The following is a 57,671-nucleotide window of genomic DNA, read 5'->3' on the forward strand; positions in this document are numbered from 1 at the left end:
TTCCCCGGCTAGGCGTTACATCTCGATCTCGTGTACCTCGGCCACCTCGACCGAGCCTGAACCGTTCACCACCATCGGGCAGCCCTTGGCCATCTCGGTTGCGGCATCCATGCTATCGGCCTTGATGACAGTAAAGCCCGAGGCCGGGTTTGCGCCGCCATTGTCAACCACACCACTGGAGCTGACCGTATAGGACTGACCAACCGGGTTTCCGGGGATTTCAAGCGCCGCGCCCATATTCTGGAACCAAGCGCCCCAGGCGGCCATGGTCGCTTCGATCTCGGCCGGGTCGGTCGGAGTATGACCACCGTGATAAACAAAAAGAAATTGCGGCATTCTTTCCTCCCTACTGAAATCTAATTCAACTGCGCAGCAAGCTTGTTGAGCGTCGAGGTCCAGCCTTTTTCATGGTTGGCTGCGATATCGTCGTCACCCAGTTCGCGGTGATCAATGATCAACCGTGCGCCTTGGCCAGCGGCTTCAACGAATAGCGTCACGTGACTTTCCGCGCCGCGCCGATCCTGATCGTCATGCCAGCCCCACGTAAACCCAACGGATTTGGGCGGATCAACGTGTGTGACCTGCCCCGATACCTTGAACCGCTGGCCCTCTGCGTTCTGCATCACCGAGTACCACGGGCCAAGGCGTGAAAAATCCAGATTGTGTTCGGGCACATGCACGCCTTCCGGCCCCCACCACAGCAACAGCTTTTCTGCATTGCTGATCCAGGCAAACAGGTCCTTGGGGTCTATCGGGAACTCTCGCTCCAGTTTCAGGTCGGCCATGACTGCTCCTTTTCGATAGCGTCGCCCAGACGATCAAGGCTGCTTTCCCAGAATTGCCGTTTCGAGATGGTCCATTCAGCAACAGCCCGCAGCCCTTCGGCCCGGATGGAATACATGCGCTGCGTCCCATGCACACGCTGCTGAACCAGACCCGCCTCACGCAGCACCTTCAAATGCCGCGAGATCGCAGCACCGGACATGCCGCGCCCTTCGATCAGGTCACCGGCAGGCAGTTCTCCGTCTTGCATTAACTGTTCGACGATCGAAAACCGGGTGGCATCGGACAATGCGGAAAAAGCGGTCAGAAGTGTGTTCATAACCGATTATTAACATTTTTGTTAAATTTAGAAAAGCCCAGATATCACGCACAGACAAAATCGGACCGAGCGTATCCTTGCACGTATAGCAGAGCAGTCAAATCACCGTGGTTGACCCGAACATCGCATTTCTCGGCGACTGAGGGCTTGGCATGCAGCGCGACACCCGTTCCAGCGCGGCCCAGCATCCCAAGATCATTTGCACCGTCGCCCACGGCAATCACGTCCTCCTCAGACAAACCCAGCCGCGCCGTGATCTGCTCCAGGGCGTCTACCTTGGCCTGCCGTCCCAGAATTGGATGCTGAACGTCGCCTGTCAGTTTGCTGTTCTCGGCCAGCAGGGTGTTGGCCCGGTTTTCATCGAAGCCCAAAACCTCTCCGACTTTTGCTGTGAAGGCCGTAAACCCGCCTGAAACAAGCGCTGCGTATCCGCCGGTTGCACGCATGGTCGCGACCAGTTCCTGACCGCCGGGCATCAGGGTAATCCGTTCGGCCAGCACTTTGGCGATCACGGCCTCGTCCAGACCTTTCAAAAGACCGACGCGTTCAGTCAGCGCGCCTTCGAAATCCAGATCACCGTTCATCGCGCGGGCGGTGATATCCTTGACACGGTCGCCGACGCCCGCTTCGTCCGCCAGCTCGTCGATACATTCTTGCTGGATCATGGTGCTGTCCATATCGGCCAGCAGCATCTTTTTTCGCCGTCCTTCGGTGGGCTGCACGATCAGATCAACACCCATCTTCTGCAAATCCGCCCAGACGTCCCATTGATTGTCGGGGACTTGAGATACCGAAAACTCGGCCGCCTCGTCCGGGCTGAGCCAAACGATGTCGCCCCCGCCCCACGCATTGCGCAACGAGTCCACCAGTGTCTGGTTCAGCGTCGGCGCGTCGGGGTTGGTGATCAGTGTGGCAACGTACATCTTCGGTCTCCTGCAAGCTGCCCTGCGCATATCGCAGGTGCAGCATTTTCGCCAGAGACAGATTGATGCGGCCTAGCCCAGAATTCCCGGCAACCGCAAACCATGGTCGCGTGCGCAATCCTTTGCGATGTCATAGCCCGCATCCGCATGTCGCCACACACCCGAGGCCGGGTCGTTCCACAACACGCGCTCCAACCGCCGTGCTGCATCCTCGGTCCCGTCGGCGCAGATCACCACGCCAGCGTGCTGACTGAAGCCCATGCCAACACCGCCGCCATGGTGCAGCGATACCCATGTCGCGCCACTGGCCGTGTTGATCAACGCATTCAGCAAAGGCCAGTCACTTACCGCGTCGGATCCATCCAGCATCGCTTCGGTTTCGCGGTTGGGGCTGGCGACCGAGCCGCTGTCCAGGTGGTCGCGTCCGATCACGACCGGGGCTTTCAACTCACCACTCGCCACCATTTCGTTGAAGGCCAACCCAGCGCGGTGCCGATCGCCCAGCCCGATCCAGCAGATACGGGCAGGCAGGCCCTGAAATGCGATCCGATCTCGGGCCATGTCCAGCCAACGATGGAGGTGCTCATTCTCGGGGAATAGTTCCTTCATCTTAGCGTCGGTCTTGTAGATATCCTCGGGGTCACCGGACAGCGCGCACCAGCGGAACGGACCGATCCCTTTGCAGAACAGCGGTCGGATATAGGCAGGAACGAAACCGGGAAAGGCGAAGGCGTTCTCCAGCCCTTGATCCTGCGCCACCTGTCGGATGTTGTTGCCATAGTCCAGCGTCGGCACGCCTGCGTTCCAGAAATCGACCATCGCCGCAACGTGTTGTTTCATCGAGGCGCACGCGGCCTTTTCAACCGCTTTAGGGTCTGTTTCGCGTTTGTCGCGCCATTCGGCCATCGACCATCCCACGGGCAGATAGCCGTTGATCGGGTCATGTGCACTGGTCTGGTCAGTAACGATGTCAGGGCGCATCCCACCGTCGGCCATACGGCGGTAAATCTCGGGGAAAACCTCGGCAGCATTGCCCAGCAAACCAACCGATTTCGCCTCTCCCGCTTTAGTCCAGCGGTCGATCATCGCCAACGCCTCTTCCAGAGTTTCGGCCTTTTCGTCCAGATATTTTGTCCGCAGGCGGAAATCGATGCTGTCGGGATTGCACTCGACCGCCAAACAACAGGCCCCGGCGAAAACAGCCGCCAAAGGCTGCGCGCCGCCCATGCCGCCCAGACCGCCGGTCAGAATCCATCGGCCCGTCAGGTCGCCGCCATAGTGCTGGCGCCCAGCCTCGGCAAAGGTTTCATAGGTGCCCTGAACGATGCCCTGCGTGCCGATATAGATCCACGACCCCGCAGTCATCTGGCCGTACATCATCAAGCCCTTCTTATCGAGCTCGTTGAAATGGTCCCATGTCGCCCAATGCGGCACGATGTTGGAATTAGCGATCAAGACGCGCGGCGCATCCTTGTGCGTGCGGATAATGGCCACAGGTTTACCAGACTGGACGATCAGGGTCTCGTCCACCTCCAGATCCTTTAGACCAGCCACGATCCTGTCGAAATCCTTCCACGTGCGCGCCGCGCGTCCGATACCGCCATAAACCACCAACTCATGCGGGTTTTCGGCCACGTCCGGGTGCAGGTTGTTCATCAGCATCCGCAGCGGAGCCTCGGTCACCCAGCTTTTGGCATTCAACTCGGGGCCGGTCGGCGGATAGACATCGCGGGTGTTTTTACGCGGATCGCTCATGTGTGGGCTCCTGTGTTGGTGAGTTCGCCTGAAAGCGCCAGTTCGTTTAAACGGGACAACATATTGCGCAGATGAGGTCGCAGGGCTGCGGCGCGGTCATCCCGCCACGTCCACGGGGGTGTTTCGTCCATATAGGCCCGCTGTGCGATTTCCATCTGGATCGCGTGGATACCCTCGGACGGGCGGCCGTAATGGCGCGTCGTCCATCCCCCCCGGAAGCGACCGTTCAGAACGGATGAAAACCCGTCCGCCTCAGTAGCGACGTGATGCACAGCCTGCTCAACAGCGGGATGACAGCTCTGGCCGACATTTGTGCCTGTATTGAACACCGGCAATTCGCCTTCAAACAGATAAGGGATCACCGACCGGATCGAGTGGCAATCGAACAGGATTGCAACACCGTGGCGATCGCGGACCCGTTCCAACTCTTGCCGCAAAGCATCGTGATAGGGTGCGTGAAACGCCAGCCGCCGGCTTTCCGTTTCGTCCGCCGAAGGAGTCTGACCCTCGGCCCAGATCGGGTGCCCGTCAAAATCTGTCAACGGGACAAGCGTCGTCGTGTTTTGCCCGGGATACAGCGACGCCCCATCCGGTGCGCGATTGGCATCAACGACGTAGCGATGGATGTTGGATTGAACGACGGAAACCCCGTCAAAAAGGCCATCATAGAGCCTGTTTATGTGCCAGTCGGTATCGCTAAGCCCACGGCCGGTATCATTCAGGCGCGCCGCGATATCGGCGGGTACAAATGTCCCGCCATGAGGTTGCCCCAGCACGATCGGCCCGTCGCCCTTTAGGACGTTGACCACTTGCATCAGTTCAGCCCCGGCATTGGGGTGCCTACCGCGCGCAGGATATCCCCACCTGCAACCAGCTTTTTCGCAGCTTCAAGGTCCGGGGCAAGATAGCGATCATCCTTTAGCGGGTCGATGTCCGCGCGCAGACGCTTGATGACCTGCTGCAACGGCACGCTGGTCCTCAGCGGAGCGCGAAATTCCACACCCTGAGCAGCGCACAGCAATTCGACCCCCAGAATATAGCTTAGGTTGTCCACCATCCGCATCAGACGCCGCGCCCCGTGTGCAGCCATCGAGACGTGGTCTTCTTGGTTGGCAGATGTTGGAGTGCTGTCTGTCACGCAAGGGTTCGCCAGATGCTTGTTTTCGCTCATCAACGCGGCTGTGGTGACTTCGGCGATCATAAGGCCCGAGTTCAATCCCGGCTCGGGCGTCAGGAAGGGCGGCAGGTCAAAGCTGAGCGCAGGGTCAACCATCAAAGCAATACGGCGCTGCGCAATCGCGCCGATTTCTGACAGGGCCAGTGCGATCATATCCGCCGCAAATCCCACGGGTTCGGCATGGAAATTCCCACCTGACAGAATTGCGTCCTCAAGCACCAACGGATTATCCGTGGCGGCGTTGGCCTCAATCCCCAGCGTGGTCGCCGCCTGACGCATGACATCCATCGCCGCGCCCGTGACCTGTGGCTGGCACCGGATGCAATACGGGTCCTGCACGCGGGTGTCCCCGTCACGATGGCTCTCACGGATTTCGGACCCGGCGAGAATGGATCGCATGGCACCCGCGGCTTCGGTTTGCCCACGATGACCGCGCAGGGCGTGAATCTCGGGCCGCAGAGGGGCGGTAGATCCCATTATCGCGTCCGTCGAAAGCGCTGAAATGGTCAAAGCGTTCTGGGCTGCACGCCAGGCTTCGAACAATCCGGCCAGCGCGTATGCGGTTGAGAATTGGGTGCCGTTAATAAAGGCCAACCCTTCTTTCGGTCCAAGCTCAACAGGCTCTAACCCGACCGAATTCAGCGCTTCGCGCCCGGGTAATAGGCTGCCGTCTACGTCGGCCTCTCCCTCTCCGATGAACACGGCTGTCATATGCGCCAGCGGTGCAAGATCGCCAGAAGCGCCTACAGACCCCTGCGCAGGCACAACCGGAGTAACCTCGCGCTCTAGCATATTTTGCAACAGCTCGATCAAGTCCCAACGCACACCCGACGCTCCGCGCCCGAACGAGATCAGTTTAAGCGTCATCATAAGCCGGGTAATGCGGCGGGGCACAGCAGACCCGACGCCACAGCAATGGCTGAGGATCAGGTTACGCTGCAGCTTGGCGGTGTCATCCGCCTTGATCTTATGGCTGGCCAGCTTGCCAAAGCCGGTATTGACGCCATAAACGGCTGCTTCTCCTGCGGCGGCCTCACGAACACGTGCCGCTGCCGCATCGACTGCTGGCCTGCACCCGTCTTCCAGAAAAGCCGAAGCCTGCGTCCAATAGACCTCCGCAAGATCAGACAGCGAAACCTGTCCCGGCACCAAAGCGTAGCGCGTCATGCCTGACCTCCGAATATGCGCGTATGCAGGGGGTTGAATCCAATCCGGTACGGCAACTCTGCCGGATGTTGAACATCCCACACTGCCAGATCAGCGCGCTGACCAACAGCGATCGTGCCGGTATCCCGAAGCCCAAGCGCGCGGGCCGCATTCCGGGTGACCCCGGCCAATACTTCTTCGGGGGTCAGGCGGAACAGTGTGCAGGTCATGTTCATCGTCAGCAAAATGGAGGCCAACGGGGACGACCCCGGATTGCAATCCGTCGCCAGCGCGATAGGTACATGACTGTCTCTTAGCATCTGCACCGGAGGAGCCTGCGTTTCTCGCAAGGTGTAGAACGCCCCCGGCAAAAGCACCGCTACGGTGCCCGCTTCCGCGATTGCCGATACGCCATCCGCGTCCAGATACTCGATATGATCAGCGGACAAAGCCCCGTATCTGGCCGCCAGTTTTGCGCCGCCAAGATTTGAAAGCTGTTCGGCATGCAGTTTAACGGGCAACCCAAGGTGCTTGGCTTCGTCAAAAACAACGGTGATCTGGTCTGGCGAAAAGGCTATTCCTTCACAAAAGCCGTCTACCGCATCCACCAACCCCTCGGCCTGAGCCGCGCGCAGGGTTGGAAGGCAAACGTCATACAGATAGTCGTCTGGCCGGCCCGCATAGTCAGGTGGCACAGCATGTGCGCCCAAAAAGCTTGTTCTGACCCGAACCCGGCGAGCCTGCCCGATCTGACGCGCCACGCGCAGCATTTTCAGTTCGGTTTCAGTATCCAACCCATAACCGGATTTGATTTCGATGCAGGTGACACCTTCGGCCATCAATGCATCCACGCGCGTCAGGGCATCGGTCAATAGCTCTGCTTCGCTGGCCTGTCGTGTCGCCGTGACCGTCGAAAGGATTCCGCCCCCCGCGCGCGCAATCTGTTCGTATGAGGCACCGTTCAGCCGCATCTCGAACTCTGCTGCCCGATTGCCCCCGAATACAATATGCGTGTGGGCGTCAATCAGGGCCGGTGTCATCAATCTGTCCCCAAAATCCGTGCTTGGCCACGCCTTATATTGCTGGGGCAAGGTTAACTTGGGGCCGACCCACGCAATTCTCTCACCTTCGACCGCAACCGCCATGTCCCGGCCCAAACCGTATGACTCAGACCCCGGCATCATCGTCGCCACCTGAGAACAGAAAAGGACCGATTGTGCCGCCATGACGATTCCTTGGGGTTCCCGTTGCAATTTGCTATTTCGTATATGTATAAATATTTAAAGTCTACACAAATTGGAATGCCTATGTCGGTCCATGCCAAAACTGCCTTATTAGGCTCTGATTGGGTCCACGACCTTTGGGTCAAGGTCGAGAATGGCCGGATAACGCAGCTACAAACCGGGGTCGCGGCCAAACCGGATGACGTGCGCGTCGATGTTCTGTTGCCAGCCTTAGCAAACCTGCACAGCCACGCCTTCCAAAGGGCCATGGCAGGCATGACCGAAGTGCGCGCAGCCGGACGCGAAAGCTTTTGGACGTGGCGCACCCTGATGTACCGCTTTCTGGACAGGCTAACCCCGGAACAGATTCAAGCCATTGCAGCATTGGTCTACATGGAGATGCAGGAGGCCGGATACGCGTCGGTGGGTGAATTTCACTATGTCCACAACCAACCCGGTGGGCAGCCTTACGACACGCCTTCTGAACTCAGTCAGCGCATCTATTCCGCCGCAAGTCAGACCGGCATCGGATTGACACATCTGCCGGTGCTCTACACCTATGGTGGCGTGCGGCAGGAGCCTTTGACCGGCGGGCAATTGCGATTTGGCACCTCGACCAATCAGTTTCTGAAACTGGTTGAAGACTGCCAAAAGGCCCTACCCCATGCGGATTCTGTAATCGGGGTCGCACCCCACTCACTGCGTGCAACCACAGTGCAGGACATTCGGGCCGTACTCGACGAACGACCAACCGGTCCTGTTCACATGCACATCGCCGAGCAGGTGCAGGAAGTCTCCGCCGTCGAAGCCGCCCTTGGTGACCGTCCAGTAAGCTGGCTGCTCAGCAACTTTGACGTGGATAGTCGCTGGTGCCTGATCCATGCCACGCACATGACCGACGAGGAAACACAGCGGCTGGCACGATCCGAGGCCGTGGCAGGGCTGTGCCCAATCACCGAAGCCAACCTTGGGGACGGTATCTTCAACGGGGCGGAGTACATCAGCAATCGTGGGCGGTTCGGGATCGGATCAGACTCAAACATCCGAATCTCACTGTCCGAAGAGCTTCGGATGCTGGAGTATTCGCAACGCCTCCGTGACCGGGCGCGCACCATTATGGTTTCGCCAGAAGGGTCGGTTGGCCACGCCCTTTACACAGGTGCGGCCTGCGGTGGCGCTCAGGCGCTGGCACGTGAGGGAGGGGAAATTGCCGTAGGCAAGTTAGCAGACCTTGTTGCCATCGACCAATCGCACCCGACGCTGTGTGCCTTGCGCGACGATCAAGTGCTGGACGGCCTGTGTTTTGCTGCCCCCGATGGGCTGGTGACAGATCTGTGGTCGGCAGGGCGCCATATGGTGCGGCAAGGGCGGCACATTCATCGCGATCAGATCATCCCTGCGTACCGGGAAGCGATTGCTGAACTGCTGAGTGAACTCTAAGACAAGGTACCAAACCCGAGGCCACATGACCCAATCCACCGAAAACACCAGCTACAAAGACATCAAGAAAACCGTTCTGGCACGTATTCGGTCCGGTGATTGGCAGCCGGACTCGCTGCTGCCGAATGAATCGGAACTTGCCACCGAGTTTTCGTGCACCCGTACCACCGTCAACCGGGCGCTGAGGGAACTGGCCGAGGAAGGATATCTGGAACGTCGCCGCAAGGCCGGAACGCGGGTCCTGAGCGCACCGCAACGTCAGGCGCGTTTCACCATCCCCATGGTCCGGGACGAGGTTGAGGCGTTAGGCGGAACCTATCGCTATGCGCTTGTATCCTGCGATCAAAAAACAGCCCCCGACTGGCTGGCCGCTCGGCTCGCCTTATCGCCGGGTCGGGACGTCATGCATGTGCGCTGCATGCACTATTCGGGCAACACCCCATTTCAGTACGAGGACCGCTGGATCGTTACCGACAGCGTACCGCAAGTGAAGCAGGCGAATTTTTCGGAGATCGGCCCGAATGAATGGCTGATCCAGACCGTGCCTTTCACCAATGTGGAACTGACCTTTCTGGCCAGTCGCGCCGATGTAGCACTGGCTGATTTTCTGGATGTCGCAGAAGGTGAGCCGGTTTTTACAGGTGAACGCATCACGTGGCTTGAGGGGCGGCCGGTTACCTTTGCCAAGATGTATTTTGCCGCCGGGTACCGCATGACCACTCAGTTCTGAGCGGATCAGGGTTTTCGCAATTTTGACTTTACCGCCCCTGCAATCCAAGCCAGATTCAGAACCGGATATTCCGGCATAAGGGACTGATGGCATGGGCAACCCGCTCTATGATCGCTTGTTTGGCATTCACGCGGGCAAAGACACCCCGTTCCTGCAATTGCCGGATGGCCAGACGCTGACCCATGCCGCGTTTCTGGACATGGCGGCACGGATCGCGAACGCACTGACCGGATATGGCCTGGAGCCCGGAGACCGGGTTGCCGTTCAGGTGGAAAAGTCGCCCGAAGCCTTGGCCGTCTATGCGGCCTGTGCGCAAACCGGATTGGTCTTTCTGCCGCTCAACACGGGGTACACGGTTGGCGAACTGACCTATTTTATCGAAAACAGCAGCGCGTCGCTGGTCCTGTGCGATCCCCGAAACGAGGCAGACCTTGCGCCAATCGCCCAAGCACAAAATGCGCGGCTTGAAACTCTGAGTTCTGACGGCACAGGCAGCCTTATGCGGCGTGCGCTTGGCATGTTGCCCGCCTTTGAGCCGGTTCGACGGACCGAGGATGACTTGGCGGCTTTCCTTTATACTTCGGGCACGACCGGACGATCCAAGGGGGCGATGCTGTCACACGCCAACCTGCTGTCTAACGCAGACACTTTGGTGCAGGAATGGCGGTTCACCCGCGAAGATGTGCTTTTGCACGCGCTGCCGATCTTTCACACACATGGTCTGTTTGTGGCGACGAACGTGGCGCTGGCATCAGGTGGGTCGATGATATTTCTGCGGAAATTCGATCTGGACGACGTGCTGCGCCTGATGCCGCAGGCCACCTCCATGATGGGCGTCCCGACCTTTTACACGCGCCTGCTGGCCGATGACCGATTTACCGGCGATTTGGCGCAGCACATGCGGCTGTTCATTTCAGGATCGGCCCCCCTGCTTGCAGAAACGCACGAGCGGTTTGAGGCACGCACTGGTCACCGCATTCTTGAACGTTATGGCATGACCGAAACCAACATGAACACATCCAACCCCTATGACGGGGAACGCCGTGCCGGAACAGTTGGCTTTCCCTTGCCGGATGTCGAGCTCAAGGTCACCGATCCGGACACCGGAGACGCGATGCCTCAGGGTGAAATTGGAATGATCGAGGTGCGCGGCCCCAATGTTTTTCAGGGCTATTGGGGCATGCCGGAAAAGACAGCCGCCGAATTGCGCGACGATGGTTTCTTTATCACGGGTGATCTCGGGCACGTGGACGCGGACGGGTATGTTCATATCGTCGGGCGCGGCAAAGACCTGATAATCTCGGGCGGATATAACGTTTACCCAAAAGAGGTAGAGCTGGTGCTGGATGATCAACCCGGCGTGCTGGAAAGCGCCGTGATCGGCGTACCGCACCCGGATTTTGGCGAAACCGTTCTGGGTATTCTGGTGGTGGAACCGGGCCAAACACCGGATATCGCGTTGATTCAGGCAAATGTGCAAAAAGAACTGGCCCGTTTCAAACATCCGCGCAAGCTTGTCGTGCTGGACGAACTGCCCCGCAATACGATGGGAAAAGTTCAGAAAAACATACTGCGGGAAAAGTATCAGGACTTGTTCACACAGGCATAAGCGGCATCCGCCCGCGATCCGTCAAAAGCCAGCACTGCCGCCCTTGGAATACGGCTGACGACAGTGGACGACCGTAACCAGCGCCCGTGTCCAGATTGACCCGATTGCCGCAATGTTCAGCCTGATCCACCGGCGTATGCCCATGCACGATCAGCCATGGATGCGTATTCGTGTCCCTAAGGAATTCGTGCCGAATCCAAACCAGATCATTCTCCGACTGCTGATCCAAGGGCACCCCGGGGCGAATACCGGCATGCACAAACAACAGATCATCTTCCGTGTGGTAAGTCGGCAAGGCATTGATGAAATCAAGATGCGCTTGCGGCACTGCATCACGCGCGCGTTCATAAGCCTGATAGATACGGTCTGTATCGTCGATCATAACCCCGTAAGAGGCCAGGGTCTCGCGCCCACCCAGACGCGGGTGCAACCAGTTGAGCGTGATCGGAAGGTGCGTGTCGGCGATCTCGGCGTCTTGGACGAACCGCGCCATCATCCTGTCGTGGTTTCCTTTGACCATCACCCAGTTCCGCCCTGCGCGCCGACCTTCGATCAAAAGGTCAAGCACGCCGCGACTGTTCGGCCCCCGGTCCACGTAATCCCCCAGAAACACGACACGCGCATCGGGACCGCCATCTTTCTCGATCCGCGACAGCGCATCCTGCAACATATCAAGCTGCCCATGGATATCCCCGACGGCGTAGATTGGTGTCGTCAATGCAAAGCCCTTTCTTAGCGCGCCGCGTGTGCGGCCTGTGATGGTCAGCAAAAGACAATGCCCGCACTAACTAAGCGCGGGCATTGAATTTGTTGTCCGTTTAAAGATGCTTATGCAACATCGAATTTCAGCGGCTTGATCTGTGTGAACAGACCGGTTTCCGCCAATTGCGCTCGCGCCTCGGCCGGAACAGGCTCATCCACGTACAGCAAGGCGATGGCCTCGCCCCCGGCCTCGGACCGGCCCAGAGTAAAGTTCGCGATGTTGACGTCGTGGTCGCCCATGGTCCGACCCAGTGCACCGATGATGCCGGGCACGTCCTCGTTGGTGGTGTAGAGCATGTGAGAACCCACCTCGGCGTCGATATTAATGCCTTTGATCTGGATAAAACGCGGCTTGCCGTCGCTGAAGACGGTACCACCGATGGACCGCTCGCGCTTTTCTGTCACGACGGTCACTTTGATGTACCCTTCGAACGCGCCCGATTTGTCCTGATTGGTGGTCGAGATCTTGATCCCCCGCTCCTTGGCAACAACCGGGGCTGAAACCATGTTCACCTCGGGATTGAATTTCTTCATGATCCCGGCCACGACCGAACAGTTCAGAGCCGCCAGGTTCATCTCAGCCGCGACCCCGTCATACAAGATGTTGATCGCCTTGATCGGCTCATCCGTCATCTGGCCAATGAAGCTCCCCAGATGCCCGGCCAGTTTGATCCACGGCCCCATGATCTTGGCTTCTTCAGCCGTCACACTGGGCATGTTCAGTGCGTTTTCCACGGCACCGGTCAGCAGATAGTTCGAGATCTGCTCGGCAACCTGCAGCGCGACGTTCTCCTGCGCCTCGGTCGTTGCTGCGCCCAGATGCGGTGTGCAGACCACGTTGGGCAGATTGAACAGCGCGTTTTCCTTGGCTGGTTCTTCGCTGAACACATCAAAGGCCGCGCCCGCAACGTGGCCCGATTGCAGCAGGTCAGCCAGCGCGTCCTCGTCGACCAGACCGCCACGCGCACAGTTCACGATGCGCACGCCCTTCTTGGTCTTGGCCAGGTTCTCACGGCTGAGGATGTTGCGGGTCTGATCCGTCAAAGGCACGTGCAGGGTGATGAAATCGGCCCGCGCCAGCAACTCATCCAGCTCGACCTTTTCGACACCCATCTTTGCGGCTTGCTCTTCGCCCAGATAAGGGTCATAGGCGACCACTTTCATCTTAAGACCCAGCGCGCGTTCACAGACGATCCCGCCAATGTTGCCTGCACCGATGACGCCAAGCGTCTTGTTGGTCAACTCGATCCCCATGAATTTCGACTTTTCCCACTTGCCCGCATGGGTCGAGGTGCTGGCCTCGGGGATTTGCCGCGCCACGGCGAACATCATCGCAATTGCGTGTTCGGCGGTGGTGATCATGTTGCCAAAGGGCGTGTTCATCACGATCACGCCCTTCTTAGACGCCGCTTCCTTGTCGACATTGTCGGTGCCGATCCCGGCACGACCGATGACTTTCAGATTGTCGGCTTTTTCCAGCAGGGTCGGCGTGACCTTGGTGGCCGAACGGATGGCAAGGCCGTCATATTGGCCGATCACCTCGGCCAGCTTGTCCTTGTCCTTGCCCAGATCGGGCATGAAATCCACGTCGATACCGCGATCGCGGAAGATCTGCACGGCTGTTTCGCTGAGCTTGTCAGATACGAGTACTTTGGGGGCCATATTCTTTGGTCCTTTAAAGAGTTTTACGGGTGGCGGGCTGAAGCCCGCCCTACGTTGAGAGGGGGTGTAGGCCGGGCTTCAGCCCGGCACTTGCGGTTCAGGCAGCCTCAGACTGCGCCGCGATCTCGGCTTCAAAGGCCCAGGCCAGCCACGGCAGCATCGCTTCGATATCCGAGGTCTCGACAGTACCGCCGCACCAAATCCGCAGGCCCGCAGGCGCGTCGCGATAGGCACCGATGTCCAAGGCGATATTCTCGGCCTCAAGCCGCTTGGCCACGGCTTTCGCAAAAGCTGCACCGTCCTGAATGCGCCCATCTGTGAATTTCAGGCAGACCGAGGTGTTTGACTGCGTCGCCAAGTCTTCGGCCAGATTGGCGATCCAATCGTTCTGGTCGCAGAAGGCGTGCACTGCACCCGCATTGGCATTGGCGCGGGCGATCAACCCTTGCAGGCCGCCAACTGAACGCGCCCAGTCCAGCGCGAACAGGTAATCCTCGACCGCCAGCATCGAAGGCGTGTTGATCGTAGCCCCTGTAAAGATACCCTCGATCAGCTTGCCACCTTTGGTCAGGCGGAAAATCTTCGGCAGAGGCCATGCGGGGGTGTAGCTTTCAAGCCGTTCCACCGCGCGCGGGCTGAGGATCAGCATCCCGTGCGCAGCCTCGCCACCCAGCACCTTTTGCCAGCTAAAGGTAGTCACATCCAGCTTGTCCCACGGCAGGTCCATCGCAAAGGCAGCCGAGGTTGCATCACAGATCGTCAGACCCTGACGATCATCCGCGATCCAGTCGCCATTGGGCACCCGCACGCCCGAGGTCGTGCCATTCCACGTAAACACCACGTCATTGGCGAAATCGACCGAAGTCAGATCGACAATCTGTCCATAGTCGGCGGTTTTCACCTCGGCGTCGATCTTCAGTTGCTTAACCACGTCGGCAACCCAACCGGCGCCAAAGCTTTCCCACGCCAGCATTTCGACCTTGCGTTCACCCAAAAGCGACCACAGCGCCATCTCGACCGCGCCTGTGTCGGATGCGGGTACGATGCCGATCTTGTAATCCGCCGGAATGCCCAGCACCTCGCGCGTGCCTTCGATGGCCGCCTTCAGCTTATCCTTGCCCACGGCGGCACGGTGCGACCGGCCCAGCGCGGCATCGGCCAGTTTAGTCAGATCAAATGTCGGAGGTTTGGCGCAGGGGCCCGAGGAAAAACGCGGATTGGCCGGCCGCGTGACCGGTTGTTCAATGCTCATGTGTATTACCCTTCCAGATACACGCCCCTCGTTGGGGAGGGGTGTCCCGCCGCCACACCTAGAAAGCCCGCCGCGCTGCAGCAAGCGGAAAAGACGCTTCAAAGTCGGAAAACGACATTCAATTTCACCCAATCCGCAGTCATGAGTTTCCGATAGGCGAAAGATTTGCAGCCCGTTAACGCGACTCGGTGAGCTTTTGACTAATTTTTAGGCAGCCCCCCTCGGACCGCAACGGAAAGGGCCCGGAACACTTGTGATCATTCTGAAGCACAGTGAAAATGTCCCATGCCCGATACCCTGACCATTGTCGTTGTTGAAGAAGACCGCGAGCGTGCGATTGCCATCGTCGACGCGCTCAAGTCGTCCGGGGCTTATGATGTGCATGTGATCGGCAATGTCTCCAGCCTTGCGCGCAAGATAGCCGCGCTGGTGCCCGATGTGGTGCTGATCGACATCGACAACCCGACCCGTGACATGCTTGAGGAGCTGACGCTGGCATCCGGCCCGCTGGAACGGCCCGTGGCCATGTTCGTGTCGGGCGCTGCCGGTGATCTGGCCTCGACTGCGATCGAGGCTGGGTTGTCAGCCTATGTGGTCGACGGGATGCAGCCGGACCGCTTGAAGCCCGTGCTGGACGCCGCCATCGCGCGGTTCCAGATCGTGCGCCAGATGCGCCGTGAACTGGCCGAGACCAAGCGCGCGCTGGAAGAACGCAAAGTAATCGACCGCGCCAAGGGCCTGCTGATGAAGGCGCGCGGGGTTGAAGAAGAAGAGGCTTATGCCCTGCTGCGCAAAGCCGCGATGGATCAGGGCCGCCGCGTCGCCGATGTGGCCGAGGCGCTGGTCACAGCCTCGGGGCTATTGTCATGAACGCCGTGACCCTGCCCGTTGCTTATGTTCCACTGGTGGACGCCGCCCCCCTGATCGTGGCGCATGAAATGGGCCTGGCCCGCGCCGAAGGGGTCGAGCTGGACCTGATCGCAGCGCCTTCTTGGTCGTCGGTGCGCGATATGCTGGCCTTTGGGCGGGTTGATGCGGCGCACCTGCTGTCGCCGGTTCCCGTTGCGATGGCATTGGGGCTGGGCGGGGTGACGCAGCCTTTGTCCGCTGTGTCGGTCCTGTCGGTAAATGGAGATGTCATCGGCGTCAGCCGCGCATTGGAGACCCGCCTGCGCGACACGGGATACGGGTTCGATTTCCGCGATCCGTTCAAGGCGGCCGCCGCGCTGGCCTCGGTCGCCGATGGGCCACTGGTTTTTGGCGTGCCCTTCCCGTTTTCGCTGCATGTGGAACTGCTGCATTGCTGGCTTGAGGCCACCGAACTGTCCAAAATCGGGGTCGAAGTGCGCACCATCCCGCCGCCGCTGATGGCGCAGGCCTTAGCCGAGGGCGATGTGGACGCGTTCTGCGTGGGTGAACCCTGGGGCTCGGTCGCTGTGGAATCGCAGGCTGGTGCATTGTTGCTGCCTGGTCAGGCGATCTGGGCCTTTGCGCCGGAAAAGGTGCTGGCCGTGCGCACCGACTGGGCGGATACCGAACCGCACCTGCTGGGCAAGCTGATGCGGGCCGTCTGGCGCGCCGGGCGTTGGTTGGATCAGCCGGGCAGTCACACCGCCGCCGCCGAGATCCTTGCGCGCGATACCTATCTGAACCTGCCCTCGGAACTGATCGACCGGGCGCTGTCGGGTCGGTTCACGATCACCGGGCATGCCGAGCAGCGCGAGGTGCCGGGGTTTGTCGAGTTTCACGACGGGGCCGCGAATTTCCCGTGGCGCAGTCAGGCCAAGTGGATCGCGCATCGTCTGGCTCAGAGATACGGTCTGGATCCCCATCTGGCGCTGGCGCAGGCAGGCAGCGTGTTCCGCAGCGATATCTACCGCGATCAGATGGTCGGGCTGGGCGCCGATCTGCCCGGTGCGTCGGAAAAGCTGGAAGGCGCGATTCGCGGCACCACACCCGTTGCATCCCATAACGGACAGCTATCGCTGAAACGGGATGCGTTTCTGGACGGGCGCATTTTTGACCCTCAGGATATCTGACGCCCAAGAATTAGGCAGAACCGCGCCCCATAGTGCGCAATCGCAGCATTTAACGCCGCGTCGCAGCAAAATCACTTGAACGGCACCGGCGCATTTACCACTGTGAACCCATCGGTACGCAAAGGCGTGTGCCGCAAGAATTCCTCCCAAAGCTTGGGAACGACTGAGCAAAGCCGCTCACACTCTGGCCACTCCTTCCGGTCAGAGCGTGCAGCGGCTTTTTGTTTTTCACCCCTCCCGGATGGCCGGGACCAAAAAAGGGACAGACCCACATGAAGAAATTGCTTGCAGGCCTTGTCGCCACCACCGCCCTGCTTAGCCCGGCGCTAGCTGAAACGCTGGAGCTGGAAAAGGACGAACTGACCTTTGGCTTTATCAAACTGACCGACATGGCCCCGCTGGCTGTGGCTTATGAGAACGGGTACTTTCTAGATGAGGGCCTGTTCGTCACGCTAGAAGCGCAGGCCAACTGGAAAGTGCTGCTGGACGGTGTGATTGACGGGCAACTGGACGGCGCGCATATGCTGGCCGGTCAACCGCTGGCCGCAACCATCGGTTATGGCACCGAGGCGCATATCATCACCCCCTTCTCGATGGACTTGAACGGCAACGGCATCACCGTTTCGAACGAGGTCTGGGAAGAGATGAAGCCCAATATCCCGAAAATGGACGATGGCCGCCCGCAGCACCCGATTTCGGCCGAGGCTCTGGCCCCGGTGGTCGAGAAATACAAATCCGAAGGCAAGCCCTTTAACATGGGCATGGTTTTCCCGGTATCGACCCACAACTACGAACTGCGCTACTGGTTGGCGGCAGGTGGTCTGCACCCCGGTTACTACAGCCCTGAAAACGTGACCGGTCAGATCGGCGCGGATGTATTCCTGTCGGTGACGCCTCCGCCGCAGATGCCCGCCACTTTGGAGGCAGGCACCATCTATGGCTATTGCGTTGGTGAGCCGTGGAACCAGCAGGCCGTGTTCAAAGGCATCGGCGTACCGGTCATCACCGATTACGAGCTGTGGAAGAACAACCCCGAAAAGGTTTTCGGCATTAATGCCGAATTCGCCGAGCAGTACCCCAACACCACCCGCGCTGTTACCAAAGCTCTGATCCGCGCTGCAATGTGGCTGGATGAAAACGATAACGCCAACCGCCCCGCTGCGGTCGAGATGTTGAGCCAGCCGGAATATGTGGGCGCGGATTATGACGTGATCGCGAACTCGATGACGGGCACGTTTGAATACGAGAAGGGTGACAAACGTGAAGTGCCCGATTTCAACGTGTTCTTCCGCTATAACGCGACCTACCCGTTTTATTCGGACGCCATCTGGTACCTGACCCAGATGCGCCGCTGGGGCCAGATCGCCGAGCCGCAGACCGATGCATGGTATGACGAAGTCGCCAAATCCGTCTATCGCCCAGACATATATCTGGACGCTGCGAAAATGCTGGTCGACGAAGGTCTGGCGAATGAGGCCGACTTCCCTTGGGACAGCGACGGCTACAAAGCCCCCACGCCTGCCGAGGATATCATCGACGGCATTCCCTATGACGCCCGCCAGCCCAACGCCTATCTGCAAAGCCTGCCGATCGGCCTGAAGGGCGAGCAGGTCGTCATCGGCACCGAAGTTCAGGGTTAACGCCCCCTCGCCCCGGCCCGTTTGGCCGGGGCTTCCCCTTCCAAACAGAATTCCACCCCCGCCTGGCGCTGATCGACCGGGCCAGGAGACCGCAAGATGACAGCCATCGACCACGATACGCTATCCGCTGATGCTGAACGCGAGGCCCGCCGCGCCCGCCTGTTCACCCGGATCAACGCCGCCGATAAATGGTTTCAGGTTCTGGGCCTGGCCTGGATCACCCCGATCCTCAAGGCTGGCGCAGGCGACAACCCGCGCGCCCAGATGGGCGAGATTTGGCGCCTGCTGGTCGTACCGCTGCTGGCCATCTTCGCATTTTTGGTCCTGTGGGGCACGCTGGCGCCCAAGGTGCAAACCTCGCTTGGCGCAGTCCCCGGCCCGGCGCAGGTCTGGTCCGAAGCCGTCAGCCTGCATCAGGACGCACAGGCCAAGGCCGCCAAAAAGGCCAAGTTCGAGGCGATGGTCGAAAAGCGCAACCAGAAGTTCATCGACGCAGGCCAGCCTGAAAAGGTCAAAGAGGTCGCCTATACCGGCGCGCCCAGCTATTACACACAGATCTGGACCTCGATCAAAACCGTGTTCTTCGGCTTTCTGATCGCAACTATCGTGGCCGTTCCGCTGGGTATCGCTGCGGGTCTGTCGCCCACCGCAAATGCGGCGCTGAACCCGCTGATCCAAATCTTCAAACCGGTCTCGCCGCTGGCCTGGCTGCCCATCGTGACCATGATCGTCTCGGCTGTTTACGTCACCAATGACGGCTGGTTCGCGAAGTCCTTCCTGATCTCGGCCATCACTGTCACGCTGTGTTCGCTGTGGCCCACGCTGATCAACACCTCGCTGGGTGTGGCGTCAATCGACAAGGACTTGGTCAACGTCTCAAAAGTTCTGAAAATGAACACCTATACCAAGATCACCAAGCTGGTGCTGCCCTCGGCCCTGCCGCTGATCTTCACCGGCCTGCGCCTGTCATTGGGTGTTGGCTGGATGGTCCTGATCGCAGCCGAGATGCTGGCGCAGAACCCCGGCTTGGGCAAGTTTGTCTGGGATGAGTTCCAGAACGGCTCCTCCAGCTCGCTCGCCAAGATCATGGTGGCTGTCTTTACCATCGGCATCATCGGCTTCCTGCTGGATCGCGTGATGTATGCGTTGCAGTCGCTGTTTACCTTCTCGAACAACCGGTGACTGATATGGCTGTGATCGACTTCAAGAATGTCAGCAAATCTTTCGGTACCGGCACCGCTGCGACGGATGTACTGAAAGACATCAACCTCTCGGTTCAGGAAGGTGAGTTCGTGGTGCTGCTGGGCTTTTCCGGCACCGGCAAGACCACACTGATCAACCTGATGGCGGGGATCGAATTCCCCACCAAGGGCAGCGTCACCTTCCGCGACAAAGCCATCACCGGCCCCGCGCCGGAACGGGGGGTGATCTTCCAGAACTACTCGCTGATGCCGTGGCTGACCGTGACGGGCAATGTGCGGCTGGCCGTGGATGCGGTTTTTACCAAGATGCCCAAACCTGAAAAAGAGGAAAAGGTTGCACACTACATCCGCATGGTCGGCCTGAGCCACGCCGCCACCCGTCGCCCCGCCGAGCTGTCGGGTGGGATGCGGCAGCGGGTGAACGTGGCCCGTGCTCTGGCGATGAACCCCGAGGTTCTGCTGCTGGACGAGCCCCTGTCGGCGCTGGATGCATTGACCCGTGGCAATCTGGCGGAAGAGATCGAAAAGATCTGGGAGGCCGACCGCAAGACCTGTGTCCTGATCACCAATGACGTGGACGAAGCGATCCTACTGGCCGACCGCATCATCCCGCTGAACCCCGATGGCACGCTCGGGACCGAGTTCAAGGTCTCGATCCCCCGCCCCCGTGATCGGTCCGCCATGAACCATGATGAGACGTTCAAGGCGCTGCGCGGTGAGGTCACGAAATACCTGATGGATGTGGGGATCGAGGCCAAGGTCGAGGGCACCAAGACCCTGCCCGACGTCACCCCGATCCACGGTGTCCCGGCAGCGGTGAAAGAGGCGCAGTCGGGCCTGATCGAAGATCGCTATCTGGATTTCAGCCAGTTGCACAAGGTCTACCCCACGCCCAAAGGCCCGCTGACCGTGGTCGAGGATTTCAACCTGAAACTCAACCGAGGCGAATTCATCTCGTTGATCGGTCACTCGGGCTGTGGCAAGTCCACGGTGCTGACCATGGCCGCCGGTCTGAACGAAATCTCCAAGGGTGCGATCAAGCTGGATGGCCGCCACGTCGAGGGCGCCGACCCGGAACGTGCCGTGGTGTTCCAGTCGCCTTCGCTGTTCCCATGGCTGACCGCCAAGGAAAACGTCTCGGTCGGTGTGGACCGCGTGTATCCCCGCGCCAGCCAGGCCGAGCGGCAGGATGTGGTGGAATACTACCTGGAACGGGTTGGTCTGGCCGACGCGATGGACAAATCCGCCGCTGATATGTCGAACGGGATGCGCCAGCGCGTGGGCATCGCCCGCGCCTTTGCCCTGTCGCCGAAACTGCTGCTGCTGGATGAACCCTTCGGGATGCTCGACAGCCTCACCCGGTGGGAACTGCAAGAGGTTCTGATGGAGGTCTGGTCGCGGACCAAAGTGACCACCATCTGCGTCACCCACGATGTGGACGAAGCCATCCTGCTGGCCGACCGCGTGGTGATGATGACGAACGGCCCGCAGGCCACCATCGGCAAGATCACCAATGTCGACCTGCCGCGCCCGCGCACCCGCAAAGCGCTGCTGGCCCATCCTGATTACTACGAATACCGGCAAGAGGTTTTGGATTTCCTCGAGGAATACGAGCACGGCGCAAAGCCCAAGCCCAAATCCCCTGCCCCCAAAGCCATTGCCGCGGAGTGAACTGATATGAAACAGAAATTGGTTGTCATCGGAGCCGGCATGGCCTCGGGCCGGGTGCTGGAGCACCTGACCGACGCTGCCCCCGATGCGTTCGACATCACCCTGTTCAACGCCGAGCCACGCGGGAACTACAACCGCATCATGCTGAGCCCAGTTCTCGCAGGCGATCAGACCTATGAAGAGATCGTCACCCATGACGACACTTGGTACGCAGAGCGCGGCATCACCTGCCGGTTTGGCGAGAAGGTCGTCAAAATCGACCGCGACCTGAAAGTGGTCGAAGGCGAAAACGGTCACGTTCCCTATGACAAACTGATCTTCGGCACCGGGTCTAACCCCTTCATGATCCCGATGCCGGGGCACGACCTGGACGGTGTGATCGCCTATCGCGATCTGGAAGACACCGAACAGATGATGGGCATGGGCGCGGGCAACAAAGTGGTCGTGATCGGCGGCGGCTTGCTGGGGCTAGAGGCCGCTGCTGGCATGGCCGCGCGCGGCGCTGACGTAACCGTGGTGCATATCATGGGCCACCTGATGGAGCGTCAGCTGGACCCCGCCGCCGGTTACCTGCTGAAGAAATCGCTGGAAGAAAAAGGCATCACTGTTCTGCTGAATGCCAAATCGACCGAGATCGCGGGCAAGGATGGCAAGGCCCGCGCGCTGCTGTTGGAGGACGGCACCGAGCTGCCCTGTGACCTGCTGGTGATGGCCGTGGGCATCCGCCCCAACACCGGGCTGGCGCAGGAAACGGGCCTTGCCGTGGGGCGCGGTATTCATGTGGACGATCAGATGATTACCTCGGACGCCGATATCTATGCCGTTGGTGAATGCGTCGAACATCAGGGCGAGGTCTTTGGCCTTGTCGCACCGCTCTACGACCAAGCCAAAGTGCTGGCGCAGACCCTGCTGGGGGAAGAAGCCGCTTTCAAACAGCGTTCACTCTCGACCAAGCTGAAGGTTACCGGCTGCGATCTGTTCAGCGCAGGCGACTTTGCCGAAGGTGAAAGCCGCGAGGACATCGTGTTCCGCGATCCCGCGCGCGGCGTTTACAAACGGCTGGTGCTGGAAGGCGACAGGCTGGTCGGCGCGGTGATGTATGGAGACACCGGCGACAGCAACTGGTTCTTCGGTCTGATCCGCGACGCTGAGGACGTGTCCGAGATGCGCGAGACGCTGATCTTTGGCCCGGCCTATCAGGGGGGCGGCTCTGCGGACCCTCTCTCAGCCGTTGCAGCATTGCCGCCTGAGGCGGAAATCTGCGGCTGCAACGGCGTTTGCAAATCTGACATCACCGCAGCCATTGCAGATGGCGCAACCGATCTGGGCGCAATCCGCGCGACCACCAAGGCCAGTGCCTCTTGCGGGACATGCACCGGATTGGTCGAACAGTTGCTACAGGTCACGCTGGGCGATGACTTCCAGATGCCCACCGCCCAACCGATCTGCGGTTGCTGCGACCTGACCCATGAAGACGTGCGCCGCCTGATCAAATCGCAAGAGTTGAAAAGTCAGGAAGCCGTCTGGCAGGAGCTGGGCTGGAAGACGCTGAACGGTTGCCATGTCTGCCGCCCGGCGGTGAACTACTATCTGCTGGCTGACTGGCCGGTGGAATATCAGGACGACCCGCAAAGCCGTTTCGTCAACGAACGCAAACACGCCAATATTCAAAAGGACGGCACATTCAGCGTCGTGCCCCGTATGTGGGGTGGCATCACTAACCCGGCAGAACTGCGTGCCATCGCAGATGCGGCCGAGAAGTACGATGTTCCCACGGTCAAAGTCACCGGCGGGCAGCGTATCGACCTGCTGGGCGTGAAAGGCACGGACCTGCCCTATATCTGGTCCGATCTGAACAAGGCCGGGCTGGTCTCGGGCCACGCGTACTCCAAGGGTCTGCGCACGGTGAAAACCTGTGTCGGCACCGATCACTGCCGGTTCGGGACACAGGACAGCACTGGGCTGGGCGTGAAGCTAGAGAAGATCCTCTGGGGCTCTTGGACGCCGCACAAGCTGAAGCTAGCGGTTTCGGGTTGCCCGCGTAACTGTGCCGAGGCGACGTGCAAGGATATCGGCGTGGTCTGTGTCGACAGTGGCTATCAGATCAGCATTGGCGGTGCCGCTGGCATGGACGTCAAGGAAACCGAGTTGCTGGTTCAGGTGCCCACTGAGGATGAGGCGATCGAGGTCGTCATGGCCGTCACCCAGGCCTATCGCGAGGGCGGCAAGTATCTGGACCGCCTGTATAAATGGATGGCGAAGGTCGGCCTCGACTGGATCAAGGAAACCGTGGTGGATGACCTCGACAACCGCCGCGCATTGGTCGAGCGGTTTGAACTCAGCCAATCTATCTATCGCAAAGACCCGTGGGCAGAACACGCCAAAGAAGCCCAACGCTTTGCGCCTATCGCCGATCTGACATTGGAGGCCGCAGAATGAGCTGGATCGACATCGGACATATCGACGACATCCCCCTGCGCGGCGCACGCGTGGTGAAAACGCCCGTTGGCTGCGTCGCCCTGTTCCGCACGGCTGAGGACGAAGTCTTTGCCGCTTCGGACACCTGCCCGCACAAGGGCGGCCCCCTGTCCGAGGGCATCGTGCATGGGCAATCCGTCACTTGCCCGCTGCACAATTGGGTGTTCGACCTGAACTCAGGGCAGGCGCAGGGCGCGGATGAAGGCCAGATCGCCACTTATTCGGTACAGTTGGACGGCGAACGCATCCTGCTGGACAGCACCTCGCTGGGGCAAAGGAGCGCCGCGTGAAAGACCTGAGTGCCTGCGCTACGCGCTCAACCTGCCCCTATTGCGGGGTGGGTTGCGGTGTTCTGCTGCAACCGGATGGCGCGGGGGGCCTGACCGTCACCGGCGCCCCCGATCACCCGGCCAATCAGGGGCGGCTGTGTTCCAAGGGTTCTGCTTTGGCCGAAACGGTGGGCCTGTCGCAACGGCTGCTGACGCCCGTGGTCGCAGGCGAGCAAACCGGCTGGGACGATGCCCTGCAACTGGTTGCCGACCGGTTCCGCGGCACGATCGCTGAACACGGGCCGGATTCGGTGGCTTTCTATGTCTCGGGCCAGTTGCTGACCGAAGATTACTATGTCGCCAACAAGCTGATGAAAGGCTTCATCGGCTCGGCCAATATCGACACGAATTCGCGGCTGTGCATGGCCTCGACCGTTGCGGGCCACAAACGCGCCTTTGGCACCGACACCGTGCCCGGCACCTATGAGGATCTGGACGAAGCCGATCTGGTCGTGCTGGCCGGGTCCAATCTGGCGTGGTGCCACCCGGTTCTGTATCAGCGCCTGATGGCGGCGCGGCAAACGCGCGGGACCAAGATCGTCGTGATCGACCCGCGCCGCACGGCGTCCTGTGACAGTGCCGATCTGCACCTGCCACTTGCTGCGGGCAGCGATGTGGCTCTGTTCAATCACCTGCTGACGCAGATCGACGCCGCCGGGCTGGTGGATACCGATTTCCTGACCCACACCACCGGCATTCACGCGGCGCTGGACAGCGCGCTGGCCGATAACGTCTCGGTCACAGGATTGGACCCCGACGACATCGCGCAATTCTGTCAGATGTGGATGGGCACTGAAAAGGTCGTGACAATCTTCAGTCAGGGCGTGAACCAATCCAGCGCGGGCAGTGACAAGGTCAACGCGATCCTGAACTGCCATCTGGCCACGGGGCGCATCGGCAAGCCCGGCTGTGGTCCGCTGTCAGTCACCGGTCAGCCCAACGCCATGGGCGGGCGCGAAGTCGGCGGGCTGGCCAATATGCTCGCCTGTCATCTGGATATCGAAAACGCCGATCACCGCGCCGCCGTGCGTGATTTTTGGTCGGCCCCGACCATGCCCGAGGCTCCGGGCCTCAAAGCCGTCGACCTGTTCCGCGCCGTGGGCGACGGCCGCATCAAGGCGCTGTGGGTGATCCATACAAACCCCGTGGTGTCGATGCCCGAGGCCAACGCAGTGCGCGACGCCATCGCCGCCTGTCCGTTCACCGTGGTCTCGGACATCACGGCGCGTACCGATACGGCGCGACTGGCCGATGTGCTGCTGCCCGCCGCCGCATGGGCCGAGAAAGACGGCACCGTCACCAATTCCGACCGCACGATCAGCCGACAACGCTCGGTCTTGCCTGCACCCGGACAGGCCCGCGCGGATTGGGACATTCTGGCCGAGGTCGGACGTCGGATGGGTTGGGCCTCGGCTTTTGATTACCAAACGCCCGGAGAGATTTTCCGCGAATACGCCACGCTGTCTGGTGTGGCTGCCAAGTTCGGGCGCGATTTCGACATCTCGGGCCTTAGCGATCTGGACGCGGCGGGCTATGACGCTCTGGAGCCGACGCGCTGGCCCATTACCGCCAACCGGCAGGGTGGGCGGTTTTTTGCGGATGGGCAGTTCTATCATCCTGACGGCAAAGCCCGGCTGCTGCCGGTCACATGGCGCGCGCCTGCGGCCAAGACCGAACCACGCTATCCGTTCTGGCTGAATACCGGGCGACTACGCGATCAGTGGCACACGATGACCCGCACTGGCCTGTCCGCGCGCCTGTCCGCGCACCTGCCCGAACCGTTTCTGGACATCCACCCCGACAATGCGCGCGACAAGGGAATAGACCCCGCCGATTTGGTGCAGGTTTCCAGCCCGCATGGTACATCCATCCTGCGGGCGCGGATCACTCGTGATGTCACCAAAGGGCAGGTGTTTGCGCCCATCCACTGGACAGGGGAAACCGCTCCTTCGGCCCGGATCGACACTGTGGTTGCGGCGGCGACGGACCCAGTATCGGGGCAACCCGAAAGCAAAGCGTCCGTGGTGAACATCACCCGGTTCAACGCCAAATGGTATGGGTTTGCGGTGTCGGATCGTGAAATGACGCCTGCGTGCGAATATTGGGCGCAAACACCCACCAAATCCGGCTACCGCGCGGAATTGGCAGGGTCCGAGAGCGTCAGCGATTGGCAAACTGCCGCGCGCAACCTGTTTGGGCTGCCTGATGCCGACGTCACACTGCTTGAGGACCCGGCACGCAGTTTGGCGAGGCTTGCGTTTCACGAAAACGGGCGTCTGGTGGCGGCCTTGTTCATCGCGCCCGAACCGGTGGCCGTGATGCGCGACTATCTGGCGACGCTGCCGCAGGTCCCCGACCTGTTGTCTGGTCGTGCACCTGCGGACCGGCCCGACCCCGGCCCGGTACTGTGTTCCTGTTTCGACCTGGGCGTGAACACCATCCTCACCGCCATCGAAACCAAAACTCTGATGACCGTCGAAGCCATTGGCGACGCGCTGCAGGCCGGAACCAATTGCGGATCATGCCGCCCGGAACTGGCAAGCCTGCTGGCGTCAGCGCACCAGAAAGAGGCCGCCCAGTAACCCTAGAACCGCACAGACTCGCCAGTCTCCAACGCCTGCTGCGCGGCCAGACCAATGCGCACGGCCCACATCCCGTCCTGCAAGGTTACCTCGGGGGCGGGCTTTTCACCGCGCAGGACGGTCAGAAAGCCTTGATGCTGGTAAAAGGTGGATCCGTTATGATCACCCGCCGCCAGAAGGCGCGGATCGACGGGGATGTCCTTGGCGACCGGCCCCTTGGGCGCGCGCGGGCTGACAATCAGTTGCGGCACCGGCGCATCGCCTAGATGGTCGGGCCAGAAACGGCCCGGTCCGGGGACCAACGCTTCGATCTTGGCATCCGGACCAACCGCTGAGATTTCTTCCTGATACCGCGCGCCTTCAGCGAACATACACAGTTCCAGCATGGCACGCGCGCCCGAGGCGAAGTCGACCATGACGAAGCCGTGGTCCAGAATGTCGGGTGTTTCGCCGTCGTAAGCCTCGTCCAGATGATTAACGGCTTGCCCACCGCTGGCCGTTACACGCACCGGGTCCGATTGCAGGATCAGACGCATAAGGTCGAAGAAGTGGCAGCATTTCTCTACAAAAGTTCCGCCCGTATTGCGGTTGAAGCGGTTCCAGTTGCCGACCTTTTCCAGAAAGGGAAAGCGGTGTTCCCTGATGGTCAGCATTTTGACCCCGCCGGTCACCTGCGCCTCGTCAATCAGGGCAGCGATGGGCGGCATATAACGATACTCCATCGCCACCCAGATCGGATGGGGGTAATCGCGCTGGATGGCCTCTAATCGCGCCTTATCCGACGGGTCCGTGAACAGGGGTTTTTCCACCAGCAAGGGCAAAGGCCGCGCCCGCGCGATCTGTTCGATCTGATCCACGTGCAAGTGATTTGGGCTGGCGATAACAATGCAATCCAGATCCTCCACGGCAAGCAGGTCTTCGACCGACGCCACCATCTGCGCACTGGGCGCAATCGCTTGCGCCGTTTTGGCCATCTCGGCGTCGGGTTCGAAAATCGCCGATACCTGCGTGCCCTCTAGCAACGCGATATTGTGCAGGTGTTCCTGCCCCATCATGCCGCATCCGATCAGCCCGTAATGGATGGTCCGGGTCATGCACGTTTCCTTCTACTTCAGACGTTGGACATAGGTGGCCCGATCCGGGTCGAACCACGTTTTTGAAAACTCGACCGGCTCCGGCCCCTCGGACCAGCTGAACCGCTCAATATAACCCGCCGTTTCGCCAGCGGGTTTGGTAAAGGAATCTGGTGTCCACTTGGGCAGCGCGCGGACCGAAACGCGATCCTCGGCCCGCGTGATCCAGAAACCAAGCTGCTGCTGATAATAACGATAGAGCGAATCCGACAGCAGCGCCTGATCGACTTTTCCGGCGGAATCATCCAGCCAGATTTCCTCGACCGCGATGATTGTGTCATTCAGATAGCGCATCCGCCGCACCCGCGAGCCTTTGGCCGAGGTGCCGAATTCCGGCAGATCGGCGGGCTTTTCAAGATGATCCACCGACAGGATATCGGCGCGCGGCAGGCCACCGCCTTGGGGCAGTTCCAGCCGGAACATCGCATAAACACTGTTCTGCGTCCCAGTCTCGCGGATGTAATTGCCCGAGCCCTGAATACGCTCCAACATCCCTTTTTTCTCAAGCTCAGCCAGCGATTTTCGCAGCGTCCCGACCGAGACATTCAGGTTCGCCGCCATCTCGCGCTCGGGCGGCAACCGTTCACCATCAATCAAGCGACCCGCAGCGACATCGCGGATCAAAAGCTCGGCGATCTGAACATAGATCGGCAGCGCGTTGGGGTTGCGGCTGTTGGCAGTCATTTCGGGGTGGTTCACCGAGTCGCGGAAAAAATTGATACACTATTGATCTACATCAATGTGATTGCTACGCAAGAGGAAAGTCAAAAGATGCACGGAGAACGAATCAAATGACCATCGTCCCCATCACATCCCCCGATCTGGATGCGGCCGAAGTTTCTTGGTTTGCGGCGCTGTGTTCGGATGACTATCAGTTCTTGGGCATGCCGGACGGTGACCTGCGGTCGAGTTGGGAGCATTGTTCCGGCATCGTGCGCGAGGCCGAGGCGCAGGGCTTTCGTAACATTCTGTGCCCGTCTTCCTATCAGGTCGGTCAGGACACGCTGAGTTTCGTGGCAGGCTGCGCGCCAATCACCGAAAAGATCAACCTGCTGGCCGCCGTGCGCTGTGGCGAGATGCAGCCCATCATGCTGGCCCGCACCATCGCGACGCTGGATCACATGCTGCAGGGGCGGCTGACGGTGAACATCATCTCATCCGATTTCCCCGGCGAAAAAGCCGACAGCGCGTTCCGCTATCAACGCTCGCGCGAGGTAGTCGAGATTCTCAAGCAAGCGTGGGCACAGGATGAAATCAACCACGCGGGCGAGGTCTATAACTTCTCGGGCCTGACCACTGATCCAGCCAAGCCTTACCAAACCGGCGGACCGCTTCTGTATTTCGGAGGGTACTCTCCTTCCGCGTTGGACCTGTGTGGCGAGCATTGCGATGTCTATCTGATGTGGCCCGAAACCAAGAATCAATTGGCCGAACGAATGAAGGCCGTCCACGCGGTTGCAGAAAATTACGACCGCACACTGGATTACGGCCTACGCGTGCACATGATCGTCCGCGACACTGAAGCCGAAGCGCAGGAATATGCGGATTACATCGTCTCGAAACTGGATGATGAATATGGTCGTGCGATCCGGGAACGGGCGCTGGACTCGACGTCTTTGGGCGTAGCGCATCAGGCCAAGAACCGCGATTTGGCGGATGAATATGGCTATGTCGAACCCGGTCTGTGGACAGGCGTCGGCCGCGCGCGCTCGGGCTGCGGCGCAGCTTTGGTCGGGTCGACCGATCAGGTCATGTCCAAGATCGAGGAATATCAGAAGATGGGTATCCGCGCTTTCATCTTCTCGGGCTACCCGCACATGGATGAGGCAAAGCACTTTGGTGCCCGTGTCATGCCCAACCTGAAAACCTGTTCGCTGCCCGAAGCCTATGGGCGCGTACCCGCAACCACCCCGGCCACCCCGCTGGGCAACGGAGTTCGTCACTGATGCAACGTGTAAAGCTATCCAACACGCTGGAAATGAGCCGCCTTGTCTATGGCATGTGGCGGCTGGGCGATGACAGCGATACCTCGGCGTCTCATGTCGAGGCCAAGATTCAAGCCTGCCTGGATCAGGGCATTACCAGTTTCGATCAGGCGGATATCTATGGCGATTACGGGGCCGAGGCTGTATTGGGCAATGCCCTGCGCGCCAATCCTGCGCTGCGCGCGAAGATGGAGATCGTCACCAAGTGCGATATCGTGGCACCGATCGGGCGATATTCGGACGCGAAGGTCAAATACTATGACACCTCGCGCGCCCATATTCTGAAATCGGTCGAGACTTCTCTGACCGAAACGGCCATCGACCATATCGACCTGCTGTTGATCCACCGCCCTGATCCGTTCATGAATCACCATGAAACCGGCGCCGCCCTGGACGAAATGGTTGCCAGCGGCAAGGTCCGTGCGGTTGGTGTGTCAAATTTCCGACCTTGGGACTGGACCCTGCTGCAGTCAGCGATGAATACACCGCTGGTCACCAATCAGATCGAAATTTCTCTGGGCGAGATCGGCCCATTTACCAATGGCGATCTGGCCTTTCACCAGCAGCATGGTCAGCCCGTGATGGCGTGGTCGCCGCTGGGAGGCGGGATGTTGATGGCCGGAAACCCACCTGTCGGGGTAGTCGCGGATGAAATCGCTGCTGAATTCGGTGTGGACCGCGCGGCGGTGGCTGTTGCGTTCCTACTGGCTCACCCGGCAGGTATCCTTCCGGTTATGGGTACCAACAACCTGTCCCGGATCAAGACCATCTCGGACGCATTGAAAGTTAATCTGGATCGCGAAAGCTGGTTCCGCCTGTACGAGGCGGCGCTGGGGCATGAGGTACCATGATGAATGCAATCTCAAAGGACATGACCCACACATTCGTCCCGCACAAGGACGACACCCGCACGTTGCGGGACGCCTTTGGACGGTTCGCCACTGGCGTCACGATCGTCACCTGCAACAGCGATGACGGCCCGGTCTGCATCACGGCGAACAGCTTTTCATCCCTGTCGCTGGACCCGCCGCTGATCATGTGGGCCGGTGACCGCAACTCGCGTCGGTTCCCCTATTTCCACAAGGCACGCCATTTCAGTGTGCACGTGCTATCGTCGGAACAGGCCGAACTATGTTTTGGATGCTCGAAAGACGCGTTTGCGCTGCGGGAAATTGACCATGACCGGTGCGGGAACGGAACACCGCTGCTGCCGGATTGTCTGGCGCGGTTCGAATGCGAACAGCACGCCTATCACGACGCAGGCGACCACGTGATCGTCGTGGGCAAAGTTCTCAAGGTCAGCATGGCGGATGGAGACGCGCTGACCTTTTACGCCGGGAAACTCGGCCAATTCGCGCAGAACTAAGCGCGATCTGACGACCGCAGGGCAAACCTGCAGCTGAACAAGGGAGGATCCGCATGGGCGGACTGGCGTCGGTGCTTGCGCCGATTGCATTCGTGAACGAAACCGTGCTGCGTTTTGGCCGCGCGGTTGGCATTGTTGCGATTGCATTAATGGTGATCGCAATCCTGATTCAGGTGTTCTTCCGATACGTTCTGGGCAACGCCCTGCCCTGGCCGGATGAGGCCGCGCGGTTCTGTATGTTGTGGATGACCGGGTTGATGGCGCCTACCGCGTTCCGGCGTGGCGGGTTCGTTGCAATCGACATGGTGCCCATGATGCTGCCGCGTGTGCTGGGGCAGTTGCTGACCTTGTTTTTGCTGATCGTTTCACTTGCCGTTCTGTTGGTGGCGGTCAATATCGGTTGGTCCGAAGTGACCGGCTTTGGCGGCAAGTTTGCGACGGCTGCGCTGTATATCCCCACCTCCTTCGGGTTCGACGAGTGGTACCGCGTCCCACGTAGCTGGATGATGGCTTCGTTGCTGGTTGGGGTGATCCTACTGATCGCGGTGAATATCGAGCTGATCCTGCGGGCCATCCTGACTTTGTTGGGGGGCGGAGACCTGTTGCCCAAAATCGCAGACGCACCGGTGGGGGCTGAATAGATGCTGATCTGGTTCCTGCCCACCTTCCTGATTTTCCTGATGATCGGCCTGCCGGTCTTTTTCGCCCTTCTGGCCGCGCCCGGCATTCTGTTGTGGCTGAACGGCCAGACCAACGACATCACGTTGCTGTATCGGAACGTCTATAACGGCATGGACAGCTTTCCCCTGATGGCGATCCCGTTCTTCATGCTGGCCGGAGAGTTGATGAACCGCGGCGGCATCACGATCCGTCTGGTCGAGTTCTCTCAGGCGTTGATGGGTCACTTCCGGGGCGGTCTGGCCCATGTGAACGTCCTGAGTTCAATCCTGTTCGCTGGCCTCTCGGGGTCGGCGGTGGCCGATACCTCGGCACTGGGGTCGATGCTGATTCCGGCGATGGAGAAACAGGGTTATACCCGCCGCTTCGCTGCCGCAATCACAGCGGCCAGTTCGGTGATCGGGCCAATCATTCCCCCCTCGGGGATCATGATCATTTACGCCTACGTCATGGGTGAAAGCGTGGCGGCCCTGTTCCTTGCGGGCATCGTGCCCGGCGTGATGGTCGGCGTCGGTCTGATGCTGATGATCAAGGTGATGGCCGACAAGTACGACTTCCCTGTCGCCAGCCGCAAATACACATGGCCCGAGCGTCGTCAGGCCAGCCTCAAAGCGTTCTTTCCGCTGCTGACACCCGTCATCATTCTGGGCGGCATCCTCGGCGGCATCTTCACCCCGACAGAGGCCGCTGCGGTCGCTGTAGGCTATGCATTCATCATCGGGTTCTTCGTCCTGCGCACGCTGACCCTGAAAGAAGTGCCCGAGATCCTGAGCAACGCGGGTCTGACCTCGGCGGTCGTCTTGCTGCTGGTCGGTGCCGCGATGGCGTTCAAGACGGTTGTCAGCCTCAGCCATGCGCCGGAACAACTGGCGGCGCTGATCCTTGGCCTGTCGGAAAACCCACTGATCCTGCTGTTCCTGATCAACCTGCTGCTGTTTGTCGTCGGCATGTTTCTGGACGCAGGCCCGGCGATCATCATCCTTGGCCCCATCCTTGCGCCCATCTTCACCAGCCTTGGTGTGGACCCGATCCACTTTGCCATTATCATGAGCGTCAACCTGACCGTCGGTCTGGCCACGCCACCCATGGGGCTGGTGCTGTTCGTGGCCGCTGCCGTGTCGCGCGAAAAGGTCGAGACCATCGCCAAGGCGATTCTGCCGTTTCTGGCTGTCGAAATCATAGTGATCTTCCTGATCACCTATGTCCCCGCACTATCCATGACGATCCCGAGGATAACGGGATTTGCAAACTGAACTGAGTATCACAGGGAGGAAACGAATGCTCAGAAGATTTATGAAAACCGCTGCGGTGGCCACCTCGGTGCTGGCCGCATCCGCACTTGCCGCCACCGCCGCAGACTACACCCTGCGCGCCACCGCGAACTCGAACGAAAATGACGAAGACTACGATGGTTTGATCGTCTTCAAGAACTATGTCGAGGCCGCATCGAACGGCGCGATTGAAGTCGAGTTGTTCATTGGCACCCAGCTTTGCTCGAACGGTGCTGAATGTCTGCAGGGCGTGGCAGATGGCACCATCGACATCTACATCTCAACCTCGGGCGGCGCGTCGGGCATCTTCCCCTATGTTCAGGTACTGGACCTGCCCTACCTGATGGCGGATGATCGCGTGGCCGAGCACGTGCTGTCCGGCGATTTCACTCGCAAGATGCGCGAAATGGCTCTTGAGGATTCCGGTGGCGCGATCCGTCTGATGACCATCGGCAACACCGGAGGCTGGCGCAACTTTGCCAACACGCAGCGTCGCATCGCCGAGCCTGCCGATATGGAAGGCCTGAAAATCCGCACCGTAGTCGCCGACCTACCACAGGAACTGGTCAAAGCGCTGGGTGCGTCGCCCACCCCGATCCCGTGGCCGGAACTGTTCACCAGCTTTCAGACCGGTGTGGTTGAAGGCTCCAAGAACGGAATCACGGACATCATGGGGATGAAATTCCCCGATGCGGGTCTGCAATACGTCACACTGGACGGCCACGCCTATATGGGCGCGCTGTGGTGGATGAACAACGCCAAGTTCCAAGAGATGCCCGAGGACATGCGCCGTGTCGTGGTCGACGGATTCTACGCGCTGCAACAGGCGACCTTTGCCTCGCCCAAGCGCAAGTCGATCCAGGCTTATGAAGATTTCGTCGCCGGTGGTGGAGATCTCTATGTCCCGACGCCCGAACAGAAGGCTGCCTTCAAAGAGGCCGCAACCCCTGTCTATGAGTGGTTTCAGACCAATGTGGGCCGTGGGGATGAGGTGTTCAACGCGCTGACCGAGGCAGTCGCCGAGGCGGAGGCCGACATCAACGCCTCTCGCGATGCGGACCTGAACTAAGCGAACAGGGCCGGGCGATGGCGTCCGGCCCTTACCGAAACGGGTACATCCACCCTTTGTAGTCATTTACCAAAACATGCGCCCTTTCGATCTGCTCCGGCGACATTTTCTTGACCACTTCCTCAAGGCTGATCGCCGCGTCGGGATCGCCGCCAATGGCGCTGAGCGTGTACCACATATAGGCCCTAACCAGATCGGGCGCGGGCATTCCCAGACCCAGTTCATAGTACCAGCCGATACCCGATTGCGCGCCCGGGTGCCCCTTCATCGAGGCGCGCAGATACCATTCAAACGCGCGTTCGTAATCCTGTTCGACCCCCAGCCCAAGACCGTACATGACGCCGATCAACTCCTCGGCCTCGGCATTGCCGGACCGTGCCGCTGGCAGCAGTTCTTCGCGCGCGGCTTCAAATTCACCGGCTTCCATCATGTCGCGGGCCTGTTCCAGTTCGGCCAGCGCCGGAGATGCAAAAAGACAAAGGGCAAATACAAGCTGGCGCATGGGGTTTTCTTCCTGTTCGTCGGCGCGGCTGCGGCACAGGACTTGCCGCGCCCGCTGACCGATGATGACTTTATCCTCTTTGATATGGAACAGGCCGCCATCGGTCATCAACTGTTTTACGATCCCATCCTGTCGGGCAATCAGAACATCGCCTGCGCCCATTGCCACCACCCGGATTTCGGCACCTCCGACGGGTTGTCGCTTGGGATTGGGGAAGGCGGACAGGGGCTGGGGCTCGAGCGCACACCGGGTGTCGGTGCGAATAAAATCCGCAAGCGCATTCCACGCAATTCGCCCGGTCTCTGGAACCTTGGGGCTAAGGACATTCACACCGTCTTCCACGATGGCCGTCTGAGTATCTCGGACGTTTACAGCAACGGTTTCAACTCACCCGCGCAGGAATGGATGCCTGAAGGGTTGAACTCATTACTGGCTGCGCAAGCGCTATTTCCGCTAACCTCGCAATTCGAAATGGCCGGAAATGTCGGCGAAAATCAGGTGACCGGGGCGGTTGCCGACCGGATTGATCTGGGCTGGCCGATCCTTGCCAAACGCGTGCGCACCGATCCGCGCTATGGCCCTGCGATGGTCGCCGCCTTTGATGAGGTCATCACGACCGAGGACATCACGATCACCCAGATCGCGAACGCGCTGGCCGCGTTCATGGCCTTTGAGTGGCGCAGCACGGACAGCCCGTTCGATCAATATCTTGCAGGCGACGCCAACGCCCTGACACCTGCCCAAAAGGACGGGATGGCCTTGTTTTTCGGTAAGGCCCAGTGTTCCACCTGCCATTCCGGTCCGTTGATGTCAGATCAGAAATTCCACGCGCTGGCCTTGCCGCCCTTTGGTCCGGGCCGTACCCGGCAATGGGACCCCTACGTGCGCGACGTCGGTCGCATGGGGGAAAGCGACCGGCTAGAAGATGCTTATCGCTTTCGCACGCCGATGCTGCGCAACGTGGCTCTGACCGCGCCTTATGGACATAACGGCGCGTTTCCCGATCTCGAAAGCATGATCCGCCATCACCTGAACCCGGAACGCAGCCTGTCACAATGGACCCACGACATGGCGGCTTTGCCCAAGGTACCCTGGCTGCACAAAGCCGATTTCTTGGTCTGGGATGACAAGTTGGAAATGGACCGGCAGCGCAGCAAGATTGACATCACTCCGCTACACCTGTCGGACGCCGAAATCACAAAGCTCGTGGCGTTTCTGAACGCACTGACCGGGACGAGCGTGGACACGCCACCATTCGGCGTGCCCGACAATTTCCAACCCTAAGAAAAACCCCGCACGTGGCGGGGTTCTCGTTACTCTGCGGCTTCCTCATATTCTGACATGGGCGGGCATGTGCAGACGAGGTTCCGATCCCCATACGCATTATCGACGCGGTTGACCGGCGACCAATACTTGTCGACACCCATGGAACCCGGAGGGAAACACGCCTGTTCCCGGGTATAGGGGCGATCCCAGTCGCCGACCAGATCACGCACCGTGTGGGGGGCGTTTTTCAGCGGGTTGTTTTCCGCGTCGATCTTGCCGTCGATGATGTCCTGCGCCTCGGCCCGGATCGACAACATCGCGTCGCAGAAGCGGTCCAACTCAGCCATCGGTTCGGATTCGGTGGGTTCGACCATAAGGGTTCCAGCCACCGGCCAGCTCATCGTAGGCGCGTGGAAGCCTGAATCGACCAGACGTTTGGCAATGTCATCCACGCTGACATGGGCTGCCTCGTCCAAGGGCCGGGTGTCGAGGATGCATTCATGCGCCACACGACCCGACTCGGACGTGTAGAGGATCGGATAGGCCTCCTGAAGACGCGCCGCGATGTAGTTGGCGTTCAGGATCGCCACTTTGGTCGCCTGCGTCAGACCCGCGCCACCCATCAGCAGCACATAGGCCCAGCTGACCGGCAGGATCGACGGCGAGCCGAAGGGTGCCGCCGAGACCGGACCGACGGCGGTGCCGTATTCCGGATGGCCGGGCAGGTGTTCCTCAAGATGCGCCTTAACGCCGATCGGACCCATGCCGGGGCCGCCGCCGCCATGCGGGATGCAGAAGGTTTTGTGCAGGTTTAGGTGGCTGACGTCGCCGCCGATGTCACCGGGACGCGACAGGCCCACCATGGCGTTCATGTTGGCCCCGTCGATATAGACCTGACCGCCGTGATCATGGGTGATCTGGCAGACCTCTTGCACGGTGGTCTCGAACACGCCGTGGGTCGAGGGGTAGGTGATCATGCACCCGGCCAGATGATCTGAATGCTTCTCGGCCTTGGCGCGGAAGTCGTTCAGATCAATATTGCCATTCTCATCCGATTGCACCGGCACCACCTGCCAGCCCACCATCTGCGCCGAGGCCGGGTTGGTCCCATGCGCCGAGGTTGGGATCAGGCAGACATTGCGGTGCCCTTCGCCGCGCGCGAAGTGATAATTGCGGATGGTCAGCAGGCCTGCATATTCACCCTGCGCGCCCGAGTTAGGCTGCTGGCTGATCGCGTCATAGCCGGTGATTTGGCACAGCTTGTCGTTCAGATCGGCAATCATCTCATGATAGCCCTGCGCCTGATCTTCGGGGCAGAACGGGTGCAGATTGCCGAATTCGGGCCATGTGACCGGGATCATCTCGATCGTTGCGTTCAGCTTCATGGTGCACGAGCCCAGCGGGATCATCGCCCGGTCCAGCGCCAGGTCGCGGTCGGCCAGACGGCGCATATAGCGGGTCATTTCGGCTTCGGCCCGGTTCTTGTGGAAGATCGGGTGGGTCAGATAAGGCGTCTCGCGCAAGGCGTAGTCCGGCAGGCGATAGGCAACGTTAGAACTGTCGTCCTGACGGTCGATGCCGAAGGCACCCCAGACGGCCTCGATGGTTTCGGCGCGGGTCTGTTCGTCCAGGCTGATGCCCACTTTCGTCTCGCCGACCTTGCGAAGGTTGACGCCACGGGCCACGGCAGCCTCCATGACGGTCTTTTGCAGATGGCCAACCTCGACCGTGATGGTGTCAAAGAACACTTCTGGTTCGACGGCAAAGCCGGCATCCTCCAGCCCAACGGCCAGACGCGAGGTTTTGCGATGTACCGATTGTGCAATCGCCTTGATGCCATCTGGGCCGTGATAGACCGCATACATCGAGGCAATCACCGCCAGAAGAGCCTGCGCGGTGCAGACGTTCGAGTTCGCCTTTTCACGCCGGATATGCTGCTCGCGGGTCTGCAGCGCCAGGCGGTAGGCTTTGTTGCCGCGGCTGTCGATGCTGACACCGATGATCCGACCCGGCATCGCGCGCTTGAGCTTGTCGGTGGTCGCCATATAGGCCGCGTGGGGCCCGCCATAGCCCATCGGCACGCCGAACCGTTGGGTCGAGCCGATTGCAATATCCGCGCCCATCTCTCCGGGCGATTTCAGCAGAGCCAGCGACAGGATATCGGCGGCGACAATGGCAATGGCTTTGTGTTCATGCAGGGCCGCGATTTCCGATGTGAAGTCGCGCACATGGCCGTGGGTGCCGGGATACTGGAAGATCGCGCCAAAGACGGCACCGGCCTCCAGTTGGTCAGGATCGCCCACCTGCACGTCGATGCCCAAAGGTTCGGCGCGTGTTTTGATCACGGCGATGGTCTGCGGGTGGCAGTTGCGGTCGACAAAGAAGGCGGCGTTGTTGGCCTTGGACCGGCCACCGCGTTTGGCCATCGCCATAGCTTCGGCTGCGGCTGTGGCTTCGTCCAGCAACGAAGCATTCGCCACGTCCAGCCCGGTCAAGTCGCTGACCATGGTTTGGAAGTTCAACAGCGCCTCAAGACGGCCCTGGCTGATCTCGGGCTGATAAGGCGTATAGGCGGTGTACCAGGCCGGGTTTTCCAGAATGTTGCGTAGGATCGGAGCGGGCGTGGTGGTGCCGTAATATCCCTGCCCGATCAACGAGGTCAGAACCTTGTTCTTGCTCGCCACCTCTTTCATGTGGAACAGCGCGTCCCGTTCCGTCATCGCCGGACCCCAGTCCAAGGGTTCCTTCTGCCGGATCGCGGGCGGGACGGTGGCGTCGATCAGTTGGTCCAGCGTCTTGAAGCCGATCACCTTGAGCATATCGCGCATCTCGGTCGGGCTGGGTCCGATATGGCGACGGTTGGCAAAGTCATAGGCTTCGTAGTCAGTCAGTTTGAAAGCCATGTGGTGCGCTCCTGTCGGGTAGGTCAGGCCCGGCGGCGACTGCGGGAGCCTCCGGCGGGGATATTTTTAGCCAGATGAAGGGCGGATCCGTGCAAAGATCCGCCGTGGGTTTAGCCAATGAAGTCTTTGTAGCCGGCCTCATCCATCAGATCTTCGAGCTGCGATGCGTCGGTGATCTTTATCTTGTAGATCCATGCCTCACCTTCGGGGTCTTCGTTCAGCGCACCGGGATTGTCGGCAAGCGTTTCGTTGACCTCGACGATCTCACCATCCACCGGAGCGTAGAGTTCCGAGGCCGCCTTGACGGATTCGATTACGCCGATCTCGCCGTCTTTTGCGAATTCGTCCCCAACTTCCTGCTGTTCCACAAAGACCACATCGCCCAACTGTTCGGCCGCGTGTTTAGTGATGCCCAGCGTTGCAGTGTCGCCGTCAACGTCGATCCACTCGTGCTCTTCGGAATAATAGGTTGCCATCTTGTCTCTCTCCTGACTTCAACGCTTGTAATTCTGGGTAACGAAGGGCAGCGCCACGATCTGTGCGGGTTGCGGTTTGTCCCGGATTATCAGATTGACGGTCTCGCCGGGTGCGGCATGGCCCGCGGACACATAGCCCATCGCAACCGGGCCACCCACAGTGGGGCCAAACCCGCCGGATGTGATCTGACCGATTGTGTTGCCTTCGGTACATTGGATTTCAACGCCCTGACGGGCAGGCGCGCGGCCCTCGGGCTTGATGCCCACCAGCCTGCGTGCGGGGCCATCGGCCAATTCCCTTTGAATGCGGTCAGCGCCGGGGAAGCCGCCCTCTTGCTTGCGGCGCTTCTGGATGGCCCATCCTAGCGACGCTTCAATGGGTGAGGTCATCTGGTCGATGTCGTTGCCATAGAGACACAGCCCGGCCTCCAGCCGCAGGCTGTCGCGCGCGCCCAAACCGGCAGCTTCGCAATTGTCATGTGAAAGAAAGGCGCGGGTGATCTCGATGGCCTTGTCCTCGGGGATCGAGATTTCATACCCGTCCTCGCCAGTGTAGCCCAGCCGCGAAATACGACACTCGGTGCCCATGATGTCCGCCACGGTGGTTTCCATGAATTTCAGATCGCGGGCGGCGGGGCAGAGGTCACCCACCACATCCTCGGCCTTGGGGCCTTGAACGGCCACCAGCGCGCGGTCGAAGATCTCGATTACTTCGACACCGTCCAGATTGGCCTGCATATGTGGAATGTCCTGATGACGCAGCGCGGCGTTCACGACGACAAAATAATGATCGCCCGCATTCGACACGATTAGGTCATCCATAATCCCGCCTTCGGCATTCGTGAAAAACCCATAACGCGCCTTGCCCTCTTTCAGGGTCGCAAAGGCTTGGGGGCACAGCGTTTCCAGTTTCTCACCCACACTCTCGCCACGCAGGATCACCTGCCCCATGTGGCTGACATCAAACACGGCCGCCTTTTCGCGGCACTGCTTATGCTCGCCCATAATCCCCAGCGGGTATTGAACCGGCATCTCCCAACCGGCGAAATCGACCATCTTACCGCCAAGCTCGACGTGAAGATCATATAGCGGAGTACGCTTCGGTGCGTCAGTCATATCCGTGACCTTTCCAATCCCGTTGTCAGTCAATGCTGTGCAAAAAGCAATGGTCACCCGACCATTCGGCATACAGGGGCATACAGCATTTTTGTAGCGTATAGGAAACTTTTTTCCGTTACGCAACACCCGCCATGCACGAAATGTATCACGACCGGTTCAGCATTAAGCAAGGCATTCTGACAAATAGAATTATTTTCAAACACTGGCCCAACGGCTCTGGTCCCGACCGGTAACCTGCCCTAAGACTCCGCCCAAGAGGGACGGCCATGTCACATATTACACTGGTGCGTCACGGCCAGGCGAATACAGCAGCACGTGACGAGGCAAACTACGACAAACTCAGCGATCTGGGTCATCAGCAGGCACGCTGGCTGGGTGCTCATTTACAAAGTACACGCGCACATCATCCGCGGGTATTTTGTGGAACGCTCACGCGGCACGTGGAAACCGCCGCCAGCATGGGCTTGCCGGAACCAACGCGGGACGCCCGGTTGAATGAGTTAGAGTATTTCACCATTGCCAAGCTGTTCGAGGAACAGCACGGCATTGCAGTTCCGACCGACCGCGAGGAGTTTGTCGAGCATCTGCCGCGCACGTTCGACGCATGGGCCAAAGGACAAATCACAGGTGCGCCAGAAACCTTCGAGGAATTCGAAAGCCGCGTATCTGGTGCGCTGCGTGATATCGGCACGGAAGGCGGGCCTGCGATTGTGGTGACCTCGGGGGGGTTGATCTCGATGGTGGTGCGGCAGGCAATGGGGCTAGATATACCTTCCATGGCACGCGTGGCTCTTGCCATCATGAACACGTCAATGCATCGTCTGCACCCGATCGGTGCACAGCTTGCCCCGGTGCTGTTCAACGCAGTTCCACACCTGGAAGCCCCAGACCGGCAATTCGCCCAGACCCACCTGTAACCGGAGGCTCAGATGCAGCTTTATTACGCCCCCCGCACGATCTCGATCGCTGTTGCCATAGCTCTGGAAGAGGCCGGGCTAGAGTATGAGGCGATCAAGCTGGATTTCCCAAACGGCGAACAGACCAAACCCGCCTACAAGCAGATCAATCCCAAGGGCCGCGTGCCCGCGCTGGTCGTTGACGGGGGCATCCTGACCGAAACCGGTGCGCTGCTGGATTACATCGCCACTGTGGCTCCGCAGGCCGGGTTGATTCCGTCTGACCCGATTATGGCCGCGCGGATGCGCGAGGTGATGTATTACCTTGCCTCGACCATGCATGTGAACCACGCCCACAAGGTACGAGGTGAACGGTGGGCCGACAAGGAATCCAGTTGGAAAGATATGCAGGGCAAGGTCACACAAACGATGACGGCCTCTTGCGAATACATTTGCTCGAACGGGCTGCGTGGGCCGTTTGTACTGGGGGATGAGGTCTCGCTTGCGGATATCTACCTTTATGTGGTGTGTAGTTGGCTGGAGGGCGACGGTGTTGATGTGTCGGCCTTTCCCAAGATCATCGCATTTCGCAAGGCGATGGAGGCGCGGCCTTCCGTGCAGGCGGTACGCACTGCCGGAATGCTTTGACTAAAGGAACTGACATGACACATCTCTGGGTCCGGGCGGAACAGCGCCCGAACGAGGAACGGGTCGGACTAACCCCCGAGGGTGCCGCCGCTCTGATCGCCGCAGGTATCCGCGTGACGGTCGAGGAAAGCCATGTCCGCGCCATCCCATTGCAGGGCTACAAGGATGCAGGCTGCGAGATCGCGACTGAGAATTCATGGCCGGACGCCCCGCTGGATGCGATCATCTTCGGCCTCAAGGAACTGCCCGAAGACGGCACGCCCCTGCCCCACCGCCACATCATGTTCGGCCATGCCTATAAGGGGCAACATTCGGGCCGGGCGCTGCTCCAGCGATTCAAGGCCGGGGGCGGCACGCTGTATGATCTGGAGTATCTGGTCGACGAAGACAGCCGCCGGGTTGCCGCCTTTGGCTATTGGGCGGGGTATGCGGGCGCGGCAGTCACGCTGAAGACATGGGCCGCGCAACAACGGCGGCAGGAATGCCCTCCGGTCGGAGTGTATCCGAACAAGGACGCTCTGAACGCCGAGCTGCTTGCCGAGCTGGACGCCACGGGCACCCGCCCCCGTGCTATTGTCATAGGCGCGTTGGGCCGCGTCGGCACGGGTGCTGCGGATATGTGCGAGGCGATGGGCGTTGCCGTCACCAAATGGGACATGGCCGAAACCGCCAGCGGTGGGCCATTCCCTGAAATCCTTGACCATGACCTGTTCCTGAACTGCATCTTCGCGCGCCCCGGCACGCCGGTCTTTGTCCCGCGTGACGCGATGAGCGCACCGCGCAACCTGACCGCCATTGGCGACGTGGCGTGTGACCCCGACAGCGATTACAACCCGGTGCCGGTCTATGACCGCGCAACCACATGGGAAGCACCCGCCCTGCGCGTGGCGGCCGATCCAGTGATGGACGTTATGGCCATTGACAACCTGCCGTCGATGCTGCCCGTCGAAAGCTCGGAAGACTACGCCGCACAACTGTTGCCCTCGCTGCTGACCCTGACCGATCTGGACAAAGGCGTCTGGGGCAGGGCCGAAACAACCTACAAAACTCATATGAGAGGGATCTGAGCGATGACGATTCACTGGTGTGGCACCGGCCTGTCGGCCATCCCCGGCCTGCGCCGCCTGATCGAGGGCGGCCACAAAGTCACCGTCTGGAACCGGACCATCGACAAGGCCCGCTCCGAGGTCGGAGACCTGACCGACGACATCCGCGCCTTTGACATCGACGCGCTTGGCGCAGTGCTGGAAAAAGGCGACGTGATCGTATCCATGCTGCCTGGCGACTGGCACGTTCCTCTGGCCGAGCTGGCGATTGCGAAGGGCGCGAATTTCGTCTCGTCTTCTTACATCGCACCCGAAATGCGCGCGTTGGACGAAAAGGCGCGCGAAGCCGGTGTCGCCCTGATCAACGAAGTGGGTCTGGACCCCGGCATTGATCACCTAATGGCGCACGCGCTGGTCGCCGATTACCGCGCCTCGGACGCGTTTGATCCGCAAAACCACCTGAGTTTCATTTCCTATTGCGGCGGCATCCCGAAGAACCCCAACCCGTTCCGCTACAAGTTTAGCTGGTCGCCTCTGGGCGTGCTGAAAGCCCTACGGTCACCGTCGAAGTCGATCCGTGACTACGCACCACTGGACGTCGCCCGCCCGTGGGACGCAATCACCAGCTACATCGCGCCTCTGCCAACCCCGGAAAGCTTCGAGGTCTACCCCAACCGCGACTCGCTGCCCTTCATGGCCGAATACCAGTTCGAGGATCACTGGCCGATCAAGGAATTCGTCCGCGGCACCTTGCGCCTGAATGGCTGGGCCGATGCCTGGTCGGACGTGTTCACCGAAATCGAAACCCTGTCCGGCCCTGAAGGCGACGCGCGCCTGAAAGAAATGTCGGATCAGTTCTGGGACGAAAACGCCTATGACGAAGGCGAGCCTGACCGCGTGGTTCTGTGCGTGGGCCTGAAGGCCGAAAAAGACGGCTCCGAGGTCTGGCACAAGACCTATGTTATGGATGCCTGGGGTGACGAACGCGGAACCGCAATGGCGCGACTGGTGTCTATCCCCGTGTCTCTGGCTGTTGAGTCTGTGTTGAATCGCGAAATTCCTGCCGGCGTTCATGCCGCCCCCAGCGATCCTAAGCTTGTGCAAAGCTGGATGTCGGAAGTCGACAAACTGGCTCAGCACTTGCAAGTAGTGACACATTCGACGGACGCCGTGTCCTGAGGGCGCGTGTTCGGGCAAGTAGCACTACAGGGAATTTTTGCGCTGGGCGCGTCTTCCTCCTATCCCCGGGGGGAACCATCACATAGTAATAGCCGCAGAAGTGGCTATTACTGAGCTGATTTGGCAGGGCTTGGCGTATAGAACTGGAGGCCACTTGGAAGTGATTGAGTTCGTTGCGTGAGACGAAACACAAGCGGTTTCAACCTATTGTCGCCCTCCCGGCGAAGCAATTACTCAGCAGTCAGATCGGTTCGCATCAATCTAGTAAGGGGGCCGTGGCCCCGGTGGGGCCGCGTAAGCTCCGACTAACGACGAGGTGAAGACGTTAAGCGATTGATCTGGTGGCTCAATTGTAGTCTGAACGGACTGCTTTGAAAGTTTCCGACCTGGTTGCGGGAGCAGGATTTGGCCTTCATCGAACAACCGTCCTTCGAAGAAAAGGAAAGTAGACTACATCTCGAAACACAATCTGATGCTCCGAAGCAACCCAAGTGTCGAAAGCGTCCAAGCGACCGACCAGCAACTGCTCTTCACAATAAAGAAATCCAGCGTTCTAATAAATTCGAAACCGCAGGCAAGCTGCAGTCCAAGGGTTCTTTGGCTCAGCGGTCAATTCTCTTGATCTGATTTGGCTCACTAAGTATCGAGCCACTCAAAAAGGAAGCCACACCGCTAACATTGGCTCAACGAATTACATGAACCGAGCACCTGGCGTGATGCACGACTCTGTTTGCAGTGGAACCTAAAAATATGTCCTCAAAACCAGGCTTGTGCGAAGCCAAGACGATGCAATCCGCATCACTCTCATTTGCGAAGTCGACAATAGCCCTACCCGCGTGCCCAGAGATGAGCCGAGCCTTCGCGCCTGGAATTTCAGAAGCAGTTTGATGCAGGTTTTCCAGGATTTCATGCCGCGTTTTGGCAAGTACTTCGCTGGGAATCTGAGACCCTACATACGCCGGAATTGGTTCTTGGACGTGTATCACGGTGAATACAGCGTCCGCATCAGCCAATTGGCGCGCGGCTTCAAACGACGCTTGTGTGTCGTGTTCTTGGTCCAGAGCAACCGGGATCAGGATATTCTTGTACATTTGACCTCCTATCTACTGCTCCGATGATTCCAGTTTGGTTCCTCGGCAGCAGGAAACCTATACAGGCTCGGACTTTGAAGATTTCCCCGCGCTCTTTGTAGCGGCTACAACCTCATCAACTGTTTTCTCAACAGCTTCAGCTTCGGTTTCAGCGACATAAGATGCACAACGGGACACGGTTTCGAACCATTCCTGAGCGTCAGCAACCAACCGCTCCGCCGAATGGCGCTGCCACTCCGCCATGCTCTGAACGGCTTTAGAGGGATCGGACGGGTGCGCGGAAGACACATTGCGCGCAGCTTTTAGAGCCGTTCGGACCGCCTCATGACGCCGTTCGAACCAATGCTGTGCAAAGGCCTCTGTTTCTTCGAGCAATTTTTCTTGTGCGTCCCAAAACTGTTCGATCTGGGCGCCGAAGGCCGGATTACCAGACATGGGCGGCTGCAATTGCTTGAAAACATCCACAAGTGAGGTCGGGCTATTTGTGCTAGATTTCTTTCTCGGCATCGAAAATTCCTCCTCATTTCCTGAATAAGCTATTGTGCCACCTGCGGCATGCTTTCGCCTTAATACAGATCAATTACCCTTATCTTTAGCACTCTCGGCTTAGACCGCGACAGGGCGCTCGCATTCTCTCCGACACCGGTTCCTAGCAGGCAGGGTTGGAGTTAGAGTAATCTAGACAAGAACTTAACGCTTGGTTTTCTATGCACGTTGCCGGCTTTCTGATTACCCTTGGTGTCCTCTTCCTTGCCGGATTGGCGGCCGATCAATTTGGCCGGGCCACGCATCTTCCTCGTGTTACAACCTTGCTTTTCCTCGGTCTGATCGCCGGGAACGCCGGAATAGGGTTGATCCCACTCGACGTTGCAATGTGGTTCGACGAGATATCCATTGTGGCCTTGACGATGGTCGCGTTTCTTCTTGGAGGATCTTTGACTCGCGAGAACCTGGTCCAGCATGGCCGAGCCATTCTGACGATTTCGGTTTCAATCGTGGTGGCAACCCTTGTTATTGTGTCTGCCGGACTGACCGCAATTGGCGTACCCTTCGGGTTGGCGTTGGTGCTGGCGGCAATTGCTACGGCTACAGCTCCGGCCGCAATGACAGACGTGATCAATCAATCTGGGGTGTCCAACAGCTTCACCGAGACATTAAAGGGCGTCGTCGCAATTGATGACGCTTGGGGTCTGTTAGTTTTCAGCATCGCCTTAGTTCTGGCCGGTCATTCGGATGGTTGGGCCACAGTCACGACCACGGCGATTTGGGATTTCGGAGGGGCTATTTTGTTGGGTTCCGCACTAGGCGTGCCATCCGCTTACCTGACTGGCCGCTTGAAACCGGGAGAGCCAATGCAGGCAGAAGCAGTGGGAATAGTCTTTCTTACAGCGGGCCTCGCGCTTTGGCTGGAGGTTTCATTCTTGGTCGCAGGCATGGTTGCGGGCGCAGTGATCGGGAATCTTGCCCGCCATCATGATCGTGCTTTTCACGAGATCGAACATATTCAGTGGCCGTTCATGATTTTGTTCTTCCTACTGGCTGGCGCCACGTTGGAAATTGAAGCCTTCGGTTTGATGGGCTGGGCTGGTGCTCTTTTCCTAATCTTGCGTGCCGTGGCCCGCCTTGTCGGAGGTTACTGCGGAGCAAAACTGGGCGGCCTGCCTCGCCGTCAGACCCGCTGGTACGGTCCCGCTTTGTTGCCACAGGCTGGTGTCGCGGTAGGTATGGCCCTTGTAGCTGGAGAACAATTTCCGCATTGGGCCGCGTCGATCATGGCCTTTACTCTAGCCAGTACTGTGGTCTTCGAGGTGTTGGGGCCGCCACTGACTCTCATGTCAATCAAACACACGGCTGACACGGACTAGCAGATTGGTCAGTGACTATTCAGACTGGATCGACTCAAGGAAGGCGAGCAAATTCGCCAACGGCAGGCCTACCATCATAGGTTGCCCATTAGGTAGAGCCACTGCGATTTGTTGGTCTGTCTCAAACACCGCGCCAAAGATTGGCATTTCGCCGCCATGGGCGAGCAATTGTGAACGACCATCAATCTGTTCAGCTATGCGAACTATCGGAAATACACCGTCGTTTTCGCCCGCCAATTTGGTTAGGTCGGGTGTTCGAATAGCCAGCATTTCGGCCATTGGTCCGTCTCCGGTCGCTTCGAAACCGTGACATTGCCAGCAATACGTCCGGTACAAATCACTTCCCTCACTGACGCTGACCTCCTGCGCTATTGCAGGTCCCGTGAACAACAGTGCCAGTAAAATCCCGCGAACAATCTGCATATGCTCCTCCAATTCGCTGCCCCGGATGAAGATCTTATTAAACGGTGTAGCTAGGGAACGTCTTTGACCTTGCTCATGTTGTTCGCACCAGTACGAACATTGGCGTTTCAGTCAAATAGCGTTTGAGCGCGCGCCGAATCTAATCCAGCCCGGCCTCCAACTACGCCACCTCGTCATCGACCCCACCACCCTTGCGCCCAGACGGCACACCTTCCAATGCGTTCAAATGCCAACGAATTCGCCAGAGGTGATAAGACACGCGATGCAACCATCTGAGGGCATCCAAGCGAGCCCAGACCACTTCATCCGGCAGACTGTCAGTCGCAGCGTCGGAGATGAGCAAGTCTCTGCGAAGTTTCCTCTGTCGCCGCAGAAAACGGCGAACGCGGTTCAGCGAACTTTCACACTTCACTGGATTGTCGACTTCCAAGTAACCATCAGTTGCTGCAATCATCACCGAAGCAAGCCGTTTCAAACGCCGGTCTTTTGGTAACTCGCTTATCCGATCATCTTGGCTACACCGGTAAAGCAGCCGGTCAAGATGATCGAGGATATGGTACATACCCTTGATGTTGGATAACTCTACATCGGACCTGCTGGACGGTTCTATCTTGTCTAGGTACGAGCGCGCTTCGGATACAGCAGTCTCAATGTTCTCCCGCCCATAGTCGGCTCCGCTTGACTGCGATACCTCAATACATGACCGAAGGTGCGCCACTTCGGCCCTTACAACACGTTCGACTGCAGCTTTTGCTGCATCCACAGCTATTTCCGGCATCCCGAGGACGAGAGGATCCAAAGATCTCGTTAACTCAGCACCTCTGTCGGGTACAAGCGCCTCGACAAATCTAGCGAAGGGTTTCGCGAACGGCAAGATCAGCGCCACGCCTATGGCGTTGAAGAAACTATGGAACGCGACAAGCGCAGTCAGAGAATTTCCTGCCCCCGCCCCGCTTACAAAGACCGAAGTAAACGGCCCCAGCAGGAAAAATGCCATTATACCCGTCATCACGTTGTAGATCACATGAGCAAAACCGGTGCGGCGAGCCATAGTGCCCCCACCAAAGGTGGCCAGAACAGCGGTGAAAGTCGTCCCCACGTCCATTCCAATGACAAGTGCCGCCGCTTGAGGGAAGTTCACAGCACCAGCGCTTAACGCAGCCAATGCTGTCGCGACGCCAGCGCTCGAAGACTGCGTCACCATCGTTATCAGGACGCCGATCAATACAAGCTTCAGCCTGCCTAGCAGTGTATCTGGAGGAAAATCGGCAGGGGTAACTACGCCGCGAAACGCGTCAAGCCCGGACTTGAGCTGCTCGATCCCAATGAAAATCAAACTGAACCCGGCCAACGCCAGTCCGAGGCCGGAAACTGTTTTTCTTCCCGAAAGCGCCAGCAAAGCCCCAATAAAAACAACTGGCAACATCACTTGCCCCAAGTCTAACTTGAACCCCAAGAGCGCGACGAGCCAACCTGTCATGGTCGTTCCGATATTGGCCCCAAAGATGATCCCAAGCGCTTGGGGAAACGTGAGCAGACCAGACGCGACAAATCCGACGGCCGCAACTGTGGTCGCACTGGAAGATTGGATTGCAGCTGTCGTGACCGCGCCTGTTACGGCCCCGGTAAACGGTGTCGACGTGAACCGGCCCAAAATATCCCGCAGTCGCGCCCCTGCCAAAGCCTTCAATCCGTCCGTCATCAACAGCATTCCGACAAGGAACAGGCCGATGCCGCCCAAGGCTGGTAACAGGTTCCAAAACATCACGAATAGCTTTCCACCCTAAATCTCACACCGACTAACACGTTTGCTTTGCCTTTAAGTTCGACGACAAACGACAGTTGGTTTGCGTTCAGCCTCGCAGACCCGACGCCGCGAGTTGATTGACATAGATCAAAGCACCAATACGAATTACATAGTGAAATTCGAATGTTTCAACATATTCTACGTTCACCGTCCTGTCCCCAAGTAAACACAAAGGTGAACGGAATTTTGAAGGAGTGGAGGTTCCACCCACGGGGGCTCGGCAGGAGTGATGGCGAGCCCCCAGTTAGTTGATTGGCGCCCAATGCGCCCAGACGTTGAGACACAAGGCATTCGGTGCAGCTTTGACCAAAGGATTAAGTCGCTGCGCCAATCGAGACAAAAAGAGAAGGACGCCACTGACGACGTTCGGAATGGGCAGTTGGCGGAAATCACTTATGAACTCTGTTGATCCAAACGAACAGAAACTCAGACGGGCCCTTACTACCCCGTTGCTCACGCTTTATGGCCTTGGGGTAACGGTCGGAGCTGGCATTTACGTTTTAGTCGGTGCAACAGCAGACATTGCCGGACCGTTTGCGGCGTTGTCGTTTGTTGTAGCTGCGCTCGTCGTATCACTCACCGCGCTTTCGTATGCAGAACTCGCAACTCGATTTCCTGTCAGCGCAGGTGAAGCAGCCTATGTTGAGGCGGGATTTCGGAAAAACTGGATGGCGGTTTTCGTTGGGCTCGCGGTGGCAGCCTCGGGCGTTATCTCCGCTTCTGCCGTTGCAATTGGCGCAGCATCATACCTTCACGCTTTGACCGGTTTTGCGATCCCTTTTTTGACTATCAGTGTTGTTTTGATCATGGGTCTAATCGCGCTTTGGGGGATCACTGAGTCGGTCTTTGTCGCGGCTGTCATCACGATCATTGAGATCGCAGGTCTTCTTTTTGTGATTGGCTGGGGCATGTCGATCCAAGATCCGCAGGGATATGGGATCAGTTCGATGCTTCCGCCGCTGGAACTCGACGCGTGGAGAGGCATTTTCGCAGCATCACTTCTCGCCTTCTTTGCATTTGTTGGCTTTGAGGACATGGCCAATGTCGCTGAAGAGGTTAAAGACCCTGTGCGCACCATCCCAAAAGCGATTATGCTAACGCTCGTTCTGGCAACCGTGTTGTATCTTGGAACCTCAATGACCGTTCTACTTGTTGTTCCGATCGATGTTCTTTCGACGTCCGCAGCACCCCTCGCGCTTGTGTTTTCAAACGCCCCCGAGGTGATTAAACAGGGCTTTTCCGCAGTCGCGATTGTGGCGACAGTCAACGGAGTACTGATCCAGGTGATCATGGCCTCGCGGGTGATCTACGGACTAGCTGACCGTGACCATTTGCCGAAGGTTCTGGCGATAGTCCCTAAAGCAACGCAGACACCAGTAGTTGCTACTTTGCTGGTCGTGGCGATCATCGTACTGCTGACTCAAACTTTACCGATTGGTACTCTGGCAGAGCGCACATCCCAGATCGTTCTGGGTGTCTTTGTACTTGTCAACATTTCGCTGATCCTGCTGAAGATGCAGCCGGACGAGGCTGCCAAGCACTTCCGCGTTCCTCTTATGGTACCGATCCTTGGGGTGATCACCAGTGCATTGCTTTTCGGATCTGGATTTCTCTAACTAAATACAACGACCCAAAGGCTTCCACGAGCTACCACGGCATATGACGACTGACCAAACTTCCATAGGATCAAAACTCTCGGCCTGGTGGCATAGAACGTTTGTGGATCTGGTTCAGCAGCTGCAATGGTCCTATCTGCCGCCATTGATGGTCTATTTTGCGGCCGGCGTGTCCGGCCTGACCTCAGTCGTCGGCGCTTTTTTCCTGAAAGACTACCTCGATTTATCCGCCTCTTTCGTTGCAGGACTCGCGTTTTGGGCTGGTATCCCGTGGATACTCAAAATGCCGCTTGGTCATGTCGTGGACCTGTTTTGGCGCTGGAAGTCCCTGCTGATCTTGTTCGGCGCATCCCTGATCACGTTATCTTTGCTCACCATGTACGGCCTCGTGACCGCACCTGCGCAGATGTCCAGTTTCATGCCACTGGAAGACTGGTATGTTGTTGCCTTGCTCTTGGCGCCTTCGGGCTATGCCATTCAGGACGTTGTTGCCGACGCCATGACGGTTGAGGCGGTGCCAAAGGTTGACCCAAACGGCCTACCATTTTCGCCTGAAGAAACCCGTGCTCAGCACACGACGATGCAAACCTTGGGCAGAGTTTCCATTATTTCCGGGTTTGCCGCGGTTGCAGCTGTAAACATCTGGATTTTCTCTGGAACAGAGGACTTGCAAAAGCCCGATCGTCTTACACTTTATGGCCAAGTTTACCTGATAGCTCTGGCTATCCCTGTATTGTCCGTAAGCGGCGTCGTCCTTCACAGCTTGATCCAGCGTCAGCGTATAAGATCGGGCCACCCGCCCTACAAGCCGGATGAAGTCACCGAAGTCAAATGGTCCATATTGCTGGGCGGCCTGGCATTCGTTGTGCTTAGCATCGTGTTGGGAACCGCCGATTTCGAGTTTGCGCAAGAAACAGTCTTTGCGGTTTCTCTAACGGTGATCCTGTACCTCATGTCGCGCCTACTCAAAGAGCTGGAACCGGCCCAAGTCAAAGCCTTAATCGGGACAGCGACAATCATTTTTGTTTTCCGTGCCGTTCCTCTGCCGGGACCAGGCCTGACTTGGTTTGAAATCGATGAACTGGGGTTCGATGAACAATTCCTAGCAATTCTGGCTCTGTTAACTTCGCTGCTGGCGTTGTTCGGGTTAATCGTTCTCCGGCCGTTTATGGCCAATCGCTCCATTGCGCATGTGGTAGTATTGCTGACGATCGCCGCGGGCGTTCTCGCACTGCCCAACCTTGCCCTCTACTACGGTGTACATGAATGGACGGCGGCGCATACCGGCGGAGTTGTCGACGCAAGGTTCATTGCCATTCTTGATACAGCGGTTGAATCGCCGCTTGGGCAGATTGCCATGGTCCCGATGTTGGCTTGGATCGCACGCAATGCCCCAGTTCAATTGAAAGCGACCTTTTTTGCCGTGATGGCATCGTTCACAAACATGGCATTGTCGGCCAGCAGCCTCAGCACCAAGTACCTCAACCAGACGTACGTAATCACGCGCGCTGTCACCAACCCTGAGACCGGTGAGGTCACGTCCACCGCAGACTACAGTCAACTTGGATACCTGCTAATATGCGTGGCCATGATCTCAGTGATCGTTCCACTCGCTACAGTGTTCTTCGTTCAAAACTCACGCTTCCGAACGAGCGAATGATTACTGGCTTTCCACCTCTCCCAGCAGAACTCTGAGATGTGAGACCGGGACGCCGATGTTTGAACCACCAAACTCGGGCAGGATCGCAGCATTGATGGCAACGACCTCGCCCCGCCGATTCAATGCTGGCCCTCCACTCCCACCGGTCGTAGTCTCAGCGTCATAAACGATTGCGCTCCCACTCGTCCGCGCAACGATCCCCCGGCTTGCTAGCGGGTGGATCTTGCTTTGTGCTGAAAGCCGGGACGCTATCGACCAAAAATTCAACGTCCCCTCTGTTTCCAGTTCCTCTAGAAAGCCCGGACCAGCCTGCGCGATCAATGCTTTCAAACCCGTTGGATATCCCAACAGATAAAGCTCTTCACCCACGCGCGACGTGGCATCCGCCAACGGAATGCCGAGGCCCTGAACGCGACTTGTCTCAACTGCCAAAATCGCCAAGTCTGCTGCTTCACTGAACCGGACCAAACGCGCCTCTATTGGTTTCGTCTGATCAGGCAAATAGGCCAGCAGCCTCAACATCTCTGGCTCAAGGCCAGCGTCACTCAGCGCTTTTTCTCGGTTCCCCGAGGTCCAGGGCAAAGCGACATGGCGGTTGGTCGCCATCAACGGGACCCCAGCGATCAAAAACCCCGTTCCGGTGAACTGAAACTCTGCAGGTTCGCCGGTCCCGTCCGGTTCGATCCAAGGCTGACCAAACGGGGTTTTCAGGTTTTCTCCGTTCGGTCCCAAAACGTGCCGTAGTATCTTCCCGCTTTCCACGTGGCGCAATCCATAAGCTCCCTGAAGGAAAGCGACAGATCGAGTGGAGGCAGCTATCACTCGCGTGGGTGCCCCCGCCCGCTGTTCCAAGGTTCCAAGACGCTGCTCGGTCGACAGAATTTGGTTCTCAAAAGCGTCACGCAACGAAGCCAAGTCATCAGGCGTAAGTGCATCTTCTCGCGTCTGGGCAAGCATAACCGCGACCGCTTCGATCTTGCGGGACTCCTTTTCGATATTATCCGCCAAGCGCCGGTCGTTTTGGTAAAGCAGGTACCCAAACCCCGCAATCACAAGAAGCGTTGCAAGAACCGTGATCCTGAACAGTATCGTGGTTTGAGAGGCAAGCCGCCGCCCACTATCGCGCAAGGCACCAGACATCTTTTTGGCGAAGGGTCGACGGCTCGTTCGGGTGTAAGCATATGCATCGCTGAGGATATCTTCGACTGTGTGGTGTGCGGGAAATGAGTGATCGCACAATCTGTATCGAGACATGGGGCCCTTTTCGCCGAACTCGATCATGTCACCATGCCTAAGAGACGCCGCAGAGGCTTTTTGCCCGTTTACCCATACATTGCGCCCAACCGATGCGGCTATTGTGTAACCGTCGTCAGCCCACTGTAGTGTGGCAATATCGTTGTCATGGGGAGGCAGGTCATCTTTAGGTCGAATGCCTAACACCCTGCCATCACCAACAGAGACGGTCAGGGCTTTATCGACAAGCCAGTTCACGTTTCCGCGCGATGGACCTGTAAGGCTCTCCAGAAAGGCCCGCACCTCACCTTCACCACCATTCACTGAGGGTGTCATGTCGCTCACTTCTGGTTTGCGCATTGTGGCCCCCTATCCAAACGCGTGAGGGCATTCTACCACGCCGCAACACCAAACCCATGGTTTGACGCTAATGTACAAAAAATCACATTTAAACAAGCACCTGCGATGTTTACCGAATTCAACCCAAAACATCTATCAGACCGCAGTTCGAAGAAGGCCGATCCATGATCGGCCCTCTGCTTTGGCATTTTCAAGCCTCGTATCGAGCCAACTGACCGTCTATTTCGACGATACTTTGATCTTACGGCTTGGATCCTGAGGCTCAGTTTTCGGCATTTCGATATGCAGAACGCCCTTGTCGAATGTTGCTGAAATCTTGTCGATTTCCACAGTGTCTGGCAGCGACATGGCTCTGGAAAAGCTGCCATAGCTTCTTTCGCTGACACGCAGATCGCCCGTTTCGTCATGCGCAATCTTCTTCTGACCGCGCAGGATTAGCCTGCGATCCTTGATTTCAATTTCCACATCATCCTCTTCGAGCCCTGGCAATTCAGCCGTCAGGACAATCGCAGAATCCGTTTCTTGGACATCGATTGCAGGTGAAATCGCACCTGTCATGTCAAGAGACGGAAAACCCGTGCGTTGCGCAGCCGTTTCCATTGGTAGGAAAGGTGATCCTCCCCCGAAAAAACGCGACATCAGGGTTTCCATTTCACGCCGAAAGTTGTCGGAGAGCGGATGCGTTCCAGTGAAAAGTTGCGGGGATTTTTTGTCTTCTAGCATTTTTTGAGCCTCCTCCTTTGGTCTGATTTCGCGCGCGCAACATTATGATAGAAAAAGCCGTCAAGGACCTTGATCTTGCGCAAGCATGCAACCTCATCCTTCGCCAGATCGCACGCACCGGTTGAACGAACAGAAACGGGAAACATCGCCCACCAAGCTTGCCATGTCGTGGTGGATTTAACACCAATCTCAGTAGTCTTGATCGGAACCCCAGGTCAGCCTAGCGTTTATTTCGAATGAGCCCGAGCTGCCTAGCTTTAGCACAGTGGAGCGAAACCGTATGAAATGGCCTTATCTGGCGCTGATTTACGTTTTGCTGATATTGGCTCCCTTGGGTTTATCTTGGTCTCTGGGATGGCCACCGCGATCATTTCATCAAGAGCTCGCGTCCGGGCTTGGAATGCTTGCGTTTTCAATAATCTTAGTCGAGTTCCTGCTGTCTGGGCGGTTCAGGTTCATCTCTTCCGGCTTAGGTATGGATGTGACCATGCGGGTGCATCAGTTGATGGCGCGTACAGCACTCGGCTTTGCGCTGATACATCCGCTTCTGTATCAGGGTACGCCTTCTGGCGGACGCCGACCGTGGGATGAAACAAACCAAATTACGATTTCGACCGACTTTTCAGCGCTGGTATCGGGCATCGGCGCTTATTTTTTACTGTTCATTCTGGTCGCCTCGGCAATTGCCCGTAAATCCCTTGATTGCAAGTACGAGACATGGCGCCTCTTGCACGGGCTGGGAGCCTTGGTGATTGCGTGCCTGCTGTTGCACCACACGGTCTATGCTGGGCGCTACGGTGGGCATCCGCTATTGACGTATATCTGGCTTGCCCTGACCATTATTGCAGTTGGAACTGTGCTGTATGTCTATCTCGTTCGGCCTTTACGTCAGAGGAAAAGGCCGTGGCGCGTCATTTCTGTGTCTCGACTAACACCGAGGCAATGGGAGTTGCGCATCAAGCCAGATGGTCACAACGGACTAACCTTCGAAGCAGGGCAGTTTGCCTGGCTAAATGTCGGCCACAGTGCTTTCTCGCTGCACGAGAACCCATTCTCGATTAGTTCGGCACCAGCCGAAGGCTCCGAAGTTTCATTCCTGATAAAGGAACTTGGGGATTTTACATGCAGTCTCGGACAGATCGCCCCGCAAACCCGGGTCTATCTGGATGCCCCACATGGGAATCTGTCGATCAGCCACCGCCCTGAGACTGGAATTGTTTTAATCGCAGGTGGTGTCGGGATCGCGCCCATGTTGAGCATTATGCGTCAAGTTCGACTGAGTAGAACACAGCGCGATCTCAAGCTTATCTATGGCAACCGGGTGGACGAGCAGATTGTTTTTCGCCAGGAGTTGTCCAAAGAAGAAACAGTATTTGTTCTATCCGAACCGCCAAGGGATTGGTCCGGAGAGACAGGCTTGATCGACGGTCCCCTGTTGGATCGCAATTTGTCTTCTGAACAATTTGAAAGCTGGCTTTTTGTTCTCTGCGGCCCCCCTGCCATGATGGACGCCGTCGAAGATCATCTGATCGCACGGAGCACCGCGTCCCACCGGATTTTGTCTGAAAGGTTTGACTATGATTAGACTGCTCAGAAACCTGCCCACACGCAAACAGGTGAAGTTCGCAGTTTGGTGCATCAGTTTCATAGTCTTAATCGCTGTCTTGGCCTTCTCCTTACGGTAGCCAGGCAGACTGTTAAGCCTTGGCTAACTTCAAAACTATCAGTCGAAAAAGGCTGATTTGCTTGGAGATGTATGTCGTCGCGAACTTCCTCAAAAGACATAATCTGCGAGGACAGAAAAGTAGTTTCACAACTCTCCCAAGTAACGCCTTTGATGGAGATCAAGGGCAAAGCACCCCTCTTATTCATAATCAGCAATCTATTCAGACCGATTTATGGGAGGATCGGAATGACCGTACTCATCGCCTTCGCTACAGTTGAAGGCCAGACAGCAAAGATTGCGCGCTTCATCAGCAGTGTCGCGAAGAATGCCGGTTTCAACGCAAAGCTGATCAATACCGATGAAATGTCCAGCCACGTATCGCTTGACGATGTGGTCAAGGTTGTTCTTCTGGCCCCTGTCCACGAGCGTAGATACCCCGAGTCATTCGAGGCTTTTGTCGCTTCAAATAGAGATGCCCTAATGAAACGAAAGTCTCTCGTGCTTTCCATCGGTCTAAAAGCTGCGTTCGTGTCAGGTCGAGAAGAAGCGCGCGACTATCTCAACGAAATGCTAATGCGAACAGGTTTTGAACCAGATGCAACGGCGTTGGTCGCAGGCGCAGTGAAGCCGGAAAACTACGGGTATTTTGAGAGGGAGATCCTTAAGCACGTTGTCTTGCTTGGTCGAAAAATCGATCCACAAGATGGGGTGCGGGAATTTACTGACTGGGATGAACTGACGTCAATTGTGATAGATTTTCTTGGCGGAACCGGTCGGGCAAATCAACTTTAACCTCAAGCGAGTACTCAATAACAACTGGCTATTCCCGTATTACCCGATGAACGTACAGAGCTACCTATCCCAGCAAATCACAATCGCCAGTTTTCTTCATCAGTGTCCGAATACCACTGGCAACCTTGTCTGCTCCAACATTGCTTGCGTCGTTCCCCCAAATACCGACTGACGCA

The 57,671-nt window shown here is 58.4% G+C and carries 52 protein-coding genes (2 of these 52 running past the window's edge); 28 read left to right on the top strand and 24 right to left on the bottom strand.

The genetic code is table 11. From position 1 onward, the window contains the following. Positions 1-12, top strand: partial view of an asparaginase gene (locus GOX73_RS15425; protein ID WP_171126409.1) — the final stretch only. Its footprint begins 987 nt before the window's first position; 12 of the gene's 999 nt are visible here — the last part of the coding sequence; its start codon lies beyond the left edge, outside the window; its stop codon occupies positions 10-12. Positions 13-15: 3 nt separating this feature from the next. Here the strand turns inward: GOX73_RS15425 and GOX73_RS15430 are convergent, their stop codons facing one another. From GOX73_RS15430 to hutI, 8 genes are all read right to left on the bottom strand, one after another. Beyond that, positions 16-336, bottom strand: a complete 321-nt coding sequence (locus GOX73_RS15430; protein WP_170388837.1) for a YciI family protein — start codon at positions 334-336, stop codon at positions 16-18. 20 nt (positions 337-356) lie between these two features. Then, entirely contained in the window at positions 357-785 is a 429-nt protein-coding gene (locus GOX73_RS15435; RefSeq protein ID WP_171124575.1) for an SRPBCC domain-containing protein, read from the bottom strand. Beyond that, positions 773-1,102 carry a helix-turn-helix transcriptional regulator gene (locus GOX73_RS15440; protein WP_170388839.1) on the bottom strand — a complete coding sequence of 110 codons (330 nt, stop codon included), beginning with the start codon at positions 1,100-1,102 and terminating at the stop codon, positions 773-775. The genes GOX73_RS15435 and GOX73_RS15440 overlap by 13 nt, the downstream gene beginning before the upstream one ends. A gap of 44 nt (positions 1,103-1,146) precedes the next feature. Continuing rightward, positions 1,147-2,025 (bottom strand): phosphoserine phosphatase SerB, encoded by an 879-nt coding sequence (serB, locus tag GOX73_RS15445; RefSeq protein WP_171126410.1) that lies wholly within the window; start codon positions 2,023-2,025, stop codon positions 1,147-1,149. Between the two features lie 72 nt (positions 2,026-2,097). Next, positions 2,098-3,780, bottom strand: a complete 1,683-nt coding sequence (gene hutU, locus GOX73_RS15450) for a urocanate hydratase (protein ID WP_171126411.1) — start codon at positions 3,778-3,780, stop codon at positions 2,098-2,100. Beyond that, a complete protein-coding gene (hutG, locus tag GOX73_RS15455) occupies positions 3,777-4,595 on the bottom strand; it encodes an N-formylglutamate deformylase (RefSeq protein ID WP_171126412.1) in 819 nt (272 codons plus the stop codon). The genes hutU and hutG overlap by 4 nt, the downstream gene beginning before the upstream one ends. After that, the gene (hutH, locus tag GOX73_RS15460; protein ID WP_171126413.1) at positions 4,595-6,124 is read right to left on the bottom strand and encodes a histidine ammonia-lyase; all 1,530 of its coding nucleotides are present in this window, start codon (positions 6,122-6,124) and stop codon (positions 4,595-4,597) included. Before hutH ends, hutG begins: the two co-directional genes overlap by 1 nt. After that, positions 6,121-7,329: an imidazolonepropionase gene (gene hutI / locus GOX73_RS15465; protein WP_171134997.1), complete on the bottom strand. Its 1,209-nt coding sequence runs from the start codon at positions 7,327-7,329 to the stop codon at positions 6,121-6,123. The genes hutH and hutI overlap by 4 nt, the downstream gene beginning before the upstream one ends. 81 nt (positions 7,330-7,410) lie before the next feature. Between hutI and GOX73_RS15470 the strand changes: the two genes are divergently transcribed. The 3 genes from GOX73_RS15470 (at position 7,411) to GOX73_RS15480 (ending at position 11,105) form a co-directional block, all read left to right on the top strand. Beyond that, positions 7,411-8,766 carry a formimidoylglutamate deiminase gene (locus GOX73_RS15470; RefSeq protein WP_171126415.1) on the top strand — a complete coding sequence of 452 codons (1,356 nt, stop codon included), beginning with the start codon at positions 7,411-7,413 and terminating at the stop codon, positions 8,764-8,766. Positions 8,767-8,791: 25 nt separating this feature from the next. Then, positions 8,792-9,496: a GntR family transcriptional regulator gene (locus tag GOX73_RS15475; RefSeq protein WP_171126416.1), complete on the top strand. Its 705-nt coding sequence runs from the start codon at positions 8,792-8,794 to the stop codon at positions 9,494-9,496. Between the two features lie 91 nt (positions 9,497-9,587). Next, positions 9,588-11,105, top strand: a complete 1,518-nt coding sequence (locus GOX73_RS15480) for a malonyl-CoA synthase (protein ID WP_171126417.1) — start codon at positions 9,588-9,590, stop codon at positions 11,103-11,105. On the opposite strand, the gene GOX73_RS15485 is transcribed toward GOX73_RS15480, so the two are convergent. The 3 genes from GOX73_RS15485 to GOX73_RS15495 form a co-directional block, all read right to left on the bottom strand. Continuing rightward, complete coding sequence (locus GOX73_RS15485) at positions 11,092-11,823, bottom strand: metallophosphoesterase family protein (RefSeq protein ID WP_171126418.1); 732 nt, start codon at positions 11,821-11,823, stop codon at positions 11,092-11,094. The two genes, GOX73_RS15480 and GOX73_RS15485, sit on opposite strands and share 14 nt — an antisense overlap. Before the next feature lie 110 nt (positions 11,824-11,933). Continuing rightward, positions 11,934-13,529, bottom strand: coding sequence for a phosphoglycerate dehydrogenase (gene serA / locus GOX73_RS15490; protein WP_171126419.1), 1,596 nt, complete (start codon positions 13,527-13,529; stop codon positions 11,934-11,936). A gap of 97 nt (positions 13,530-13,626) precedes the next feature. After that, entirely contained in the window at positions 13,627-14,781 is a 1,155-nt protein-coding gene (locus GOX73_RS15495) for a phosphoserine transaminase (protein WP_171126420.1), read from the bottom strand. A gap of 285 nt (positions 14,782-15,066) precedes the next feature. Between GOX73_RS15495 and GOX73_RS15500 the strand changes: the two genes are divergently transcribed. The 8 genes from GOX73_RS15500 to GOX73_RS15535 all read left to right on the top strand — a co-directional run bounded on the left by GOX73_RS15500 (position 15,067) and on the right by GOX73_RS15535 (position 26,722). Next, positions 15,067-15,651 carry an ANTAR domain-containing response regulator gene (locus GOX73_RS15500; protein WP_171124599.1) on the top strand — a complete coding sequence of 195 codons (585 nt, stop codon included), beginning with the start codon at positions 15,067-15,069 and terminating at the stop codon, positions 15,649-15,651. After that, positions 15,648-16,820, top strand: a complete 1,173-nt coding sequence (locus tag GOX73_RS15505; RefSeq protein WP_171126421.1) for a CmpA/NrtA family ABC transporter substrate-binding protein — start codon at positions 15,648-15,650, stop codon at positions 16,818-16,820. The genes GOX73_RS15500 and GOX73_RS15505 overlap by 4 nt, the downstream gene beginning before the upstream one ends. Before the next feature lie 272 nt (positions 16,821-17,092). Further along, complete coding sequence (locus tag GOX73_RS15510; RefSeq protein WP_171124603.1) at positions 17,093-18,460, top strand: CmpA/NrtA family ABC transporter substrate-binding protein; 1,368 nt, start codon at positions 17,093-17,095, stop codon at positions 18,458-18,460. A 96-nt stretch (positions 18,461-18,556) separates the two neighbouring features. Next, a complete protein-coding gene (locus GOX73_RS15515) occupies positions 18,557-19,642 on the top strand; it encodes an ABC transporter permease (RefSeq protein WP_171126422.1) in 1,086 nt (361 codons plus the stop codon). 5 nt (positions 19,643-19,647) lie between these two features. Then, positions 19,648-21,333, top strand: a complete 1,686-nt coding sequence (locus GOX73_RS15520) for an ABC transporter ATP-binding protein (protein ID WP_171126423.1) — start codon at positions 19,648-19,650, stop codon at positions 21,331-21,333. Between the two features lie 6 nt (positions 21,334-21,339). After that, the gene (gene nirB / locus GOX73_RS15525) at positions 21,340-23,772 is read left to right on the top strand and encodes a nitrite reductase large subunit NirB (RefSeq protein WP_171126424.1); all 2,433 of its coding nucleotides are present in this window, start codon (positions 21,340-21,342) and stop codon (positions 23,770-23,772) included. After that, the gene (gene nirD / locus GOX73_RS15530; protein WP_171124612.1) at positions 23,769-24,101 is read left to right on the top strand and encodes a nitrite reductase small subunit NirD; all 333 of its coding nucleotides are present in this window, start codon (positions 23,769-23,771) and stop codon (positions 24,099-24,101) included. Before nirB ends, nirD begins: the two co-directional genes overlap by 4 nt. Then, complete coding sequence (locus tag GOX73_RS15535; protein WP_171126425.1) at positions 24,098-26,722, top strand: nitrate reductase; 2,625 nt, start codon at positions 24,098-24,100, stop codon at positions 26,720-26,722. The genes nirD and GOX73_RS15535 overlap by 4 nt, the downstream gene beginning before the upstream one ends. Before the next feature lie 2 nt (positions 26,723-26,724). Here GOX73_RS15535 and GOX73_RS15540 read toward each other — a convergent pair whose 3' ends face one another. Both GOX73_RS15540 and GOX73_RS15545 read right to left on the bottom strand, forming a co-directional pair. Beyond that, positions 26,725-27,816: a Gfo/Idh/MocA family protein gene (locus GOX73_RS15540; RefSeq protein ID WP_171126426.1), complete on the bottom strand. Its 1,092-nt coding sequence runs from the start codon at positions 27,814-27,816 to the stop codon at positions 26,725-26,727. 12 nt (positions 27,817-27,828) lie between these two features. Beyond that, positions 27,829-28,539, bottom strand: a complete 711-nt coding sequence (locus tag GOX73_RS15545) for a GntR family transcriptional regulator (protein ID WP_171124618.1) — start codon at positions 28,537-28,539, stop codon at positions 27,829-27,831. 107 nt (positions 28,540-28,646) lie between these two features. On the opposite strand from GOX73_RS15545, the gene GOX73_RS15550 reads away from it, so the two are divergent. Genes GOX73_RS15550 through dctP form a run of 6 tightly spaced genes read left to right on the top strand, consistent with a single transcriptional unit; the run spans position 28,647 to position 34,224 of the window. Next, positions 28,647-29,801 carry an LLM class flavin-dependent oxidoreductase gene (locus GOX73_RS15550; protein WP_171126427.1) on the top strand — a complete coding sequence of 385 codons (1,155 nt, stop codon included), beginning with the start codon at positions 28,647-28,649 and terminating at the stop codon, positions 29,799-29,801. Beyond that, on the top strand, positions 29,801-30,691 hold the full coding sequence (locus tag GOX73_RS15555) for an aldo/keto reductase family oxidoreductase (RefSeq protein ID WP_171126428.1): 891 nt from the start codon (positions 29,801-29,803) through the stop codon (positions 30,689-30,691). Before GOX73_RS15550 ends, GOX73_RS15555 begins: the two co-directional genes overlap by 1 nt. Continuing rightward, positions 30,691-31,206 (top strand): flavin reductase family protein, encoded by a 516-nt coding sequence (locus tag GOX73_RS15560; protein ID WP_171126455.1) that lies wholly within the window; start codon positions 30,691-30,693, stop codon positions 31,204-31,206. Before GOX73_RS15555 ends, GOX73_RS15560 begins: the two co-directional genes overlap by 1 nt. A 53-nt stretch (positions 31,207-31,259) precedes the next feature. Continuing rightward, positions 31,260-31,847, top strand: a complete 588-nt coding sequence (locus tag GOX73_RS15565; protein WP_171124624.1) for a TRAP transporter small permease — start codon at positions 31,260-31,262, stop codon at positions 31,845-31,847. Further along, positions 31,848-33,137, top strand: a complete 1,290-nt coding sequence (locus GOX73_RS15570) for a TRAP transporter large permease (RefSeq protein ID WP_171124626.1) — start codon at positions 31,848-31,850, stop codon at positions 33,135-33,137. 25 nt (positions 33,138-33,162) lie between these two features. Continuing rightward, the gene (dctP, locus tag GOX73_RS15575) at positions 33,163-34,224 is read left to right on the top strand and encodes a TRAP transporter substrate-binding protein DctP (protein WP_171126429.1); all 1,062 of its coding nucleotides are present in this window, start codon (positions 33,163-33,165) and stop codon (positions 34,222-34,224) included. A gap of 31 nt (positions 34,225-34,255) precedes the next feature. Here the strand turns inward: dctP and GOX73_RS15580 are convergent, their stop codons facing one another. Then, positions 34,256-34,726 carry a tetratricopeptide repeat protein gene (locus tag GOX73_RS15580; protein ID WP_170485844.1) on the bottom strand — a complete coding sequence of 157 codons (471 nt, stop codon included), beginning with the start codon at positions 34,724-34,726 and terminating at the stop codon, positions 34,256-34,258. Between the two features lie 42 nt (positions 34,727-34,768). Here GOX73_RS15580 and GOX73_RS15585 point away from each other — a divergent pair, with 42 nt between their 5' ends. Next, entirely contained in the window at positions 34,769-36,010 is a 1,242-nt protein-coding gene (locus GOX73_RS15585; RefSeq protein ID WP_171134998.1) for a cytochrome-c peroxidase, read from the top strand. A gap of 29 nt (positions 36,011-36,039) precedes the next feature. On the opposite strand, the gene gcvP is transcribed toward GOX73_RS15585, so the two are convergent. The 3 genes from gcvP to gcvT form a co-directional block, all read right to left on the bottom strand. Further along, a complete protein-coding gene (gcvP, locus tag GOX73_RS15590) occupies positions 36,040-38,895 on the bottom strand; it encodes an aminomethyl-transferring glycine dehydrogenase (RefSeq protein ID WP_171124632.1) in 2,856 nt (951 codons plus the stop codon). 110 nt (positions 38,896-39,005) lie between these two features. Further along, positions 39,006-39,371 carry a glycine cleavage system protein GcvH gene (gene gcvH, locus GOX73_RS15595; RefSeq protein ID WP_171124633.1) on the bottom strand — a complete coding sequence of 122 codons (366 nt, stop codon included), beginning with the start codon at positions 39,369-39,371 and terminating at the stop codon, positions 39,006-39,008. An 18-nt stretch (positions 39,372-39,389) separates the two neighbouring features. Next, positions 39,390-40,487, bottom strand: coding sequence for a glycine cleavage system aminomethyltransferase GcvT (gene gcvT / locus GOX73_RS15600; RefSeq protein ID WP_171126431.1), 1,098 nt, complete (start codon positions 40,485-40,487; stop codon positions 39,390-39,392). 269 nt (positions 40,488-40,756) lie between these two features. On the opposite strand from gcvT, the gene GOX73_RS15605 reads away from it, so the two are divergent. Genes GOX73_RS15605 through GOX73_RS15620 form a run of 4 tightly spaced genes read left to right on the top strand, consistent with a single transcriptional unit; the run spans position 40,757 to position 44,259 of the window. Next, the gene (locus GOX73_RS15605; RefSeq protein ID WP_171126432.1) at positions 40,757-41,407 is read left to right on the top strand and encodes a histidine phosphatase family protein; all 651 of its coding nucleotides are present in this window, start codon (positions 40,757-40,759) and stop codon (positions 41,405-41,407) included. A 12-nt stretch (positions 41,408-41,419) separates the two neighbouring features. Next, positions 41,420-42,034, top strand: coding sequence for a glutathione S-transferase family protein (locus GOX73_RS15610; protein ID WP_171126433.1), 615 nt, complete (start codon positions 41,420-41,422; stop codon positions 42,032-42,034). A 14-nt stretch (positions 42,035-42,048) separates the two neighbouring features. Continuing rightward, a complete protein-coding gene (locus tag GOX73_RS15615) occupies positions 42,049-43,101 on the top strand; it encodes a saccharopine dehydrogenase (RefSeq protein ID WP_171126434.1) in 1,053 nt (350 codons plus the stop codon). Between the two features lie 3 nt (positions 43,102-43,104). Beyond that, on the top strand, positions 43,105-44,259 hold the full coding sequence (locus GOX73_RS15620; protein WP_171126435.1) for a saccharopine dehydrogenase family protein: 1,155 nt from the start codon (positions 43,105-43,107) through the stop codon (positions 44,257-44,259). A 683-nt stretch (positions 44,260-44,942) separates the two neighbouring features. On the opposite strand, the gene GOX73_RS15625 is transcribed toward GOX73_RS15620, so the two are convergent. Both GOX73_RS15625 and GOX73_RS15630 read right to left on the bottom strand, forming a co-directional pair. Further along, positions 44,943-45,350 (bottom strand): universal stress protein, encoded by a 408-nt coding sequence (locus GOX73_RS15625; protein WP_171126436.1) that lies wholly within the window; start codon positions 45,348-45,350, stop codon positions 44,943-44,945. 57 nt (positions 45,351-45,407) lie between these two features. Further along, positions 45,408-45,857, bottom strand: a complete 450-nt coding sequence (locus GOX73_RS15630) for a phasin family protein (RefSeq protein ID WP_171126437.1) — start codon at positions 45,855-45,857, stop codon at positions 45,408-45,410. Positions 45,858-46,057: 200 nt separating this feature from the next. Between GOX73_RS15630 and GOX73_RS15635 the strand changes: the two genes are divergently transcribed. Beyond that, complete coding sequence (locus GOX73_RS15635) at positions 46,058-47,215, top strand: cation:proton antiporter (protein WP_171126438.1); 1,158 nt, start codon at positions 46,058-46,060, stop codon at positions 47,213-47,215. A gap of 15 nt (positions 47,216-47,230) precedes the next feature. On the opposite strand, the gene GOX73_RS15640 is transcribed toward GOX73_RS15635, so the two are convergent. Beyond that, positions 47,231-47,638, bottom strand: coding sequence for a c-type cytochrome (locus tag GOX73_RS15640; protein WP_171126439.1), 408 nt, complete (start codon positions 47,636-47,638; stop codon positions 47,231-47,233). Positions 47,639-47,798: 160 nt separating this feature from the next. Next, on the bottom strand, positions 47,799-49,403 hold the full coding sequence (locus GOX73_RS15645; RefSeq protein ID WP_171126440.1) for a Na/Pi cotransporter family protein: 1,605 nt from the start codon (positions 49,401-49,403) through the stop codon (positions 47,799-47,801). A 437-nt stretch (positions 49,404-49,840) separates the two neighbouring features. Between GOX73_RS15645 and GOX73_RS15650 the strand changes: the two genes are divergently transcribed. Both GOX73_RS15650 and GOX73_RS15655 read left to right on the top strand, forming a co-directional pair. Then, positions 49,841-51,061, top strand: a complete 1,221-nt coding sequence (locus GOX73_RS15650) for an APC family permease (protein ID WP_171126441.1) — start codon at positions 49,841-49,843, stop codon at positions 51,059-51,061. Between the two features lie 43 nt (positions 51,062-51,104). Further along, entirely contained in the window at positions 51,105-52,721 is a 1,617-nt protein-coding gene (locus tag GOX73_RS15655) for a hypothetical protein (RefSeq protein ID WP_171126442.1), read from the top strand. Here GOX73_RS15655 and GOX73_RS15660 read toward each other — a convergent pair whose 3' ends face one another. Together GOX73_RS15660 and GOX73_RS15665 are read right to left on the bottom strand one after the other, a co-directional pair. Further along, positions 52,722-54,314, bottom strand: a complete 1,593-nt coding sequence (locus GOX73_RS15660) for a trypsin-like peptidase domain-containing protein (protein ID WP_171134999.1) — start codon at positions 54,312-54,314, stop codon at positions 52,722-52,724. A 219-nt stretch (positions 54,315-54,533) separates the two neighbouring features. After that, on the bottom strand, positions 54,534-54,953 hold the full coding sequence (locus tag GOX73_RS15665) for an Hsp20/alpha crystallin family protein (RefSeq protein ID WP_170697089.1): 420 nt from the start codon (positions 54,951-54,953) through the stop codon (positions 54,534-54,536). A gap of 364 nt (positions 54,954-55,317) precedes the next feature. Between GOX73_RS15665 and GOX73_RS15670 the strand changes: the two genes are divergently transcribed. Further along, the gene (locus tag GOX73_RS15670) at positions 55,318-56,622 is read left to right on the top strand and encodes a ferredoxin reductase family protein (protein ID WP_171135000.1); all 1,305 of its coding nucleotides are present in this window, start codon (positions 55,318-55,320) and stop codon (positions 56,620-56,622) included. Between the two features lie 327 nt (positions 56,623-56,949). Next, positions 56,950-57,495: a flavodoxin domain-containing protein gene (locus tag GOX73_RS15675; protein WP_171126445.1), complete on the top strand. Its 546-nt coding sequence runs from the start codon at positions 56,950-56,952 to the stop codon at positions 57,493-57,495. Positions 57,496-57,594: 99 nt separating this feature from the next. On the opposite strand, the gene GOX73_RS15680 is transcribed toward GOX73_RS15675, so the two are convergent. Then, positions 57,595-57,671, bottom strand: part of the annotated coding region (locus GOX73_RS15680) for a universal stress protein (RefSeq protein ID WP_171135001.1) (this coding region is incomplete at its 5' end). Its footprint extends 734 nt past the window's final position; 77 of its 811 annotated nt are in view.

The sequence above is a fragment of the Ruegeria sp. HKCCD7221 genome, from assembly GCF_013031225.1.
In the GTDB taxonomy this organism is placed as follows: domain Bacteria; phylum Pseudomonadota; class Alphaproteobacteria; order Rhodobacterales; family Rhodobacteraceae; genus Ruegeria.

Bases quoted from the DNA above. Each gene is read 5' to 3' on its own strand.
- GOX73_RS15430 (WP_170388837.1), bottom strand. From the start codon at position 336: ATGCCGCAATTTCTTTTTGTTTATCACGGTGGTCATACTCCGACCGAC.
- GOX73_RS15435 (WP_171124575.1), bottom strand. From the start codon at position 785: ATGGCCGACCTGAAACTGGAGCGAGAGTTCCCGATAGACCCCAAGGAC.
- GOX73_RS15440 (WP_170388839.1), bottom strand. From the start codon at position 1,102: ATGAACACACTTCTGACCGCTTTTTCCGCATTGTCCGATGCCACCCGG.
- serB (WP_171126410.1), bottom strand. From the start codon at position 2,025: ATGTACGTTGCCACACTGATCACCAACCCCGACGCGCCGACGCTGAAC.
- hutU (WP_171126411.1), bottom strand. From the start codon at position 3,780: ATGAGCGATCCGCGTAAAAACACCCGCGATGTCTATCCGCCGACCGGC.
- hutG (WP_171126412.1), bottom strand. From the start codon at position 4,595: ATGCAAGTGGTCAACGTCCTAAAGGGCGACGGGCCGATCGTGCTGGGG.
- hutH (WP_171126413.1), bottom strand. From the start codon at position 6,124: ATGACGCGCTACGCTTTGGTGCCGGGACAGGTTTCGCTGTCTGATCTT.
- hutI (WP_171134997.1), bottom strand. From the start codon at position 7,329: ATGGCGGCACAATCGGTCCTTTTCTGTTCTCAGGTGGCGACGATGATG.
- GOX73_RS15470 (WP_171126415.1), top strand. From the start codon at position 7,411: ATGTCGGTCCATGCCAAAACTGCCTTATTAGGCTCTGATTGGGTCCAC.
- GOX73_RS15475 (WP_171126416.1), top strand. From the start codon at position 8,792: ATGACCCAATCCACCGAAAACACCAGCTACAAAGACATCAAGAAAACC.
- GOX73_RS15480 (WP_171126417.1), top strand. From the start codon at position 9,588: ATGGGCAACCCGCTCTATGATCGCTTGTTTGGCATTCACGCGGGCAAA.
- serA (WP_171126419.1), bottom strand. From the start codon at position 13,529: ATGGCCCCCAAAGTACTCGTATCTGACAAGCTCAGCGAAACAGCCGTG.
- GOX73_RS15495 (WP_171126420.1), bottom strand. From the start codon at position 14,781: ATGAGCATTGAACAACCGGTCACGCGGCCGGCCAATCCGCGTTTTTCC.
- GOX73_RS15500 (WP_171124599.1), top strand. From the start codon at position 15,067: ATGCCCGATACCCTGACCATTGTCGTTGTTGAAGAAGACCGCGAGCGT.
- GOX73_RS15505 (WP_171126421.1), top strand. From the start codon at position 15,648: ATGAACGCCGTGACCCTGCCCGTTGCTTATGTTCCACTGGTGGACGCC.
- GOX73_RS15510 (WP_171124603.1), top strand. From the start codon at position 17,093: ATGAAGAAATTGCTTGCAGGCCTTGTCGCCACCACCGCCCTGCTTAGC.
- GOX73_RS15515 (WP_171126422.1), top strand. From the start codon at position 18,557: ATGACAGCCATCGACCACGATACGCTATCCGCTGATGCTGAACGCGAG.
- GOX73_RS15520 (WP_171126423.1), top strand. From the start codon at position 19,648: ATGGCTGTGATCGACTTCAAGAATGTCAGCAAATCTTTCGGTACCGGC.
- nirB (WP_171126424.1), top strand. From the start codon at position 21,340: ATGAAACAGAAATTGGTTGTCATCGGAGCCGGCATGGCCTCGGGCCGG.
- nirD (WP_171124612.1), top strand. From the start codon at position 23,769: ATGAGCTGGATCGACATCGGACATATCGACGACATCCCCCTGCGCGGC.
- GOX73_RS15540 (WP_171126426.1), bottom strand. From the start codon at position 27,816: ATGACCCGGACCATCCATTACGGGCTGATCGGATGCGGCATGATGGGG.
- GOX73_RS15545 (WP_171124618.1), bottom strand. From the start codon at position 28,539: ATGACTGCCAACAGCCGCAACCCCAACGCGCTGCCGATCTATGTTCAG.
- GOX73_RS15550 (WP_171126427.1), top strand. From the start codon at position 28,647: ATGACCATCGTCCCCATCACATCCCCCGATCTGGATGCGGCCGAAGTT.
- GOX73_RS15555 (WP_171126428.1), top strand. From the start codon at position 29,801: ATGCAACGTGTAAAGCTATCCAACACGCTGGAAATGAGCCGCCTTGTC.
- GOX73_RS15560 (WP_171126455.1), top strand. From the start codon at position 30,691: ATGAATGCAATCTCAAAGGACATGACCCACACATTCGTCCCGCACAAG.
- GOX73_RS15565 (WP_171124624.1), top strand. From the start codon at position 31,260: ATGGGCGGACTGGCGTCGGTGCTTGCGCCGATTGCATTCGTGAACGAA.
- GOX73_RS15570 (WP_171124626.1), top strand. From the start codon at position 31,848: ATGCTGATCTGGTTCCTGCCCACCTTCCTGATTTTCCTGATGATCGGC.
- dctP (WP_171126429.1), top strand. From the start codon at position 33,163: ATGCTCAGAAGATTTATGAAAACCGCTGCGGTGGCCACCTCGGTGCTG.
- GOX73_RS15580 (WP_170485844.1), bottom strand. From the start codon at position 34,726: ATGCGCCAGCTTGTATTTGCCCTTTGTCTTTTTGCATCTCCGGCGCTG.
- gcvP (WP_171124632.1), bottom strand. From the start codon at position 38,895: ATGGCTTTCAAACTGACTGACTACGAAGCCTATGACTTTGCCAACCGT.
- gcvH (WP_171124633.1), bottom strand. From the start codon at position 39,371: ATGGCAACCTATTATTCCGAAGAGCACGAGTGGATCGACGTTGACGGC.
- gcvT (WP_171126431.1), bottom strand. From the start codon at position 40,487: ATGACTGACGCACCGAAGCGTACTCCGCTATATGATCTTCACGTCGAG.
- GOX73_RS15605 (WP_171126432.1), top strand. From the start codon at position 40,757: ATGTCACATATTACACTGGTGCGTCACGGCCAGGCGAATACAGCAGCA.
- GOX73_RS15610 (WP_171126433.1), top strand. From the start codon at position 41,420: ATGCAGCTTTATTACGCCCCCCGCACGATCTCGATCGCTGTTGCCATA.
- GOX73_RS15615 (WP_171126434.1), top strand. From the start codon at position 42,049: ATGACACATCTCTGGGTCCGGGCGGAACAGCGCCCGAACGAGGAACGG.
- GOX73_RS15620 (WP_171126435.1), top strand. From the start codon at position 43,105: ATGACGATTCACTGGTGTGGCACCGGCCTGTCGGCCATCCCCGGCCTG.
- GOX73_RS15625 (WP_171126436.1), bottom strand. From the start codon at position 45,350: ATGTACAAGAATATCCTGATCCCGGTTGCTCTGGACCAAGAACACGAC.
- GOX73_RS15630 (WP_171126437.1), bottom strand. From the start codon at position 45,857: ATGCCGAGAAAGAAATCTAGCACAAATAGCCCGACCTCACTTGTGGAT.
- GOX73_RS15635 (WP_171126438.1), top strand. From the start codon at position 46,058: ATGCACGTTGCCGGCTTTCTGATTACCCTTGGTGTCCTCTTCCTTGCC.
- GOX73_RS15640 (WP_171126439.1), bottom strand. From the start codon at position 47,638: ATGCAGATTGTTCGCGGGATTTTACTGGCACTGTTGTTCACGGGACCT.
- GOX73_RS15645 (WP_171126440.1), bottom strand. From the start codon at position 49,403: ATGTTTTGGAACCTGTTACCAGCCTTGGGCGGCATCGGCCTGTTCCTT.
- GOX73_RS15650 (WP_171126441.1), top strand. From the start codon at position 49,841: ATGAACTCTGTTGATCCAAACGAACAGAAACTCAGACGGGCCCTTACT.
- GOX73_RS15655 (WP_171126442.1), top strand. From the start codon at position 51,105: ATGACGACTGACCAAACTTCCATAGGATCAAAACTCTCGGCCTGGTGG.
- GOX73_RS15660 (WP_171134999.1), bottom strand. From the start codon at position 54,314: ATGCGCAAACCAGAAGTGAGCGACATGACACCCTCAGTGAATGGTGGT.
- GOX73_RS15665 (WP_170697089.1), bottom strand. From the start codon at position 54,953: ATGTCGCGTTTTTTCGGGGGAGGATCACCTTTCCTACCAATGGAAACG.
- GOX73_RS15670 (WP_171135000.1), top strand. From the start codon at position 55,318: ATGAAATGGCCTTATCTGGCGCTGATTTACGTTTTGCTGATATTGGCT.
- GOX73_RS15675 (WP_171126445.1), top strand. From the start codon at position 56,950: ATGACCGTACTCATCGCCTTCGCTACAGTTGAAGGCCAGACAGCAAAG.